The sequence below is a fragment of the Legionellales bacterium genome, assembly GCA_026125385.1.
Lineage (GTDB): Bacteria > Pseudomonadota > Gammaproteobacteria > JAHCLG01 > JAHCLG01 > JAHCLG01.
The window spans coordinates 1-50,168 of record JAHCLG010000016.1; the positions used below are offsets into that span (position 1 = coordinate 1).

Consider the following 50,168-nt stretch of genomic DNA (forward strand, 5'->3'; position numbering starts at 1 on the left):
CTCGCCTCTGAACCTCGGGTGTAGCCGGCTCTCGGAGGGCGGGACTGGATCCGGGCTGACGGTTAGCAGTTGATCGCTCATCTTATGACTCCTTCTCTGCCGACGCCCACCCGCTCCAGCAGGTCAAAGGCGTTACGCAGCGCGTGATCGGCGGTGGAGTCCGCCAAAGCAGAACGCCGCGTGCAGGAAGGAGGATGCCCGATTAGTCATAGGTTCGGGGCGTTTCCTATCTCCTGAGAGATGACAATGGTGGGCCCTGCTGGATTTGAACCAGCGACCAATCGATTATGAGTCGACTGCTCTAACCAACTGAGCTATAGGCCCGTAATAACTGCTTTATTCAAAGTGCGCATTATAACCGCATCTTCTAACTAAGCCAAATGCGGTTATTGATCGTCTTGTTCTAAGAAGCTGCGCAATTGCTCGGAACGACTCGGATGACGGAGTTTGCGCAAGGCTTTGGCTTCAATTTGACGGATGCGTTCACGCGTCACATCAAATTGTTTACCCACTTCTTCCAACGTGTGATCGGTATTCATATCAATACCAAAACGCATTCTTAATACTTTGGCTTCTCTTGGAGTGAGAGTGGATAAAATTTCTCGCGTTGCTTCGCGTAATCCCGACATCGTTGCGGAATCGACCGGCGATAAAATGGTGGCATCTTCGATAAAATCGCCTAGATGTGAATCTTCATCATCGCCAATCGGAGTTTCCATAGAAATCGGTTCTTTAGAAATTTTTAATACTTTGCGAACTTTATCTTCCGGCATTAGCATGCGTTTGGCTAATTCTTCGGGGCTGGGTTCTATGCCAGTTTCTTGTAAAATTTGTCGCGATACCCGATTTAATTTATTAATCGTTTCAATCATGTGGACTGGAATACGAATGGTTCTCGCTTGATCGGCAATCGAGCGAGTAATCGCTTGACGGATCCACCAAGTAGCATACGTTGAAAATTTATAGCCGCGACGATATTCAAATTTATCGACGGCTTTCATTAATCCAATATTACCTTCTTGGATTAAATCTAAAAATTGTAAACCACGATTAGTGTATTTTTTGGCGATAGAAATCACCAGACGTAAATTGGCTTCGACCATTTCTTTTTTCGCACGGCGTGCTTTGGCTTCACCAATCGACATGCCGCGATTGACATCTTTGACTTCACTTACTGATAAGTTGGTTTCATCTTTTAAATTAATTAATTTTTTGATATGACGTTGAATGTCGACTTTATAGGGTTCGATGCGGGTTGAAAATTCGGCGTCGTTTTTGCAAAGTTCTTCAAACCATTCTAGATTAGGTTCTTCTTTTGGATAAACCATAATAAAGGTTTTACGGGATAAACGTCCTTTGCCCACACAATATTTCATGATGGCTTTTTCTTGTTCGCGGACAGTATTTAAAATACTGCGCATTTTTTTAATGAGTCTATCCAGTTGACGAGAAGTTAATTTAAATTGCAAAAAGAATTCAGAGAGTTCATTGGCAATTTTTTTGGTATTTTTATGTTCGGCACCGTGTTTTTTGAGGGCAGCGAAATATTTCGTGTGAAGCTCACGCAATTTAAGAAAGCGTTCGCGAGCAATTTCAGGATCGGGGCCGGTTTCGATGTCGGTTTCCCCATCACCATCGCCGCCTTCAGTTTCTTCATCTTCTTCAAAGTTACCCTCAGTACCGGCTTCTTCGAGCATGCTCCCTAAATTACTGACAGGCGCTTCTTCCTCTTCCAAGTCGGTGAATCCAGAAATTAAATCACTTAAGCGAACTTCTTCACGCGTGACTGCGTCGTAGAGATCTAAAATTTCACCAATGATAGTGGGGTAGGAGGCTAGGGTGGTGAGTACTTGACGAATGCCTTTTTCAATGCGTTTAGCAATCGCGATTTCACCATGACGTGTGAGTAATTCCACAGAACCCATTTCGCGCATATACATGCGAACAGGATCGGTAGTGCGACCAAATTCACTATCGACGGCGACTAATGCAGCAGCCGCTTCTTCGACGGCCTCTTCGTCAGTCATGTCTTTATCGTCTAACAGCATGGTATCGTTTTCGGGAGCCACTTCGTATACTGTGATCCCCATATCGTTGATCATGCCGATAATATCTTCGATTTGTTCTGGATCGACGATATCTGGCGGTAAGTGATCGTTGACTTCCGCGTAGGTAAGGTAACCTTGTTCTTTACCGCGTTTGATTAAAAGTTTTAATTGAGATTGCTGCTGTTTTTGATCTGAATGTGTCATGGGTTGTGGCATCGTTCTTAGCTTAAGAAAATCGTGCATTATATCCCTGAGCATAAACAAAAGCTATAGCTTTATGCGATGACTGCAGAGACTTCCCTATTATCAGCAGCTCAGGTTGGGCTGTGATAATCGAGGGCTATTCTAACATAAGCACAGTAGAACTGGAAATATACTCTCATGTTTTGAGTATAATTACGTCGTTGCTGGTTTTTTTTGCGCTTGAATTAACTGCTGCAACCGCTGTTTTTCGTCAATCGCTAATTCACCGCGCATAGCTTTCATCATGAGTTGGTCGATTTCTTGATTTTTATGGATGTGGATCAATTTTTGCAGCGTATCATTTAATTCTTGCGCCAGCCCATCCGCCGGAATTAATAATTCGTGACTGGCTAATTGCGTTAATAATTCTTGATCGGAGTGATTACGCCAATATTCTAAAAGATGCGCCGTGGTATTGAATTGTTGTTGTTGAAGTGTTTTTAATACCTGTTGTAACAAAGTTAAATCGGGTTGTTTAATCGTTAAAAAATAATCGAGATGCTCGATTTGCTGAATTAACTGCGGGTACTGGATCAAAATGGTTAGCGCAGTGCGAATGGGTAGAGATAATAAGTGAGGCGACGGTTTATTGGTGGCTACAGCGGTTTCAGGTTCGGGTATTTTAAAAGGATCGGGTTCTATAAAACGTTGTAATTTTAAAATATCCATCCCCAAACGTTTGGCTAATTCTTCTAATAAAATAGTTTTTAAAATAGTATCGGGCATTGGTTTTAAATAATCGGCGGCAAGTTTGGCAAGATGCGCCATACCCTCGCGATCGCGAGATGTCACTTGATTTTCTAAATGTTCAAAGAAAAATTCGCTTAATGGAATGGCGTGTTCCAGTTGTTGTAAAAAGCCATCGCGTCCTTGTGCGCGTAAAAAACTATCGGGATCGGCGTCATTGGCTAAAAATAAAAAACGAATTAATTTATTGTCGGGAATAATTGGCAATGCCGTGGTCAGTGCGCGTGTCGCTGCTTGGCGACCAGCCCTATCACCATCAAAACAAAAAATTAATTCCTCACAATTACGTAATAAACGTTTGAGGTGTTCGGCCGTGGTGGCCGTGCCACAGGTTGCCACAGCAAAGGGAATTTCATATTGAAATAAGGCGATGACGTCTAAATAACCTTCAACGACAATGAGTTTTGAAATCTTGCGTTGAGTTTTTTTGCATTCATAAAAACCATATAACGCATCGCTTTTGTGATATAAATGAGTTTCTGGTGAGTTTAAATATTTAGGTTCTGCGGCATCGATAACTCGTCCACCAAAGGCAATCACTCGCCCTCGTTGATCTTTAATCGGAAACATAATGCGATCGCGGAAGCGATCGTAATAACGGTTTTGATCGTTTTTAATAATCATTCCTAAGCGGACGAGTTGCTCTTTGCTCTCTTCGGTTTTAACGAAAGTATTCACCAGATGATCCCAGCCTGGTGGCGCATAACCGATAGCAAATTCTTTAGCGATGTTTCCAGATAAGCCGCGTTTTTTTAGATAATCAATCGCGGGAGGATACGCGCGTAATTGTTGTTGGTAAAATTGCGCGATTTGCGCCATCAATTCATAATCGGAATCGGTAATATCAGGTGCTGTTTGCTGGTGGCGATATTCATAGGGGACACTGACGCCAATAAATTCACTTAAACTTTCGATGGCATCTACAAAATTTAAGCCATCAAAATTCATGATAAAACCAATTGCATTCCCACTTTGACCGCAACCAAAACAATGATAAAACTGTTTAGTACTGGAAACACTAAAGGAGGGCGTTTTTTCTTGATGGAATGGACAACAGGCTACGTAATTATTGCCGCGTTTACGTAAGTTTACGCGGGTGCTGATTAATTCAACAATATCGACACGATTCAGCAATTCATCGATAAAAGATTTTGGAATGTGTCCACTCATAGCGCGATGATACCGTTATCGACAATCGTCAGGGAATGTGCGATTTATTGAGGTAACCGTTGTTTAATCAGTTGGCTGATTTTCCCCATATCGGCACGGCCTTGAACTTGCGGTTTGACCATGCCCATCACTTTACCCATATCTTTAACCGCAACGGCTTGAGTTTCCGCCAAGGCTTTATCGATTATGGCTAAAATTTCAGATTCGCTTAAAGGTTCTGGCAAATAGGTTTGAATAATGGCAATTTCCGCTTGAGCCTTAGCAACTAAATCATCGCGATGTCCTGCTTGAAATTTATCGAGGGCATCGCGTTGTTCTTTAACCATTTTAGTGAGAATGGTGATTAAGCGTTCATCGTCCACCGCAATGCGTTCATCGACTTCGATTTGTTTGACTGCTGCCATAATCATGCGCAGTATCGATAAACGATCGGTATCACGTGCTTTAAGAGCAGCTTTAACATCGTCATTAATGCGTTGTTTTAGCGTGATATCACTCATCAACCTTCCTCTTAAGCCTGTTTGCGATTACTGCTTCTGCCTTTTTTTTCGCGACCTAGTATAGGATTTTCACGGGTGGCTTTTTTAATATAACGTTTGACTGCCGCAGCCGCTTTGCGTTTACGCACTTGGGTGGGTTTTTCATAAAACTCACGACGACGCATTTCTGAAAGAATACCGGCTTTTTCGCAAGCACGTTTAAAACGACGTAGTGCTACGTCAAATGGTTCATTATCTCTAACCCGAACAGTAGGCATGTATTTATTCACCTCATTAAAATTGTAAACTCAAGCTCAAATGCGAGATTTCCTCTCTGCATAAGGCGCAAGATTGTAAACGAAAAGAGGGGGAGAATGCAAATTTGCGATGCGCGCTTAAGGTTTAGTTAGTTAAATTTGCCGAAGTTGGGGCATTTTGGTAATTTCTAGTCTCTGGGACTTACTCCTCTTGTTCATTTAAGGCTTATCTTGTCATTCTCTTTGAACAGGCTCTTAAAGGATGATGAGCAGCATAATCTTTGCAAATAGGTAATCAATAACATTATGCAATTCAATACAAAAATTCCTAGGATGGCATTTCCACTGATTCTATCGAATATCAGCGTGCCGCTGCTGGGACTCTGCAATACTTTTATTGTTGGGCATTTGCCTAGTAGTGATTATCTTGCGGCTATTGGTTTAGGTGCAATGATATTTAATTTTTTATACTGGGGATTGGGTTTTTTTAGAATGTCTAGCACAGGTTTGATAGCACAATTTTATGGCGCAGACAACCAGCAAGAAATCAACGATACGTTAACTCACAGCATGGGCTTGGCTCTTGCAATAGGGTTATTACTTATAATATTACAATACCCTCTGTACCAACTAACGCAATTATTTATTCACGCTACCCCAAACATCCAGTTTATATTAAGCCAATATTACTTAATTAGGATATGGGGCGCACCGGCAGTATTAATCAGCTTTGTCTTGGTGGGTACGTTGCTGGCTCTACAAAAATCTTCTGCTACCTTACTATTATTAAGTTTTACCAATATCCTTGCTATTGTACTTTCTATTGTTGCAGTTTACGTGTTTCATTTAAATATAAAAGGGTTGGCGGTTGCTGATATCATTGCTCAATATGCGGGTCTGGTAGTTGGTTTTGTTATTTTATCTCACTATTATGATCTGAAGAATATTATCAAAACGACCAAGTTTAAGCTCAATAAAATCAAAGTACTTCTGTATATTAATAGCGATATTTTCATTCGCACAGCATGTATTATTATCGTATTCTCATTCTTCACTATTTGGAGCAGTCATATTAGTAGCCTGATTTTAGCGGTGAATACGCTGTTAATGAATTTTTTTCAAATTATTGCCAATGCCTTGGGTGGTTTTGATAATGTTGCAGAGGCTTTGGCAGGCGAAGCGTTAGGTAAAAAAAATTCTGAGTTAATGAAAAAGGTCATTTTTGATGTGGGAATTTGGGTGTTATTGTTTAGCTTATTGCTAACAATTATTTATTTTATTTTTGGAAATAGTCTAATAAACATCATGACTAATCTAACCAGTGTGCAAGTAGCGGCATATCAATACATGCCATATGTTGCTTTACTACCACTCATCGCCTTTCCAAGTTTTTTATTGGATGGTATTGCGATTGGTGCTAATCTTTTTAAAGAGATGCGAAATAGTATGATCATTACTTTGATCCTATCGTTTATAGTATGGTTAGCTTTGAGTAAATATGGTAACGTCGGATTATGGATATCCTTTTATAGCTTCTTCATTTTTCGCGCAATATTTTTAGGTTATTATATTTGGAAGCTTTATTTTAAAAATTGTTATGATTAATTTGAGTTTTTGCAATGAATATACTAGGTATCGAGACTTCTTGTGATGAAACGGGTATTGCGATTTATAACAGCGAACGAGGATTGCTGGCGCATGAACTCTATAGCCAAATTCCTGTTCATGCGCAATATGGTGGCGTGGTTCCTGAGTTGGCATCGCGGGATCATATTCGTAAAATTTTACCCTTAATTGCAAATACCTTGCAGGAAGCAAAGCTCACGAAAGCAGATTTGCACGCCATAGCCTATACTAGCGGTCCAGGATTAGTCGGCGCTTTACTCGTGGGGGCCAGTGTTGCAGAAAGTTTAGCCTTTGCGCTGAATATTCCCACCATTCCCATTCATCATATGGAGGGACATTTATTAGCTCCTTTCTTAGAAAATAAGCAACCGCAATTCCCATTCACCGCCTTATTAGTTTCTGGGGGACATACCTTATTAATGCAGGTGCACGCATTAGGAAAATATCAATTATTAGGTCAAAGCATCGATGATGCGGTTGGAGAGGCATTCGATAAAACCGCTAAATTATTGGGTTTATCCTATCCTGGTGGGCCATTACTCGCACAATTAGCAGCGCAAGGACGAGCCAATCAACTTAAATTGCCCCGTCCTTTACTGACACGTGCTAATTGTGATTTTAGTTTTAGTGGTTTAAAAACGGCGGTATTAAATAGTTTTCAGCAAAGCGATCACAGTCCACAATTTTGCGCGGATTTAGCTTTGGAATTTCAAACGGCGGTGGTGGATATTTTAATTAATAAAGTACAACGAGCATTAACCATGACGCAATCTTCACAATTAGTTGTTGCGGGAGGGGTAGGGGCCAATGTGGCGTTACGCACCGCATTGCATGAATTTGCCGAGCAAGCCGGGATCGAATTATTTTTTCCCCGTCCAGAATTTTGCACCGACAATGGCGCAATGATTGCTTATGCGGGTTTTTGTTATTATCAACAGCGCGTGCTGAAAACAGATTATCGAATTGAAGTGAAAGCGCGTTGGCCATTAACCGAGATGGATCGTTGACGGCCAAATCAAGATTTCAGGAAAAAAACCACACCACAACACTATTCATCTAGAGTCGACAATTTTTTGCCGATTTTAGGTTCGCTGCCATCTAAGAGGCGTTCGATGTTACTCCAGTGTTTCACTACGATGAGAATGGCTATTAACAATAGACCGAGAAAATAATGGGAATTGCCGAAAAATTCATTCATAGCGGGAGCACTGGTAATCGCCATAATTGAGGATAAAGAAGAATAGCGAGTGATAACAGCAACCACGAGCCAAATGATCAATGCACTAAGCGCTAAAATGGGCGATAGCCCTAAAAAGCCGCCAAGTGCGGTGGCTACACCTTTGCCACCTTTAAAGCCATAAAATATTGGTAAGATATGACCTATTACCGTCGCGAATAAAATTAATGCTGCAGCTAAGCCATCCATACCGCAGAGTTTTGCAATACTGACAGCAATAAAACCTTTTAGAGTGTCTAATAAGAGCACGCACAACGCGGCAGATTTTCCGGCGATACGTAAAACATTCGTAGCACCGGCGTTGCCAGAGCCATGCTTTCTGGGATCAGGAAATCCTTTTATTTTGCAGAAAAAGACAGCGCTTGAAAATGATCCTAAACAATAGGCCGCTGCTAACAAAACATAAAAAAACGTGATTTTCATGATGTCTCCACAAGAAAAATTGGATTTTGATCCGTTAATTTTGCATACTACACCTCTTTTGAACATTTCGGAATAAAAATATGATGCAACCTGATGCAGAAAATTTAATTTGGATCGACTGTGAGATGACGGGCTTAAAACCCGAAAGCGATAAATTAATTGAAATCGCCGCTGTGGTTACCGATAAACATTTAACAATTTTAGCGGAAAGTCCTGTCGTTGCCATTCATCAAAGCGAAACGATTTTAATGGCAATGGACGAGTGGAACACCACCCACCATTCGCAGTCGGGTTTGTTAGATCGAGTGCGTTCTAGTCAGTTTTCTGAAGTAGATGCTGAAGAAATTATTTTAAATTTTATTATGGAATATGTGCCGCCGCGTAAATCACCGATGTGTGGGAATAGCATTTGCCAAGATCGCCGTTTTATTTATCGCTATATGCCAGCGCTTCACGATTATTTTCATTATCGTAACTTAGACGTGAGTTCTGTTAAAGAGTTAGCTGTGCGTTGGAAACCGGCAATTATGCCTGGATTTAGCAAAGAATCAAAACATTTAGCACTGGAAGATATTCGCGACTCTATTGCTGAATTGTGTTACTATCGCGAACATTTTTTTAATTTGGATTAGAGTATGATTACGATTAAAACAACATTAGGTGATATTAAAATTGAATTAGATCATGAAAATACCCCTATTACCGTAGAAAATTTTTTAAATTACGTTAAGCAAGGATTTTATGAAGGTACTGTATTTCATCGTGTGATCAATAATTTCATGATCCAGGGCGGTGGTTTAACCGATAATCTCGATCGCAAAGAAACCCTCGATCCGATTGAAAACGAGGCAGATAAAGGTAAATCTAATAAACGTGGCACTATTGCCATGGCGCGCACCAACGATCCTCATTCTGCCACGTCGCAATTTTTTATTAATGTTAAAGACAATGATTTTTTAGATTTTAAAACCAAATCACCCAGTGGTTGGGGTTATTGTGTGTTTGGTGAAGTTGTTGAAGGTATGGATGTGGTGGATGCGATTAAATCAACACCAACAACGTCACGTGATGGTTATCAGGATGTGCCTAAAGAAACTATTTATATCACCGCAATTTTAGAAACAGTGGATGCGTAAATTAAGTGTTAGTCACACAAAATTGCGCTAACTGCTGCATTAATTGTGCAATGGCTTGATTCGCGGCATGGACGCCAGCGTAAGGTGAAATACTGTTAACAGGAACGCCAATGGAAATTTCACGACTGGCGATAATTCTTTCGCTGCTAGCATTGACTAATTGCGCGCGCAAGGTAATCAAAAATTCACTTTCTGCTGTGCTTGACGCATAAAATACGCGTTGAAAACGAATCAGCTGACTATCCAAGCGATATTCAGTCACACCAGTAAACGGTGAACTCACCACCGCGCGATAATGATGGGTGCGATTTAACGTATCGACCATAATCGGTAAAAGCATTTGTGCGGGTGGGGCAATCCAACGGTTTTTAGTGTAATACTGGATAAGCCAATTCTGCTGGAAATAAGCCATTTTTTCGGTTTTTAATTCAGGAATTGCTTCTGGTGTGGTGATTAAAATCGAGCGATGCAGGTTACGCGCTACGGGGATCGCTAAATTCGGTGCAACCGTAAACGTATTCATGGTGGAAGTAGCTTGGGGAGCGAGAAGGTTACAGCCACTGAGTAGAAGAATACTCATTAATAACATTAAATATTTCATGTGTTAAGATTCCCCAGGACCCGGCGCTGCGGGTAATTTACCGCGAATTAACATCGCTGGATTGTGTTGTAATTCATTGGTCAAAAAACTTAATTTTCCGCTTAAATTGGCGAAGTTTTGCAAGGCATCGTACAATTGCGGAGTAATTTGGCTGGTCACTTGATTTAACGTTACCGTGCCTTTTTTCACCGCTATAGCAAATTGTTGACTGGTATTTTTGACACTTTCACTCATACTTTGTAAATTTAATAAAGTTTTATTGGCATTTTGGGTGAGTTGTGGAAATTGTTGGCTAGCAGTGGCGGTATTTTTTAACACCACATTTAAATTATCGAGAAGCGTATTTAAACGTTCAGAATTTTTGGCCAGTACGCTGGTGGTATTTTGTAAATTATTTAAAATGGATTTGAACGTTTGTTGATTTTGATCGTCAAAAACGGATTTTATTCCTTGAGTGATGTTATCCAAATTTCCGGTTAAGTTACGTAATGCCGTATCAAGACGCAAAAATAACGAAGGGCGAGTTTGAATGACGGGATAATCTTGACCTGGCTCAATGGTGAGTAATGCGGCATGAGGTGAGCCTCCGCGTAATCCGACATAAGCAAGGCCAGTTAATCCTTGGCTTTCAATGGTAGCTGTGGTATCGGTGCGGATGGGGGCATCGCTTTCAATGTTTAATAATAAGCGTACTTGCGAGGGATCGTGGGGATTTAAACTGATGGAAGTGACATAACCTACTTGCACACCATTATATTTCACCGGCGATTGCACCGATAAACCCGAGACAGATTCGTGAACATTGGCCACATAGGTTGTGTAATGTTTACTGGAAACGCCCGTAGTGAGCCAAACAATGGAGTAGATTAAGGCAATCGACAAGGCAATGATGAAAATACCCACTACCGTGTAATTCACCTTTGCATCCATGTGCGCTAAGCCTCTGTTTGAATGAAATATTAATCGCATGATTATAGCATCTTGCAGGGGATTTAATAGATTTGTTTAACAAATTTTAAATGGAGAAAGCTAAGCGCCCAGGTTTTACTATGAAGCGAATAAACGTAGATGTACCTTCCTGGATGCTGGATTCTTTGGATAAAGAAGCCCAGAGAATTGGTACTACTCGTCAGGCGTTAATAAAATTCTGAATTGCCGATAGACTCGACAAATATTCTAAATAACTTTGTTTTTTTCACAGATACGCAGCTTGAGCGTTTTTCGCACGCGGACTGTTAAAATAGGCGTGAATATCGGGATCGTTCGATTGTGTTAATGCTGACATCGAATCCACGGCTAATACTTTTTTTTGCCCTAAAAAAGCCACGCGATGACTGACTTTCCACAAGGTATCTAAATCATGAGTGACTAAAATAATCGTTAAACCTAAAGTCTTATGTAATTCTAAAATTAAATCATCAAGAGCACCTGCACCATTGGGATCGAGTCCGGCGGTGGGTTCATCTAAAAATAATAAGGTCGGATCTCTGGCTATGGCTCGTGCTACCGCGACGCGTTTAATCATCCCCCCACTTAATTCAGCGGGATACAACTGGCTTGCCGACAGGGGCAAGCCAACGAGTTGCATTTTGATTAAGGCAATTTCATCAATCATTTTTTTGGATAATTGTGTGTGTAAGGTTAAGGGAAAAGCAATATTTTCTTGCACGGTTAACGAGGAAAATAAAGCGCCTTGTTGAAACATCACGCCAATGTTAGGTTGAATTTTTTGTCTCTCATCAAAACTGAGTTGAGTAATATCGTGATTAAAAAGAGTAATGGATCCGCGCGTGGGGGGATGAAGCATGAGCATTTCGCGCATTAACGTGGTTTTGCCACTCCCACTGCCGCCGACGATGGCTAAAATTTCTCGCGAGTAGACGGTTAAATCAATATTATGATGAATGCATTTATCGCCGAAAAAAGTCGATAAATTACGAATTTCAATAATCGGTTTAGCTTCACTCATAAATTATTCCAACTGAATAAAATGGAAAAAGCGGCATCGGTGACAATAATCAAAAAAATAGCAATCACGACACTTTTTGTCGTGTTTTGCCCAACACTTTCCGCACTGCCAGTGACGCGAAAACCTTCGAAACAGCCCACGCTGGCAATTAATAATGCAAACACAGGCGCTTTAGATAAACCAATTAACAAGTGGCGGAGTGCGACGTTTTCTTTAAATCGAATTAAAAAATCCGCATAGCTGATACCCAACATTGATTTTGACATGAGCATGCCCCCTAATACACCAAAGCCATCTGCCCATACAGTTAATAATGGGAGAGCAATCATTAAACCGAGAATTTTAGGTAAAACCAGTAAGCGCGTTGGCGATAATCCTAGTGTGCGGAGGGCATCTAATTCTTCTTTGGCTTTCATGGTGCCAATTTCTGCGGTAAAGGAAGAACTGGTGCGGCCGGCAATAATAATAGCAGTAATTAATGGGCCAAATTCACGAAAAATTGCAATGCCGAGTAAATCAACAATATAAATTTCTGCGCCATAACTTTGTAATTGCACACCCATTTGATACGCTAAGACAACGCCAATTAAAATGGAAAGTAATCCCACGATTAACAAAGCACGAAATCCGGTTTTATCGATCGTAGCAATAATCGCTTTGAAGAATAAACTTTTCATGCGGAGAATTTCACGCGGGCGCACACAAACAGTTTCACCTAAAAAACTTAAAAATGAAATGCCTTCGCTAATAGCGGCAAATGACATTTTGCCTAAACGATATAAAAAAGAATGTTTCGAGAGACTCGCTGGTTTTTCTAAGGCATGGTGTTGATCGCGAATTAAGTTAAATAATGTTTGTTGTTCGTCATTAAACCCGATTAATTTAAAATTGAAATGACGTTGAGTTAAATCTTCGGCCAGATGACATAATGCTAAAGCGCCGACACTATCGAGTTGTGAAATTTTAGTGACATCGATGGTAATGTCTTCTTGAGGAAATTGATTTTTTTCAATGCGGGGTAGCTCGTGGCAATATTCGGCAATCCACATTCCTTTGCAGCTAATCGTATGGGTATGTTGATGATAAACCCAATTCGCTAATGTTGTTTCATCCATGTCTTATCACCGTTTAATCGTTTTTGCTCTTGTTGTTGTAAAGCCCAGAGCACATGTTCGCGCACTAAATCGTTATCGTATGCTTTTTTTTCTGTTAATGCGAAAATTATTTTTTCATCGAAGGGTGCATTGCCCAGCGCTACCGCAATATTACGCAACCAACAGGCATAACCAATGCGACGAATTGCAGATCCTTCCGTTTTTTTAAAAAAGGTGTTTTCATCCCAGGCAAATAATTCTAAAAGAGTACAATTATCGAGATGGTGACGGGGTAAAAAATCGGTTTCTTCAGTCATTTGAGCGTAGCGATTCCATGGGCAAACTAACTGGCAATCATCGCAACCATAAATACGATTACCCATTAACGGACGTAATTCTTCTGGAATCGAACCGCGTAATTCGATGGTTAAATAAGAAATGCAACGGCTGGCATTTAATTCATAAGGTTTGACGATTGCTTGCGTCGGACAAATTTTCAAGCAGGCTTGGCATTTTCCACAATGACTTTCAAGTGGTTTATCGGCTGGTAAGGGTAAATCGGTATAGAGCGTGCCGAGAAAAAACCACGATCCTGCCTCACGGTGGAGTAAATTGGTGTGTTTACCCATCCAGCCTAAACCGGCTTTAACGGCAAGCGGTTTTTCCATAACGGGTGCGCTATCGGCAAACGCTCGATATTGAAAATCGCCAATCTCAGTTTTTATTTTCAACGCTAATTGCGTTAAGCGTTTACGAATTAATTTATGATAATCCCGCCCTAAAGCGTAACGCGAAAGATAGGCATGGTCACGTTTTTTTAATAGCGAAAATAATTCTACATTGGGTGGTAAATAATTTAAACGCACACAGATCACACTTTGCGTGTTGGGGATTAATTGTTGTGGTTGTGCGCGTAAACTGGCATGACGTTGCAGATATTGCATCTCACCGTGATACTGTTTTCCTAACCATTGTTGCAAAAATTCGCTGGCTTGAGTTAAATCGGTGTCGCTGATCCCAATCTGTTGAAATCCAAGCTCACGTCCCCAGAGTTTAATGTGATTTGATAACTGTGCGTAGTCGATAGACTGATTCATTTAAACAGGTGCATTACATTCTTAATTGCGCTTATTGTATACTCATGCGCAAGTAATTGCGACAGGACAGATGATAGGTGACGACACACATCGATAATGGAATATATACCACAACCGCTATTCGCGAATTTGAGCATCGTGCGGTCGGTGAATATGGATTAACTGAATTTTCTATGATGCAACATGCGGGTGAAGCGGCCTGGCAAGTATTAAAAACCGAGTGGCCGCAGGCCAAAAAAATTAAAGTGATTTGTGGTAAAGGCAATAACGGCGGCGATGGTTATATTCTGGCAAGCTTAGCGTCATTAGCAGGTCTCGACGTAGAGGTATTTTATTTAGGCGAACCGAGTCAACTTACTGCGGTTGCTCAGTTAGCATGGCAATCCGCAGAACGCGCTCACGTCTTATTGACGCCTTGGCATAGCAATGCCGATTTGCAATGTGATGTCATAGTCGATGCGATGTTAGGTATTGGTTTAACGAACACCATAAATTCAGAAGTCGCGGTTATAATCGAGAAAATTAATCAAGCCAATAGACCTGTTCTAGCCATCGATGTGCCTTCAGGTTTAATTGCGGATACGGGGAGCATTGCCGGAAATTCAGTGATTGCCACACATACCATAACCTTTATTGGCCTGAAATTAGGTTTAGTCACAGGGGACGGTGTGAGTGTGAGTGGAAAAATCAGCGTCGATAAAATTAATATGCCAGAAAGTTTATATCATAAAATTGCCCCTTTTTCACAGCGAGTGGTTCTCGATGACTTTCAGTCCTATTTAGTTCCCAGACTTCGTAATGCCCATAAAGGAAATTTTGGCCATGTTTTAATCGTAGGTGGCGATGAAGGTATGGCGGGTGCGGTTATCTTGAGTGCTGAAGCAGCATTGCGAGCAGGTGCAGGTTTAGTGAGTGTGGCAACGCGTCCTGAACACGTGAATGCGGTGGTAGCGCATCGACCAGAAATCATGGCTCATGGGATCAGTTCGAGCGAACAACTTGCACCGCTTTTATCCCGTGCGACGGTGATTGCCATAGGCCCAGGACTGGGTCAACAGTCATGGGGGAAATCGTTATGGCAAGCGGTATTGAAAACTCAGTTGCCGCTGATTGTTGATGCTGATGCTCTTAATTTATTAGCACTCGCACCTAGCACGCGCGCCAATTGGATTTTAACGCCACATCCTGGAGAATTAGCGCGTTTGAATCATTGTGATGTTCAACACATTCAGCAAAATCGCTGGCAACAGTTACACGCAGCGTGCGAGCGCTACCAAGGTGTGCTGGTATTAAAAGGGGCGGGTACATTAATCATGAGCCAAGAAAAACTACACTCCGTCTGTGGCGAGGGCAATCCTGGTATGGCTTCGGCGGGTATGGGCGATGTGTTAACCGGTGTGATAGCTGCATTGATAGCGCAAGGTTTTCCTTTAGCCTTAAGTGCACAAATTGGCGTGTGCGCGCATGCCAGAGCCGGTGATATCGCAGCAAGGCTAGGTCAGCGCGGTTTAATTGCCAGCGATGTGATTCAAACCTTAATTCAAGTCATGCACTAAATTAAAAGGGAATGCTAATCAAACATGAAATTTTCTTTACAAGTCAATTCACCCGAGCAAATGTCAGCCGTTGCTGGATTATTAGCCGTGCCTGGAATCGAACGGGTATTAATTTTTTTGCATGGTGACTTAGGCGCCGGTAAAACCACCTTTGTGCGCGGATTATTAGCGGGTTTTCGTTATAAGGGGAATGTGCCGAGTCCGACGTATACTTTGGTAGAATCGTATTCATTAAAAAATAATACGCTTCACCATTTCGATTTATATCGCATTCACGATCCAGAAGAATTATATTTTATTGGCATTGATGACTATATTGCTCGAGGATGGAGTTGCGTGGAGTGGCCAGAAAAAGCTGAAGGGGCATTAGGCCAGCCAGATTTAGAGATCCGATTTGAGATTCAGGGAGATATTCGCAAATTACACTTTGAATCGCACACAGAAATTGGCCGTGATTTGTTGCAGTTGCTATAATGCCGGGCGTGGGCGCGCTTTAAGGAGAGCAGTGGTTGAAAAATCCAAGGTTGATTGTCTCGGCGGTTGTGCTGGGATGCTTGTTATTGTGCTGGCAGACAATAGCACGGGCAGTAGAAATTACGCGTTTGCGTGCTTCGCACGATAATCAGCGTACGCGGTTAGTGCTCGATTTTTCTGGCCCTATTCCTGATTATAAAACGTTTACGCTGCGCGATCCCGAACGCGTTATTATTGATTTACCTGCAACGCAATTCACCTTGCGTCCCCCGCGTAAACTCTTAAAAAATACCATTGTAGATGATATTCGTATCGGCCAGAATCAACATCATTTACGCTTAGTATTTGACTTATTGCAAGCGGCTACACCTACATTTTTTAAATTATCACCACAAGGCACTTATGGGCATCGTCTCGTTATCGATCTGGCGATTAATCATCCTCCTTCAAGTATTGCAAAACCCGCTACCACACAACCTCCGAAAACAATTACGCAAAAACCGAATTTAGTACCCGAGGTGGTATTACCTCATAACACTCAATCACGTCCTGTGATTGTGGTCATCGACCCGGGACATGGTGGAAAAGATCCAGGTGCCACTGGGCCAAATGGGGTGCGCGAAAAAGATGTGGTGTTAGCCATTGCTCGATATTTAAAAGCGATATTAAATAACATGCCTGGATTTAAAGCAGAATTAACTCGTAAAAGTGATTACTACATTACCTTGCGTGATCGTTTGCGTTTAGCACGTCAAGATCAAGCGGATATTTTTGTTTCTATTCACGCTGATGCCTTTGTTCATGCACGCTCACGAGGAGCTTCGGTATTTGCACTTTCAGAGCGAGGAGCGAGTAGTGAAGCTGCGCGTTGGCTTGCCGAAAAAGAAAACTATTCAGAATTAGGCGGTGTTAATTTAGCGAATAAAGGCGATTTATTGCGCAGTGTTTTACTCGATTTATCGCAAACTGCAACCATTAATTCCAGTTTAAGATTGGGAGCAACGGTATTACATCAACTGGATAGAATTACCAGTTTACATCATTCTCGAGTTGAACAAGCGCGTTTTGTCGTATTAAAATCCCCCGATATTCCTTCGATTTTAATTGAAACTGGATTTATTTCTAATCCATTCGAAGAAAGACGGTTAAGTAGTAGAAGTTATCAACAACAATTAGCGAATGCGGTAGCTCAAGGGGTAAAAGGTTATTTCCTAAAACACCCGCCATTAGGGTCGTATTTTGCTACATTAAAACAAAATATTCGCTATATCGTTAAACGAGGAGATAGTTTATCGAAGCTTGCAGTTCAATATCAGGTAAGCCAAGATCAACTCATTTCCTATAATAAATTATCCAGTAGGCAATTGCGGGTAGGACAAGTGCTCATGATCCCTGGAAAATAAAGGACTGTTATGCAAATTCGAGTGTTAGATAAATTAGTCGCTAATCAAATTGCGGCGGGTGAAGTTGTCGAAAGACCTTATTCGGTGGTAAAAGAATTAGTGGAAAATGCCATCGATAGCGGCGCGAAACGTATTGAAATTGATATTGAGCGCGGTGGCTTGCGATTAATTCGGGTGCGTGATAATGGTTGTGGCATACCCAAAGAAGATTTACCGAACGCGTTAGCGCGTCATGCTACCAGCAAAATTCGCAAAACCGATGATTTACGTGAAATTATGAGTTTAGGTTTTCGTGGTGAAGCCTTGGCAAGCATTGCTGCAGTGTCACGTTTAAGTTTAAGTTCGCGCATGGCAGGGCATCGCTCGGCTTGGCGTATTCAAGTGGAAGGAAACGATCAAGAGCCTTCATTAGTGCCCGTTGCTCACAACGATGGTACCACCGTGGAAGTGCGCGATTTGTTTTACAATACGCCCGCGCGGCGCAAATTTTTGCGTACCGAAAAAACGGAATTTAATCACATTGAAGAAATGATCCGTAAGTTAGCCTTGAGTCGTTTTGATATTGGAATTAGCTTTAAACACAATAAACGCAGTGTCTTTGAATTTAAACCGGCACACGATATTTTAAATAAAGAACAACGGTTAGCAAAATTATACGGTTCAAATTTTATGCGTCATGCGGTCGCGATTGATATGGAGCGCAATGGGTTGCAATTAACTGGATGGATTGCTGTGCCAGAGTTCACGCGCAATCAAGCCGATTTACAATCTTTTTTTGTTAATGCCCGAGTCATTAAAGATAAATTAATTTCTCATGCTATTCGTCAAGCCTATGGCGATAAATTAGCGGAAGGGCGTTATCCCGCTTATGCGTTATATTTAAATATCAATCCCGGTGAGGTTGATGTCAATGTTCATCCGACTAAACACGAAGTACGTTTTAGTGAAGCGCGTTTAGTTCACGATTTTATTACCAGTGCTATTCAAGAAGCATTAGCAAAATCCACAGAAGTCGTTAATTTAAAATTTGATTATGCGAATACGCAAACGGTACGCCCGGTTTCTCAGGACGATGATTACGCGCAATCGATACCCACGCAATCTCATCGACTTCACGAACCGAGTGAACCCTATTATTATCATGAAACGGCTGCGAATAAGTTATATGACTCTCCAGAAATTAAACCCGAGCCTGATTTAGCCAATGGACCTCTAGGACGTGCGCTTGCGCAAGTTCACGAAAAATATATTATTGCGGAAAATAGTGAAGGATTAATTTTATTAAATGTGGAGAAAGCACAGCAAATATTAATTTATCAACGATTGCTGAATCAATTTAATCAAAACGCTATTGTTGTTCAACCTCTATTAATCCCTGAAACCATTGCTGTTTCCGAAAAATTATTAAATAATTTTGATCACATTCAGACGGTATTTAATCAATATGGAATTGAAATAGATCGGTTAAATGAAGAAGCTATCGTACTAAGAAAATTACCCAAATTACTTCGCAATGCTAATTTTCGTGAATTATTAACGGCAGGCTTAGAGTTTATACAAACTAAAAAGCGTTTTAATGCTGAGAAAATAGTATACGAATTAGCACAACATGGCGTTAATAAACAACGTAATCGTTTATCTCCCCAAGAAATGAATATCTTATTGCGAGATATCGAAAAATTAGAAAATAAAAATAACGAGGGAATTTGGCAACAAATTTCACTCACGAATATGGCGAAGCTCTCTTGAAGTCAGAAAAAATAACCATTTTTTGTTTAATGGGCCCTACTGCCAGTGGGAAAAGTGATATTGCCGTGAATTTAGCGCAGGAATTTCCGTTAGAAATTGTGAGCGTGGATTCGGCGATGGTTTATCGGACTATGAATATTGGTACAGCCAAACCCGATAATGAAACTTTAGCTCAAATTCCTCATTATCTCATCGATGTCTGCGATCCCAGCCAAGCGTATTCTGCGGCGCAATTTCGTGAGGATGCTGTTCTTGCGATTGAAAAAATTTTTCGCCATAAAAAGATTCCCTTATTAGTGGGTGGAACCATGCTGTATTATCGCATTCTGCAGCAAGGTATCGCCGTCTTACCCGAGGCAGAACCTCAACTCCGCCAAGCAATCGATCATAAAGCCCAAAAAGTAGGATGGACGGCACTGCATGAAGAATTAACGAAAATCGATCCTCAGTCGGCAAAAAGAATACATCCTAACGATCCGCAACGCTTGCAGCGCGCCCTGGAAGTATTTTATTTAACTGGCAAACCCTTGAGTGATTATTTTTTTCAACAGCCACCGAATGATTTACCCTATCAATTTTTTAATATTGGATTAATCCCAGAAGATCGTAAATTTTTACATCAAAGCATCGAGAATCGTTTTTTGCAGATGCTAAAAATGGGATTTATTGAAGAGGTGGAAAAGCTGCGAGCACGTGAAGATTTACATCTCGATTTACCGGCAATGCGTGCAGTGGGATATCGTCAAATTTGGCAATATTTAGACGGTGTTTATTCTTATAATGAAATGTGTCAGAAGGGTATTGTCGCCACTCGACAACTGGCAAAGCGGCAATTAACGTGGTTAAGAAATTGGCCAGAATTGCACGCTGTTAATAGCGATAATGCGGATAAAACTCATTTGGTTTTTAAATTAGTGAGTGAACGCATTGCATCCTTGCTTACTTTAATTTAAGCAATAAAAAAATGACAAGTTAATTGCTTATTTTAAATAAGGCATGATAGACTAGGCAGCCTTAATTTGCGGTGTTTTGGGCGCGACAAGAGCCTGTTTAAAATTTCTGATGATAGGCTAAATCTGTAGCATTTTAAACCTAAGAAATTTTAAACAGGCTCTAAGCAAACCGCAGTGTTTTAATGTTGATAACGAATAAGGGAAGGAGAACAAACGATGTCAAGAGGGCAGAGCTTACAAGACCCTTTTTTAAATGCACTACGCAAAGAAAAAATTCCGGTGTCGATTTATTTGGTCAATGGTATTAAGTTACAAGGACAAGTCGAATCATTCGATCAATTCGTGGTGTTATTAAGAAATACTGTTAACCAAATGGTGTATAAACATGCTATTTCCACTATCGTTCCAGCGCGCAATGTCAAAATGGCGCCAATGCCTGGTGACGAAGACGGTGGTAATATTATTTAGTTGTTAGGTAAACTTTGTTAGACAGACCCATCACTAATAGTAATCGCTGTATTTTGGTTTACGTTGTTGTGAGTCAGCAAGACGAACAACCTGGCGAGAAAGAAGAGTTTCAATTATTAGCGCAAGCCGCTGGTGCTGAAATTCCATCACTGATTAGTGCAAAACGACCTCGGCCTGATGCCCGTTATTTTGTGGGTCTTGGCAAAGTCGAAGAAATTAAACAAGCTCTGCAATCCTCAGGCGCAGAGCTTGTGATTATTAATCAAACCTTATCACCTGCTCAAGAACGCAATCTCGAAACCGCGTTGCAAGCACGCGTACTCGATCGCACGGGTTTAATCTTAGATATTTTCGCGCAACGTGCCCGTTCATTTGCTGGTAAACTGCAAGTTGAATTAGCCCAACTGCATCATTTATCCACTCGCTTAGTGCGTGGTTGGTCGCATTTAGAGCGTCAAAAAGGTGGAATTGGTTTACGAGGGCCAGGCGAAACCCAGCTTGAAACCGATAGACGTTTGGTGAAAGGCAGAATTCTTCATATTCAAAAACGTTTAGAAAAAGTAAAAATGCAACGCGAATTAGCGCGGGCGAAACGTGTGCGTCATGCGGTGCCTACGGTTGCCTTGGTGGGCTATACCAATGCGGGAAAATCTACCTTATTTAATAGCTTAGTGGATGCCAATGTCTTCGCTGCCGATCAATTATTTGCAACGCTCGATCCCACACTACGACGATTATTTTTACCGCCCGTCGGCGAAATTGTTTTAGCCGATACCGTCGGATTTATTCGCGATTTACCGCATAATCTTATTGAAGCATTTCATGCCACACTAGAAGAAACGCGCGAAGCCGATCTGTTACTTCATGTCATTGATAGCGCTGCGGATGAACGTCATTTACACGCCGACCAAGTGAAGAAAGTATTAAAACAAATTCATGCGGATAAAGTGCCTTGTATTGAAGTGTATAATAAAATCGATCGACTTCCCAACGCTGAACCACGGATTGAACGCACGGAAAATGGTATTATTCAACGCGTGAATATTTCGGCACATTATCATCTTGGTATCGATTTATTACGCCAGGCGATTGCTGAACGCTTGGCTCACGATTATATTGTTAAAAAAATTATTTTACTCCCGCAAGAAGCGAAATTACGTGCAGAGTTATATCATCTTGGTGCAATTGTTAGCGAGAGTATCGATGAAACGGGCAATTTTTTATTATCCATTCGCTTAGCAAAACCCGAATATCAACGGTTATTCGCTCATCATCAGTAATGAATTTTTTTATTACACACAATGTCAGAATAAAATTTTTCCACAAAGCTATTCGACAAAAAACAATTTAATCAGTACTATAACAGTCGCGCTCTTAATTGCGCGATGACTATAAACCCACAACAGCGAGGTTGTTGCTTATGCCTTGGAATGAGCCTGGCAAGGACAAAGATGAAAAAGACGATAATGACGTTAAACAACGCGATCCCTGGAAACGCCAACCGAATAAATCATCCGATGGTTTACCCGATTTAGAAGAAGCGTTGCGTAAATTCGTGAAAAAATTCTCCGGCAAATCTTCCGGATCTCGTGGCAGTTCATCGGGTGGTAATTTTTCAGGTAATTTTACCTTAAGTCTCAAACCTATTGTGGCGATTCTCGGTGTGATTTTATTAGTGTGGGTTTTAGCGGGGATCTATATTGTCGGCCCTGCACAACAAGCCGTAGTGTTACGTTTTGGGCGCTACTTAACCACAGAAGGCCCAGGCCCTCACTGGCTAGCGCGTTTTTTTGAAACCAAAGAAGTATTGAATGTTAAACAAATTAGCACCTTAGAATATCCGGCAGAAGTGCTCACGCGCGACACCTATATGGTGAGTGTGAAATTAGCGGTGTTATATCGCATTGCCGATCCAGAAAAATATTTATTCAACGTAGTCGATCCTGTGGGGACTTTAAAGCAAGCAACGGCTGCGGCAGTACGTCAAGTGGTGGGGCGAGTGAAGCTCAATACGGTATTGCCTGTAGAAAATGTTCCTTTAGACGTTAATTTAACATTACCCGATGATAATGAAACTGTGGAAACGGCAGCGCCTGAAAAAATGGAACACTTAGCAAAAGTCGATCCGCAAAAATTACACGACTTAATTCGCGATGAAATTGCGAGTACGTTAAAAAATTCGATGAAAGCTTACAACACCGGTTTAATCATTACCGATGTTAACTTGCAGCACGTTAAGCCTCCGCAAGAAGGTAATGTTTCCGAAGCATATGACGATGCAAACAGCGCACGCGAAGACAAAAAACGGATCATCAACCAAGCTCGCGCTTACAGTGCCGATGTCTTGCCCAAGGCACGAGGAGAGGCAGCACGGATTGTGCAACTTGCTAAAGCGGATCGCGATAAAATTATTTTAAACGCACAAGGTGGTGTCGCAGCATTTAATGCGATTTTACCGGAATATGAAAAATCGCCCCAAGTCACACGCGAGCGTTTATATCTAAGTACCATTGAATCGGTATTAAATCACAGTTCTAAATTGCTTGTAGACACTAAAGGCAGCAATGTATTGTATTTGCCACTGGCGCAACTCATGCAAGAACAAAATTTATCAAGCAATAAAAACCTACAAACCATTAAACTGCCTCCAGAACAAACGGCTGGGGATATACCCTTGCGTTTAGATCAGCAAACCGCTGCTGCGCAAAATAATCCAACACAAATGGCAAGCAATAACTCATCCAATTATCGTCGCGGTAATTCACCCTCTGGACGCAATCAAACTCGGGAGATACGCTAAATGACCCCAGCCAAAACATTTAGTATTTTATTCGCATTTATTGTTTTACTCTTAATTGCTTCGAGTATTTATACTGTTCAGCAAGGACAAGCGGGAATGATTTCACGGCTCGGTAAAATTCGTGAAGTTACTCCCAATGAGCCAAAAATATTCGGCCCTGGTCTTCATTTTAAAATGCCGTTTGTTGATCAACTACTCACATTTGATACGCGTATCCAAACGAATGTCGCAAAATCATCGCGCATGTATATCGAAAACGATACCTATTTTCAGGTCGACTATTATGTCAAATGGCGGATTGTTAATTTAGCGAAATTCTATACATCCGTTAGTGGTAAAATTAGTAATGCTGAAAGTTTGATGGAAAATAAAATTAATAATTCGATGCGTGCAGATTTTAAATCGCGTTCATTAACTGATATTGTGGCCTTGGATCGTGAAGATATCATGCAGCGTTTGCGTAGTGAGGTATCAGACAGTGTGAAAGATCTAGGCATTGAAATTGTCGATTTACGCTTAACATCGTTAGATCTACCGGATGCTGTGAAAAAAGCCTTATTTCAAAGTATGATTGCTCGTTGGGAAACGGTTGCCAATAAAAATCGTGCGGATGGTGAACGTCAAGCCGCAGAAATTCGTGCTGAAGCCGACGGTGAACGTATCCAGATTATTGCCACCGCACAACGCGAAGTAAAAGAGTTGCAAGCATTTGGTTTAGCGAAAGCTTCAGAAATTTATGCGGATGCCTTTCAAAAAGATCCACAGTTTTATTCTTTTTATCGGAGTATGACTGCATATCAGGATATTTTCGATAATGCGAAAAATATGCTAATTTTAAGCCCAGATGGCGATTTCTTTAAATATTTTAATAATATTAATGGATCGTTAAAAGCGGAAGCGCCATCAAAAAAGCATAGTGGTGCCTGATGGATATTTGGCGTGTTTTATTAGGAGCCTTTGCTTTATTTTTAATTGCAGAGGCTTTATATCCTTTAATTGCCCCTTTACAATGGCGTAATCATTTGCGTAAATTAGCGGAACTTGATTTACACACTATTCGTAAAATTGCATTCATCGTGTTTTTAACGGGCGCGGTGATTTGGATTATTGTATTTCATATTTAATTTGGTTGAGAATCTATTATGGGAAAAAGTATTGTTATTTTAGGAAGCCAATGGGGCGATGAAGGCAAAGGTAAAATTGTCGATTTAATCACCGATAAAGCGCACGCTGTGGTGCGTTTTCAAGGTGGTCATAATGCCGGTCACACATTAGTCAATAACGGCGAAAAAACAGCACTACGATTAATTCCATCAGGAATTTTGCGGGCGCATGCTCAATGTTTTATTGGTAATGGCGTTGTCGTTTCTCCACAAACGCTGTGTGAAGAAATTCAAAATCTCGAAAATAAAGGCGTTGCCGTTAAAAATCGATTATTTGTTAGTGAATCATGTCCTTTACTCATGCCTTATCATGCCGCACTCGATAAAGCACGTGAAAATGCCCGCGGTAAAAATGCTATTGGAACTACTGGTAAAGGCATTGGTCCTGCCTATGAAGATAAAGTAGCTCGCCGAGGGTTGCGTTTAGGTTATTTGCATTACCCGCAACAATTACGCGAGCAATTAATCGAAATTGTCGATTATCATAATTTTATGTTAAAAAATTATTATGGCTTGGATACCTTCGATGTCGAAGCTCTTTTAGAAGAATTAAATGGTTATGCTGAAATCATTAAACCGATGATCGTTAATGTGCCTGAAAAAATTTTGGAGCTTTACCAAAACGGTGAAAATATATTATTTGAAGGCGCGCAGGGCACTTTATTAGATATTGATCATGGCACTTATCCTTTTGTGACCTCTTCAAATACCACGGTAGGAGCAGTTTGCACCGGTAGTGGTTTTGGTCCACGCAATATCGATGAAATTTTAGGGATCGCCAAAGCGTATACCACGCGAGTAGGTTCAGGGCCTTTTTTAACTGAATTATCCGACTCTATTGGCGAGCGCATGCGTGAAAAAGGTCACGAATTTGGTACGGTAACAGGTCGTCCTCGTCGTTGTGGATGGTTAGATATTGTAATTTTACGACGTGTTGCCCGCTTGAATTCATTTACCTCATTGGCGTTAACTAAACTGGATGTGCTCGATGGTTTAGAAACAATAAAAATTTGTACCAGCTATCGTTCACCTCAGGGGGAAATTTTTTCACCCCCCATGGATGCGATTTTATTAAATCAATGTGAACCCATTTACGAAGAATTACCCGGCTGGCAAGAATCGACATTTGGGATACAAGATTACGAACAATTACCCCAAAATGCTAAAAATTATATTAAACGGATAGAAGAATTATTAGCGATCCCCATCGATTTAATTTCAACAGGCCCCGATCGTAAACAAACGATTTTGTTAAGAGATGTTTTTGAAAAATAGACTAATTTATCGCATTATTATGAGAATTAACTCCAACGGATGTGATGTTAATTCTTCATGCTTGGGTTAAACTCAAGGAGATGAAAATAGAATATGATGGTTTACAAAAAAATTGCTCTCTTAAATTTAATCATAATCCTCATTTTTTTTGTCTACTTTTTCAGCATTTTCTGTTTCAAAAAATATGAATTAGCACAAATAGAAAAATTTTATAAAGAACAGGAAGTTATTACTCATGCAAATAAGAAATTAGCCATTCCATTCGCTCTTTATGAAACAATATCTCCGCATAAGCCTATTACTATATTGGTATTAGAGGGAGGGGGGTGCAAGGCATTGCCAGTACGACTTTGCTGGAATATATAGAAAGAAAAACTGGTAAGCCCATCAGTGAATTATTTGATATCATTGCAGGAACTTCTATAGGTGCCTTGCAAGCAGTCAGTTTAACTGTATCCAATCAACATGATGCTCCACGTTACTCGGCGGCAGATTTAATGGCTATATTATCGAATAATTTTCAAAAAGATTTAAAAGTTAGCCTATGGCGAAGAGTTATTACTCTGAATGGTTTATTAATGCCACTTATTAATAATCAAGCAACGGTAGAAGATTTGCGTGAATATTTTGGCCAAATACAACTTAGTCAACTCTTGAGCAATGTGTTAATTTTTGGTTATGACATAAGACAACATAAAACTTTATTTTTTTATAATCGGATGCGCTCCAGCATTAAAGAAAATTTTTTAGTGTATCAATTACTAGGAGGGATCACAGCGATTCCTGGTGTTATGTATCCGCAACAAGTATATTCCTTAAACTCTGAGAAAAACTTTTTATTTTGTGATCCTACCTTGGTGATTAATAATCCGATTATGAGCGCATTGATTTATGCAAACAAATTATATCCCAAAAATCCTAAGATCTTAGTTTTTGTTGGTCTTGGCTACGAAAAACCACATGCTACTCAACATAAGGACTATGGATTACTGGCATCTTTAAAAGATTATATTGCGATGATATTCCGTAATCATAATGAATTATTGCATTTGTATATTGAAGAGTTAGGCGAAAATCAACTGTTAGGGTTGTCCAAACAGAATATTTTTTATTTGGATTATAAATTTCCTGTCGGCATTGGAAATCCACTAGATGCATCTCAACATAATATTAATGGGCTTCGTAAGACCGCATTAACTTTTATAAAAGAAAATAATAAACAGTTAAAAAATTTAATAAAAAGCTTGGGAAGTACTTAAGTTTATAATTTAATTTATAAAAAGGTTCATTCACTCATGCTTATAAGCTAGCAAAAAAACATAAATACCCTCTACAACAAATTTTTCAGATTTCAGGTTTATTAATTAATAAAGAATTTACTCAAAATACGCCAATTAATCGTACACGTGAGCGCATGGTAATGGTGCTAAAGCCAGATGTTTCGACAATATTAGTTTCTTATGGCAATTATGCGTGTGATAATACTATTAATCTTGCATTAGCTCTAAATCAAATAGCAAAATCTGTACAGGTAATATTCCTATGTGGATTAAATAAAGATTTAGAAAAAAAATTAATCCGCATAAAGACAAGTTATTATAAAATTGTTATAAGCTATTGTGATTCCACTATAAAATATTATCAGGTTGCTGATCTTTTCATTGGCAAACCTGGAGCCAGCTCTATTAGTGAAGCTCTACGGATGCGTTTACCTATGTTTTTAGAAATATATAATTTTGCCCTGCCAAATGAACGTTACAATGCTGAGTGGATTGTGGAAAATGGGCTTGGTTTTACTTAAAGAATTAATTAAATTGTTGAATGCGTTAGATCAAGCCCAGTTAGAGAAGCTTAAAAATACTATGTCACAGGTATCTGTCCAACCAGAAATTGAATTAATTGATATTTTTAAAAAAATTTAGTGAGAAATAAAAATATTTTCACGCCGTATTACTTAGGAAAATAATAAATAATTCCTCTTTGGGGCTTTTGCTAAGAACAATAATTTTTTAGGGTGAAGTTGGTCCTTCATTCTGAAAAGATTCTTGAACAGGATGATTATCGCCTTCTTTTTCTGATTCTGAATCACTACGATAGGGATTTGGTGGGTCAATAGCGACTTCATTGTGATGTGCAAACTGCTCACCGCTGGCTAATCCCTCATTTTCCGATACATTGGATTCTTTGCGATAGCTACGAAGTAAAATTACTAATAAGATGACAACACCGAAGACCCCACCTGAAATTAAAGATTCAAAAAGCCATGATATCTCACAGTCATGAGCATCCACAGCAACCGCAGCATTATTGATTGCAGCTTGTGTACCGGGAAGTAACGTGGTGGTATTTCCAAGTAATTTCAATATTGTTCCATGACAGGTTTTTGCTAAGGAAATCAGCGTCGCATTAAACGATAAGGTAATTGGATAACTAGAATCGGATATTGCTCCCAATACATTAAATCCCAAGGTATTAGTTATATAATTATTTAATTCTAGAAAAATATTTTTATCAGTCGCTTTAAGACACAACACGGCAAAAAGATTTTTCACGTAGAGTGTATTATTCAAGGATAATGAAGTAATACTCTGCAATATTGTATATATTTTCCAACCAGAAAAATTAATATTAATTGCAAACATTAAGAAACTCCTTTTCTTATTGTTAATTTTCTTAGATAGCAATAATTAAAATTATTTTTGTATCATACTAAACTTTATGAAAGTAAGGCAAATTTTATTTTATCATGTTAGTTGCTACATCAAATGAAAAATACGTCATCCAGCAGTATGACCGCGGGAGGACGCATCTGTCTCATTGGAATTCACCCAACTTCATGGACAAGTAGCTCTATAATATTCACGCTTGAATTTCAAATGTGTTAGGGGATAAATAATTTAAAAAGCTAGAGCGCCGAAAATTATTATAAAACGTTCGATATATTCAACCACAGCTATCTTAGCCTCTTCACGAGTTAACAAAGACTAAATTCAAGTGTGAAGAGTATAAGTCCATTCAACGCTGAAAAATATCGCACAACTCTTGAGCACTTATATTATTATTGCTTTAGAGAATTTTTTATTTGTGTTATGCTAAATTAAAACTAAAAACGAGGGTATTGTTATGTATACACAAAATCCTTCATCAAATTTAACGACCTTGTTTGATAAATATAATCCCAGCCTAAAAATCACGGGTGACCACAGCATAACCGTGAGAACAAAAAATTCATCAGGGCAATTTATTCAGCGCTATTTTGAAGCGAATAGTTTTTTTAAATTTTGTGCAGAGGTTATTGATAACTATCAAAATTACTAATTTGTGGGGATTGTAACCGCAGCCGTTTGCGACGGGTTACGTAAAAAGAATGATGCACTCAAGAAAAAAAATGAGAATGAATCAATGTGTGCCAGTGACTTAATTAATATCTTTGAAATTTTAGATAAAACCGAATTTTATAATAGATTGTTTCATTTAAATTGGGATGAGGATAAATGTTTATTTAAAAAATGGAGCGCACATTCAAATTGCCTAGATGAATTAAGTCCTAATCATTTATTTCTGATCACACCACAGCAATATGCGCACTATTTTATTGAGGAAAATTATCAAGAAATTAATCTTAATACCAATTTTTTTCGTGAATTAGCAAGCTCACGACCTCAGGATCCATTAACTCAATATATTAATAAATTTTTGCCAGCATCAATTATTTCACCTAGCGCAAATTACGATCTCTATTATTGGATCCAAATATTGAGCGCTACTGCCGAAAATGCAGAACATGAAAATGGTGAAATTGCAGATAATAGCACTACGCCATCACCGCTTCTTGCTAAACCACGCTCATCATCATTCTAAAAATTCAATGCAACGCAATTTGTTGACAACTTGGCACAGAAAACGCTTACGAAATTTTTATGCCAAGATCTTAAAAATATTTGTCATAGTTTTGTCATTCTCTTAATCGTCTTTTTGTGCATATTTCATTCCTAAAAAATTATTGTTTTTTCAGGACAAATTTCATACAGCTGCTATTCTTAGAAAAGTAATTTGCAAACTAAGTCAGTACAGAGGGGAATTAGATATGTCGAATACATCCACTACGGGCGTCACCTTAAAAGTACTTAATAATACCAGCAATGAATTATTACGCGATCAAGAAGGTTATGTCGGCTACAATACGGCAATTTGTGCCTGTACCATCTGCGCTCAAGCGATCGATCCGACACTATATCAAGAATATCAAACGACGCCTAACACCGGCGATTATGCGCTGATGTTTATGAACGAATATAATGCTGTGACCACCCATGAAGGTAATGATGCAATTGCACTTTATAACAGTAATAACATTGCCTATGTGGGCATGGGCAGCGATTCTATTTCAAGCTTTGGCGATAATAATAAATTATATGCGGAAGCAGGCGATGATAAACTCTATCACACCGGCAATAACAGTATTATCGATGCAGGCAGTGGCAATGATTATATTTCCGTTAAAGGTGATTTAAATCTTTTATATGGATTAAGCGGTAATGATCAAATTATTTTAACCGGTAATCAAAATATGGTTAGTGGTGGTGAAGGTGATGATGATATTAAAGTGACGGGCGCTAATAATTTTATTCAAGATATCAGTGGTAATAATATTATTTATGTGAGAGGTGATGAAAACACGATTACCAGTGGTGAAGGCAACGATACGATTACCGTATTAGGCAATAATAATCAATTATTAATTCATGGCGGTGTTAATTCATTTTCAATTGCCGGTAATAACAATACGACGGATGTGTTAAGCGGAAATAATAATTTTTCTCTTTCTGGCAATAATCATCAATTGAACACGGGTGCTGGAATTGATACGGTAGGTTTTAATGGCGATAATTCCATTTTTTCACTTAATGACGGTAATGATACTATGAATTTCCGTGGAAATAATAATATCGTTCATGCCGGAAATGGTAATGATAAAATTCAATTTAATGGTTCGCAATATAATACCATTCATGCGGATAGTGGTGATGATACGATTACTGTGCTCAGCAGCAGTCATAACAACATGATTTATGGCGGCGATGGTAACGATCGAATTACGATGATGGGTAAAAATAATACTGCCGATGGTGGTGCCGGCAACGACACTATTTACGGTGGTTCGTATACCGATATTATGGTGTATCATTATGGCGAAAATATCGGTGCTCAAGATTTATATGACGCAAAAGGTGGCAGCGACATTTTACGTTTTTATTTTACTGATACGGAATTAAACCAACTCGCCACCACGTATTCTTATGCCAATGCTGAACAATATTCAGCAGCATTATCCAACTATTTTCACAGTAATTTAGGAAAATCACTCGATTTTAACCAATTTGGTTTTAATTTGCGTGCCATCAGTTTTGAAAAATTAGAAATGAATGTGCAAGTTGAGCAACAACCGACAATCAGTGCGAAAGCAGATTCTTTTAGCTTAACCGAAGATCAATCACCGTTTACTTTAAATGTATTAGCCAATGATGTGATCCAAGGTTCGAGCGTGACCATTACTCAAATTAATAATATTACGGTGACAATAGGCCACATAGTCACCTTAGCATCGGGCGTGAGTGTCTGGCTTGATAATCAGGGTAATTTACAATTTGATACCCATGATTTATTTCAAGCGCTGGGTAATAATGAATCGGCATCAATTACTTTTAATTACACCATGAGTGATCAAATTAATTCAAGTTCAGCACAAGTTAGCATTACGGTGAATGGGATCAATGATAATCCCGTTGCCATGAATGATGCTTTTCAAACCGCTGAAAATAGTATTATTCACGGTAATTTATTTGCCAATAATGGATTTGGTGTGGATTTTGATGTGGAAAATCATGCGTTCAAAATTACCGAAGTCAATGGCGTTGCGATCGGAGCGCAAACCACGATTACGCTAGCTTCAGGTGCCATTTTGACGATTAGTGACAATGGTAATTTTACGTATAACACCAATAATCAATTTGGTTATTTAAATGACGGGCAATCAATCCTTGAGCAATTTACGTATAAAGTTACCGACGAACAAGGTGGTGTGAGTAATTTAGCGCAAGCTGAAATTACTATTCATGGTGAAACCATTATTCCCACCATGTTAGTGAGCGATGCTTCCGTTGTGGAAGGCGCGCACGGCCAAAGTCGTTTTCTACAATTTCACATTAGTTTATCAAATGCAAATCATGAAGGTGTTTCCGTTAATTTTGCCACCAGTAATGGTACCGCAAGCGCTGTGATTGAATCCGATTACATTCATAAAAATGGCACGATATTTTTTAATCCGGGTGAATTAACCAAAACCGTAGAAATTGAAGTGCTAGGTGATAATAAATTTGAAAGCAATGAGACTTTGAATTTTAATTTATTTAATGTAATGGGCGCGACTTTAGTTGATAATTTAGGTATTGGTACCATTATTAACGACGATGTGGCTTCAACCGATCCTTTAGCCATGCCCATTTTAAATAGTAATGTTGATGCAAAATATACGATATTTTTAGATTTTAATGGTGGGCAAACCAACAATGCTTGGGGTAATTTTTATTCCGAAGCTTATAGTAAAGACTCCAATTACAATGCCTTTAGTGCCAGTGAATTAGCGGACATTATTAATGTGTGGGGCAGAGTCAGCGAAGATTTTCGGCCGTTTGATGTGAATATAACAACGGATCAATCAGTCTATGATAATACGCCCACCTCCCAACGACTGATGGCGATGATCACCAGCAGTGAACGAGGAGAAACAGCAGGTGGGGTTGCTGCACTAAATGTAATGCATATTGAAAATTATAAACCAGCCTGGGTCTTTAGCGATAATTTACAAAATAATGCGCGCTATATTGCAGAAGCTACGTCACATGAATTAGGTCACAACTTAGGTTTATATCATGATGGCTTACTGACTTCTTCAGGGACTTTGCAAACGGCGTATTATACTGGACATGGCAGCGGTCATGGTTGGGCGCCCATCATGGGAGTTGGTTACTATCAACAATTAACGCAATGGAGCAAAGGCGAGTATACCAATGCTCATAATAAGCAAGATGATCTCGCGGTGATTTCTTCAAAATTAGGTTACGCTGCTGATGATCATGGAAATACTTTAGAATTAGCTAGCTTGCTCAATCTCGGCGTGGGTTTAGCCGCAGAAGGCGTCATTGAACAAAATACCGATGTGGATGTCTTTAAATTTACCGCCAGTGATAGTTTCAAATTATCAGTCAATCCATTAGCTGTGGGCGCCAATTTAGATGTCATGGCCACCTTAAAAGATGCTACAGGCGCCATATTGGCACAATCAAATCCTGTCAATCAATTAAGTTGGGATTTGATTTTTAATACCGGATCAACAGAAGCACAAACATTTTATTTAGAAGTTGATGGCGGTGGCCAGGGTAATCCGCTTACCACCGGTTATACAGATTATGGATCATTAGGTTATTACAGTGTTAGTTTAGAAAATCTCGCGTAAGAGATTATTCAAAATTTCCGATCTACACTTCGCACGTCAAATGTTACCCACATCATGGCGTGCGATGGGAATATATTTTTCATGCTTTAATTTAGCGCCTTACTTAAAATCTAAGAGCCTGTTCAAAGTCTTCAATCTTGGTCATAAGCTGCCGATTTTCTGTGCTCCGGCGCTCAAAAATCGAAACTCTCTGACTCAAGCTTGGAGACTTTGAACAGGCTCTAATCATTTTGAATATAAATCTTAAGAGTTAATTTGGTGCCGAGAAGAGGACTTGAACCTCCACGGAGTTTCCCCCACTAGTACCTGAAACTAGCGTGTCTACCAATTTCACCATCTCGGCATAAATTTATTTTTTTGTATATTGATGTGCAAAAAAATCTAGATTATTTCTTGAATACGTATCAAAATACTGCTCATTAAGATAAACCATCACCCCTAACTAAGTCAATTTTTGGAGGATTTATGGGTAAATTTATTTTTACAACCGTTGCGGGATTGTTACTGACTACCACCGTCTTTGCTGTTTCATCACACCCCTCAACAACAGGGCAGAAGTGCCATTCGGCTGAGGTTAAATTTCAGGGGAATTATATTCAATTAAATTCAACAAACGCTGAGAATTCTCGCACTCATCTTTATTTATTGCACAATACTAGCGATAAATCCTTTACATTTGATCACCCAATGACTCATACTGGCGCCAGTGCTGGCTGGGCATCCAATCTTAAACCCAATTTTTGGTCTGCCATTGTGGTCAATAAACCTAATTTTCAACTCAGCTGTAATGCCTCTTCAACGGCAACTGAGAAGAAAGATCACGCAGAATTAAGTTGTAAAGAAATGGTTAAAGTGTGTGAATTAACCACCGTTAAAATTCCAGACTCGCAAGCAGGAACCTATTGGTATGCTGAAAACCAATCTTATCAATCGCTACTGAGTGCAATCGAAAAACGCTTGCAACAACCGGCACAACCCCATTAATTGAACAGGAATAGGATGTGACTAAACACCAACGGATTACGCAAATTAACGATCCTTATCATGAACTAGAAGCGAAACGCTATCGCTTTCCCATCCCCAGTCGCGAATTTATTTTGCAATTTTTGCAAGAAAAAGGTAGCCCTGTAGCGTTTGAAATAATGTTAGAAGCCTTTGGAATAACAGAATCTGCGCAAGAAGACGCGTTACAAAAACGATTAAATGCTATGTTGCGCGATGGGCAACTCATGCGTAATCGTCGAGGTAATTACGGCCTTGTTGCCAAAATGAATTTAATGCGCGGACGCGTTATTGCTCAAAAAGAAGGGCATGGATTTGTGCGGTTGGATAATAGCGATGATCGCTATTACCTCGATCCGAAACAAATGCGTTTAGTGTTCGATGGCGATCACGTATTAATCCGTAAAACAGATGTCGTCATTCACGATCGTAACTATGCGATTGTGGTTGAGATTTTAGAGCGTGGGATCAAAGAATTTATTGGCCGCCTCTTCAGTGAAAATGGCATTATTTATTTAACACCTAATAACACAGTAATCAGTCACGATATTTTAATTCCACCTGAACACATGAATGGCGCGAGGGTGGGTCAAATAGTTGCGGTAGAATGTTTAATTCCAGACGTGCCTAATTTTCGCCGTGCGCCGACTGGAAAAGTGTTGACAATATTAGGTAACGAAATTTCGCCACAAGAAGCCGTTAATCTCACAATCCACGCTCATGCCTTGCGTCATGAATGGCCGGAATTAGTGATGAAAGAATGCCAAGCATTCGAACAACCCCTTGCCGATCCGAATCCTTCTCAACGCGTGGATTTGCGACGCCTTCATTTTGTAACTATCGATGGGCAAGACGCTAAAGATTTTGACGACGCGGTATATGCAGAACTGGCAAAAGATGGATCTACGAATTTATTTGTGGCCATTGCTGATGTGAGTTTTTATGTCAAACCTCACACCGCTCTAGATACCGAAGCGCTAGCACGGGGCAATTCCGCTTATTTTCCCAATCGCGTTGTGCCCATGTTGCCCGAAATTTTATCTAACGGATTATGTTCGTTAAAACCCTTGGTGGATCGTTTTACCTTAGTGTGCGAAGCTAATATTTCTGCCAATGGTCGAGTAAAACGCTATCGTTTTTATCGTGCGGTGATTTGTTCACATGCGCGCTTAACCTACGATGAAGTGGCGCAGGTCGTAGAGCAGAATGCCGATCATCCCTTCAAAACGGATTTAATGAATCTTTATCAAGTCTATCAACAATTACTCGGGCAACGTTTTCATCGCGGTGCGATTGATTTTGATTTTCCTGAGGCACGAGTGATCGTAGAAAATGATCACATCAAAACGATTGTGGCAAGTCAGCGCAATGAAGCGCATCGTTTAATTGAAGAATGCATGTTAGTGGCTAATGTCTGTGCGGCTGACTTATTAATTAAACACAAACAAGCGGGAATTTTCCGTATTCATGCGCAACCTAAGCAAGAAAAATTAACCGAACTTCGTCAATTATTAAGCGAGCTTGGCTTAAAATTAGGGGGGCAACATAATCCGACTGCGCAAGATTTTACTCAACTACTTGCCACCATTAAACAGCGCGAAGATTCTCGAATGTTGGAAACCATCATTTTACGTAGCATGTGCCAAGCGGTTTATAGCGAAAAAAATATTGGACACTTTGCCTTGGCGTATCCAGCCTATACGCATTTTACTTCACCCATTCGCCGTTATCCCGATCTGCTCGTCCATCGCGCATTATTAGCCACGTTGCAACAAGAATCTTTTCACTATACTGCAGAAAAAGTCGCAGAAATTGCTGCTCATTGCAGCCACACCGAACGTGCGGCGGATGAAGCGGGGTGGGATGTGATTGCTTGGTTAAAATGTCGTTTTATGCAAGATAAAGTCGGTCAAACGTTTACAGGCCAAGTCAGCTCAGTGACGCCATTTGGTATTTTTATCTTGTTAGATCATGTTTTTGTCGAAGGTTTGGTACACGTTACAGCATTGCGCAATGATTATTATCATTACGATGCTATTCGTCACCAATTAAAAGGTGAACGGAGTGGGCAAGTGTATCGCATCGGCGATAAAGTCACCGTTTTGCTAGCGCGGGTTAATTTGGATGAAAAACAAATTGATTTTGATCTGGCTGGAAATGGCAAATCCTATTCAGGCAAAAAATCTAAAAAAATAAACCGGAATGAAAAGAAAAAACGCCGTAAAAAACGGCGTTAATTAGGTCAGAGTTTATTTAAAATTTCCAAGCTTGCTTCAGAGCCTGTTCAAAGTCTCCAATCTTGGTCATAAACTGCCGATTTTCTGTGCTCCGGTGCTCATTTACTGACATGTAAATTGCGCTCCGGTGCTCAAAAATTGACACTTTCTGACTCAAGCTTGGAAACTTTGAACAGGCTCTCAGAAGATGTTGATTTTTGAGCAACTGCGTATAAAAAATCAATGCGCTGCGTTAAAAATTCTGTTCGGCATACTGAATTGTCAACATGCCTTAACGCAATCGCAGCTCTTTTGATTATTCCGTTTCTTTTTCGTGCTCTTCTTCGTGGGCAACGTATCCTACTTGCCGCAACATCGCTAATTCGTATGGGGAATAAAAACGTTTTTGTGGTGTTTCGTTTTGGTTGCTAAAGGGATTACTAGCAACTCCGTTATACATGTAGCGTGGTTGAAACACTGCACTCAGTTTGTGATCGGTATTGCCAAAAAATCCACGTGTTGGTGTGGGATTGGTGGGTGGAGTGATGCTTTTGGAATATTCTGCCGAATGTTTTTGGAGTGTAAACGGTGAATGGGTTTTATGTTTGATCCCAATACCCGTTTTTGAATTCAGCCATAATTGAGAATATCCTGCATCGTTGGAATGTGCAGTAGCTTTCGGTTTTTTTTTAGTTAAAATGTCGGTTAGGGTTGCCATAATAAAACCTCCTGTCAGATCCTAAATTTCGCTATCGTGGCAAATTAGTGTGCTATAATACCATCTTTTTCTTAAGATAATATTAATTTATGAAGTCAATTTATTATTATGGTTACCATGTTTCCCGGGCATTGTGTTTATATCATTTTCCTCAGATCCAACAGGTTTTTTTAGCGCGCGAGCGGCGTGATGAACGCTGTGAAGAAATTCAACAATTAGCGCAAAAACAAACAATTAATATCGAATGGGTAGCGCGTGAACGTCTCGATAAGCTGGCGTTGACTCCCCATCACCAAGGCATTGTCATCCAAAGTTTGCCTATTTTACCTAAACCAGAACAAGACTTAATCACTCAACTGGATATTTTAACGACCGTTCCTTTGTTATTAATGCTGGACACTATTCAAGATCCCCAAAATTTAGGTGCCTGTTTACGCACCGCTTTGGCGTGTGGTGTCGATGCGGTTATCTTACCCAAAGATAAATCCGCAACACTAACTCCTTTAGTTGCTAAAATTTCCAGTGGGGCGATGATGCAGTTGCCCATTTATCAGGTCACTAATTTGGCGCGCAGCATTAAAACACTGCAAGATAAAGGAATTTGGGTGCGGGGGCTTGCTAAAACCGATCGCAGTGAATGTTTATATCAGACAGATTTAACACTACCGTTAGCACTGGTTTTAGGCGCCGAAGGAGGCGGCTTGCGTCGATTGACTCAAGACAGTTGTGATGGTTTATTATTTATTCCCATGTATGGAGAAATAGATAGTTTTAATGTCAGTGTGGCGTGTGGAATCGGTTTAAGCGAAGTGCGACGTCAGCGCTCTCTCGTTGATTAGCGAGTGGGAGTGATTTAGGTACTAACTTTGCACTCTTGTCCTCAAAAATTGATAATTTCTGACTCAAGCTCGAAGATTTTGAACAGTTGCTTAGTAAATTAACCACACGTCTTATCCTTTCGAAATCACCAGCAATTCATTCCACCGCGTAGTAAAACTCGGGCTGCAATTTTCTTTTTTTACCCGCCATGAATTATCGTGCTGTAATTTTTGACAGGCTAAATAAAGAACATCTTGACCAAAACGTTGGTTGATGGCATCCAGGGTTTTTTGCGCGCGTTGTCGAGTATCGATATTTTTTTTATCGAGATGATCTTCTGTTGAAAATAACTCATATTGAATGGGGGTGTTTTCTGAAATTAAATCACACAACATAATGCCTGCTTTTTGATAAGCTAAACCGTTTTTAAAAATAGTGCTTAATCCTTTTTTAGCATAATAGACAATCGTTGCAGTATCGTTAGTGTATTGAGGTAAAGTTACTTGCGCGGCTCGGGAGTAATAAGGAATATTTTTCGCAAAACGATTGGTATTTAAAAAAACTTGGATATTCTTGGTGAGTGAGCGTTGCGCGCGGAGTTTTTCACAGGCGCGAGCGCCATAATTACTGAGTGCTTCGGCAATGCTGAAAAAATCGGTTTGGGTTTTACCAAAAGAACGTGATGAAATAATGTTTCGGCGAGGAGAGGACACGCTATCCAGATCAAGACACGATATTCCCCGCAATTCCTGAATGGTATTTGCTAAAATAATATTGAATTGCTGGCGTGCCTGTTGAGGATTAATCTGGCTTAATTCATACGCAGTGCTAATTCCTTGTCGAGTTAATTTTTCTGACCAGCGTTTGCCAATTCCCCACACTTCTGACAAGGGCGTATGGTTTAATGCTTGAAATAACGAGAGATCCTCACCCAGCACACATACCGGTTGATGTAATTGTTTTTTTGCTTGGAAAACCGCTATTTTGGCTAACGTTTTCGTTTGACCTACTCCGAGAGAAACGGGAATTCCGACCTGCTTTTCAATACTGGCTACCAGGTGATGTAAATAAGCATTTACATTGATGAGGGTAGTGCCAGTTAATTCAACAAATACTTCGTCGATGGAATATTGTTCGATACGCGGTTCAAAGGAATGAATTACCTGAATTATCCGCTGCGATAAGTCGCCATATAATCCAAAATTAGAAGAGCGAATTTTTACCTTATGTTGTTTACAAAGCGCTTGGATTTTAAAATAAGGCACACCCATCTTAATGCCTAATGCTTTGGCTTCGTTGGAACGTGAAATCACACAGCCATCATTGCTGGATAATACAATCACGGGACGTTGACGCAATTCGGGTTGAAAGACGCGCTCGCACGAGACAAAAAAATTATTACAATCGATAAGAGCGAATAAACGAGTCATCGAATTTTTCTCACCACCCCGGACACCACGCCCATAATAAAATTATCACTGTGTGGTTTGAGTTCAATCCGAGAAAAATGGGGATTCGCTGGCAGGAGCCAAATTTTATTTTTTTCAAGATGAAACAATTTAAGCGTGTATTCATTATTAAGGCAGGCGATGACGAAATCTCCTTGTCTGGGATTAAGTGAGCGATCGACAATTAAAATATCGTTTTCAATAATTCCAGCTTCGACCATCGAAAGTCCTTTGACTCGCACAAAAAGCGTTGCGGCTTTATGTTCGATTAAGTAATCATCGAGACTTAAATGGGATTCTATATCGCTTTCCGCTGGTGAAGGAAAACCTGCTTGCACAGAATGGGTGAGTAGAGGAATCAACATGACGCCACCTTTGAGTCTATCAGGAGTTTCGCACTGTCAGTGCGCTACTCCTGTCTATAAAAAAGAGAACGAAAAGAGAATGATAATAAGGTTAGGGATATTTTGCAATGGATAGTGAGCAAAATCATCATCAGCGTTAACCACAACAATTTTGAACTCTGAATGAAATTGAACGACAATGTAATACAAGGCATAGAGGAGTGATAATATGGCTGCTACACAACTTGTTCAAGCGCGCATTGATGGTGAAATTAAAAAAGAAGCCAGCATTGTACTAGAGGCAATGGGGTTAAGTCTGTCCGATGCGGTAAGATTATTATTAACTAAAATAGCCAGAGAGCATGCTCTGCCATTTGATCCACTCATTCCCAATGAAACGACTATTGCAGCTATCAAAGAAGCGCGGAGCGGACTTTTACCCGGTGTTTATTCCATCGAAGACCTAAAGAAAGAGTTGCGTGCGCAAGATTGAATCGTGATTGCCATATCAAACCAGACTTAGTATTAATTTATCAAAAAGTTGATAAAGCAGTTTTACGTTTAGTAAGACTTGGTTCGCACGCTGAATTAGGACTGTAAACCTCAGTTAATTAGTCAAAGCAAATTCGCAACGATTCAATTACCGGAGTTTGGTTAAAAAATCAAACCTTGCCTAACCGTATGGACTTCGCTTACAATACCCTCCCTTTTGCAGGATGTGTTATATCCTGTTCTATTAACTCCTTGCCGACTACACTTTAGCGGCAACTAACCATAAGGAGCATTTAATGCGTCATTATGAAATTGTATTTATGGTTCATCCCGATCAAAGCGAACAAGTTGCTGGGATGCTCGATCGCTATCAGAAATTAATCGAAGGCAATCAAGGTAAAATTCATCGTTTGGAAGATTGGGGGCGTCGTCAATTAGCGTATCCCATTAACAAATTACACAAAGCGCATTACGTCTTAATGAATATCGAGTGCGATAAAGACACGTTAAATGAGCTGAAAGATTCATTTCGTTTTAACGATGCCGTGATTCGTCACCTTATTTTACAAAGAGAAGATGCCGTTACTGCCGTATCACCTCTTTTAAAAGATAAAGATGATAATCGCAAATCAGACAAACGTTCTGATAGTTTTGAAGATGAATCTGAAGAATTAGATGTCGCTTAAAGGAGACCATTATGTCATTCCATCGTCGTAAAAAAGTGTGTCGTTTCACTGTAGAAGGTGCTAAAGAAGTCGATTACAAAGACATCGCGACATTAAAAAATTATATCACTGAAACCGGTAAAATTGTTCCAAGCCGCATCACTGGCACGAGTGCACGTTTTCAACGTTTGCTTGCCAATGCTATTAAAAAAGCACGCTTCTTGGCATTATTACCTTACTGTGATCAACACAAATAATTAACATGTTCAGCAAATCCGCCAACTACATCATGGAAAAACCCGAGCGCGCAATCGTTGCAGCGTTAGTGTTATCTATGCTGGGACCATTGGCGTGGTTAAGCCAAGTAATTGTGGCGTTAGTAACGTTGCGGCGAGGGGCTAAAGCCGGAGCCGTCATCGCCTTAAGTGCGATGGCGGGTTGTTTAGCTCTAGCGTGGTTTGTTTCTCCAGTGGCCTTATTGCGTTTTATCCCCGACGTGATTATCGTCTGGTCGATGGCACTGGTACTGAGAAAGACGGAATCTTGGGCGTTAATGCTACAAATTCTCGCCGCAATAGGAATGCTTACCGTAATCATTGTTCATGCCGTTGTTCCCGAGGTAATACAATTCTGGACACAACAATTAAGCCTATATTTCGCAGAAATGTCCCAACATTTTGCGGATATTCGCACGGCATTTGATGCTAATTTTATAGAATCGATTGCGAGCGTTTATACGGGATTATTAGCAAGCTCAATGATGATCAACGTGTTTTTACAATTATTGCTTGCGCGATTTTTGCAAGCCAAATTGTATCATCCGGGTGGGTTGAGCGCGGAATTAAACCGTTTGCGCTTGCATTGGCTGGCGATGGCTGTGCTTGCAATAGTTGCTTTGGGGGTGTTGTTGAATAACGCCTTAGCAACCGATGTAATTCCAACCGTACTAACTTTATTTTTTATTGTGGGTATGTGTTTAATTCATCAATTGGCTTATCGCAAACAACGTGGTTTTTGGTTAATTGCTGTGTATGTTATGTTAATCGTGTTTTTTCCGTATGCCGAAGGTGTTTTAGTCATTTTCGCGATGATCGATACTTGTTTTTCAAGATCGAGAATGTATTTTTTTTCAAAATTGAAGTAAACGAGGTTAAGTGTAATGGAAGTAATTTTACTTGATAGAATTCGTAATTTAGGTAATTTAGGCGATACGGTTTCCGTAAAACCTGGATATGGTCGCAATTATCTGATCCCTCAAGGTAAAGCAGTAGCTGCAACGTCTCAAAATGTGAAGTTATTTGAAAGCCGCCGTGCGGAATTAGAAAAGAAAGTTGCAGAAGTATTGGGTGAAGCACAGAAACGTGCGGCACAACTTACCAACAAGACTCTCACGTTAATTGTGCGGGCGAGCGACGAAGGTAAATTATATGGTTCTGTCGCCACCCACGATATTGCGGACGAATTTCAAAAGCAAGGCATTGAAATTCACAAGAGTGAAGTGTTAATGCCAAGTGGTGTGATTCGCGAAGTTGGTGAATATGATATCGATATCAGTTTGCACAGCGATGTAACCGTCACGGTGAAAGTTGTGGTGCAAAAAGAAGAAACGAATCATTAATAAAATTCGTACCTAACTGTAGCCTGGAACGCTGTAGCCTGGAACGGAGCGGAGATCCAGGATCAATATTTAGATTCTGATCCTGGATCTCCGCTCCGCTCCGTTCCAGGCTACGCGAAGTGCCAAATAGGATGGAAATAATGGCAGAAGTTTATTCTCGAGATAAAACAAGCTTAAATCAGAATAAAGTTCCTCCTCATTCAATTGATGCGGAACAAGCCGTTTTAGGTGGTTTGATGTTGGATAATCAAGCCTGGGATAAAGTCGTGGAATTAGTTTCTGCCCAAGATTTTTACCGCGCCGATCATCGAATTATTTTTCAAACCATGGAAGATTTAATTCGTCGCGAACATCCACTCGATATGCTAACCGTCAGTGAACGTTTAAAAGCCACTCAACAATTAGAACATGCAGGTGGCGAAATCTATATTTTTGATCTCGCCAAAAATACACCCAGTGCCGCGAATATTGCGGCGTACGCGGGAATTGTGCGTGAACGCTCCGTACTTCGCCAATTAATCAGCGCTGCCAATGAAATTTCAGAAATTGTATTTTCCGCGAAAGGTAAAGACACCAACGATATTCTGGATTCGGCAGAACGCCTAGTATTTAACATTGCAGAACAAACCGCTCGTGGTAGTGGCCCTTTAAGTATTAAAGATTACGTAGCAAAATCGTTTGAACGCATTGATATGCTGTATCATTCCGATGAAGCGATCACAGGTATACCGTCTGGATTCACCGATTTTGACGATAAAACCTCCGGCTTACAAAATGGCGATTTAGTGATTATTGCTGGCCGCCCCTCCATGGGTAAAACCACGTTTGCAATTAATATTGCAGAAAATGCCGCCTTCAAAACGCAACGTCCCGTATTAATTTTTTCCATGGAAATGCCAGGTGATCATCTTGCCATGCGGATGATGTCTTCGTGGGCGCGTATCGATCAACATAAAGTACGCACCGGAAAATTATCCGACGAAGATTGGCCACGCTTAACGGGTGCGATGAATGCCTTAAATGAAATGCCCTTATTTATTGACGATACCGCAGCGCTAAGTCCACAAGAATTACGCGCACGAGCAAGACGGGTCGCGCGTGAACAAGGTGATTTAGGTTTAATTGTTGTCGACTATTTGCAATTAATGAAAATTCCAGGATATTCGGAAAACCGTACCGGTGAAATTTCTGAAATTTCGCGTTCGTTAAAATCGTTAGCAAAAGAATTAAATGTTCCCGTGATTGCCTTATCGCAGTTAAACCGTTCGCTAGAACAACGTCACGATCGACGCCCCATTATGTCCGACTTACGGGAATCTGGTGCTATCGAGCAAGATGCCGATTTAATTGTCTTTATTTATCGCGACGAAGTGTATAACGAAAACTCACCCGATAAAGGCAAAGCCGAGATCATTATTGCTAAACAGCGGAATGGTCCTATTGGTAAAGTGATGTTGACTTTCTTAGGACAATACACCAAATTTGAAAATTATGCGGCAAACGATACTAGGGTTTATGGATGAGACCAACCATCGCAAAAATTAATAGCGCAGCATTATTGCATAATGTTGCGCGCGTACGGGAATTTGCGCCAAATGCCAATATTATCGCAATGGTAAAAGCCAATGCTTATGGTCATGGGATTGTAAACGTAGCGAGCGTATTAAATTCTAAAGTCGAAGCATTTGGAGTGGCGAGTCTTGAAGAAGCCTTAATTTTACGCCAAGCTAATATTCAAAATCCTATTATTTTAATGCAAGGATTTTTTCATGCTGATGAATTACCATTGATCGATCAACATCAACTCCAACTGGTGATCCACGAAGATTGGCAAATTCAAGCATTAAAAAATTATTTACCCACTCAACCATTTGGCATCTGGGTAAAAATCAACACCGGCATGTATCGCTTAGGTTTTCCGCCAAGTAAATTACACGAAGTGATGATGGAATTACAATCGTTAAATTATATTCAGCAGCCGTGCAAACTCATGACGCATTTAGCCAGTGCAGATCAAGACACCGATTTTTCGCAACAGCAAATCGACTTATTTTATCAACAGGTAAAAAATTTTCCCGGTGAAAAAAGCATCACCAATTCCGCAGGCTTAATGCGTTTTCCGCAAGAAAAAGGCAATTGGGTGCGACCGGGTTTAATGTTATACGGAATTTCACCTTTTGCGGATCAAACCAGTTTAGATTTAAATTTAAAGCCCGTGATGACATTACAATCTGCAATTATCGCCATAAAACACTGTAAAACCGGCGATTTTATTGGCTATGGCAATACCTACCAATGTCAAAAATCCATGAGAGTTGGCATTGTGGCTATTGGTTATGGCGATGGCTATCCGTGGCGTGCGCAAACAGGAACACCGGTATTAATTAATGGGCACCGCTCACAAATTTTAGGGCGTGTTTCTATGGATATGCTCTGCGTGGATTTAAGCGATTTCCCGGAAACGAAGATTCATGATCCCGTCATTTTGTGGGGTGACGATTTACCTGTCGATGAAATCGCCCACTGTGCAGGCACCATTTCCTACGACTTACTGTGCCGCGTGAGCCAGCGGGTGCGCTACGCCGATTAACTGGTTGAATTAGCATTTTTACGATGGAATAAAACAGATGACACAAAACACAGACTACATTCTTCCTAAAATCTGGCAAGCAGAAAATGATCTTGGTGGAACATGGGGGGCTATCAATCGTCCCACAGCAGGCGCTAGATTTGATGCGGTCCTACCTCGCGGAAATAATCCTCTGCAACTTTACTCGCTGGCCACGCCCAATGGCGTAAAAGTGGGAATTATGTTGGAAGAGTTAATTGCGGCAGGACATGAAAACGCGCGATATGATGCGTATGTAATCGATATTAGTAAAGGCGAGCAATTTTCCAGTGATTTTGTGGCAATCAATCCTAATTCTAAAATTCCAGCATTGATTGACACCAGTGTTAATCCTGAAATAACTATTTTTGAATCTGGTGCAATTTTACTGTATCTGGCCGAAAAATTTAATGCGTTTATTCCTCACGATCTTCAACAAAGAACCCGTTGTCTATGCTGGCTATTTTGGCAGGTGGGCAGTGCACCCTATCTCGGTGGTGGATTTGGACATTTTTATAAATATGCACCGACGAAAATTCAATATTGTATTGATCGTTTCACCATGGAAACAAAGCGACAACTGGATGTTCTTGATAAACAATTAGCTCATAATCAATATATTTGTGGTGACACGTATACCATTGCAGATATCGCAATTTTTCCTTGGTATGGCGGTATTGTTTTAAATGACGTATATAATGCTGCGGAATTTTTGCAGGCTAAAAGTTATAAAAATCTTAATCGTTGGGCTGCTGACATCAGTGCTAGAAAGGCCGTGCAGGCGGGAAAATTAGTAGCAAAATTATAGGGCGTGTTGACAATTCTACTCTGCTGGCCGTATCTCGTTGATTTTTTGTGCTCCGCTGCTCATTTACTTCGTGTAAACTGCGCGCTAGTGCTCAAAAATCAACAAGCTAGGTCTCAGCATAGCGAATTGTCAACACGCCCTAAACTAATAATGAAATAAATTGAGAGAAAATAGATGTTAAAAATTATCGGTACTCACACCAGCCCATTTACGCGATCTTGTCGAGTGGTATGTGAAGAGCTAGCTATTCCCTATGAATATAGTGTTATTCATCCGTTTGGAAAATTGACACAAAAGGATGTGGAATTTATTGGTTCACATAACCCTCTCATAAAAGTGCCTATCTTAATAGATGGTAATACAGAAATCATTGACTCGCGAATTATTATTAAATATCTCTTAGAGCAGCCGGTAAAAACCATAGCTCACTCTGATTTCAGAAGAAATTTTCCCACCGATTTCCACGAAGAAAATTTATTAACGATTATTTTAGGCATAAATGACGCAGGAATTTTAAGATTTATGCTGAAGGCGACGCATCCTGAGATCAATCAAGATGAAGGTTATATGCAACGTTGTTTAGAACGTATTGGATCAGGATTAAGTTGGTTAGAAAAACAACCCACACTTGGCCAAAGTTTTGGGATACCTGAAATCGCGTTAATTTCTTGCTTGGAATGGTTTAAAAAAAGACATATTTTTGACTGGGAAACCTTAGATAGAATCACTACCATTTATAAAAAATATTGTGATAGAGCCTCTTTAATAAAAACTAGAATTCCTGATTCTGTTTAACAAGGGAAAATAATGGGCGTCAAATTTATTTTGCCAAGATAATGAGTAATATTATACTCCATTTAAACTGACTAAAATATTTTTCATAATTTCTTTTGAGTAATCTTTCGCAATACCATTTAAAAAACGCATAAAATGTTGTTGAGCACTGTGATCGGCGTTATCTGAAATAATTAAAAAAATCGCAAAGGGTATGCTAAATTCGTAGCACACCTGAGCAATGGCTGCGCCTTCCATTTCTACGCAAAGTACACCTGGAATATCCGCTGCAATTGTATCAATCTTTTGTTGACTATCCACAAATTGATCGCCCGTGGTGGTCGTGCCTAAATAAATGTGAGGGTGTGTTAACCCTAACTGTTGTCGCTCTTGTTCATAGCAAGGCTGAATTAATTGTTCCTGAATAAACGTTTTAGCGGCGTTAAACGTTAGCTGAGTTAAATCATGATCTGCTTGAATTTTGGTGATGCCTAATTGTGGTAATTCATGTAATGGATAAATAGGTCGGGCGTCCATGTCGTACTGAACTAATTTTTCACATACAACTATACTCTTCACACTTGAATTTTAGGCTTTGTTGTCGAGTTAAAGCTACTCAGTCATGTATTCAGTATACACTCCTTCGTATCTTTAACTCGACGCCTCGCCTAAAATCCAATTGTTTTGAGTATACATCACCAATCTTTAATTTTTCAGAAATACTGCCCGCCAAGGTGGTAAATAAAATTGTATCGACTTTAAACTGAGTAATTAATGTAGTTGTTGCAATCGACGCAGCCACTTTACCCCAACGCGAAATCACCATCACGCAATCGTGCCCGTATAATTCACCTTCATAATAAACACGTTGAGAAATTTCTTGCTGAGATTTTATATTCATGTCAGCAAGCAAAAGACACGTTGTCTCATTCATTGAACCAAATACGCCGAACTTCATGGCAATACTCCTTCATTATTTTGAATGCTGTAAGCTTTAGCACCTGTTTCTTTAAGCCAAAATACGCAGAAAATAGCTATCGCAAATAGCACAGGAAATATCATCATGCCTAAATGAATGTCATTATTTGAAAATTGTAAATGGGTATTATAAGTGATAAGCGAACCGAATAAAGGTTGAAAAACAAATCCGCTTACGACAACTACAGCCGAAATAATACTATTAGCGCTGCCTGTTATATTGCTGGGGTTTAATTCTGTTGTAATCGTAAAGGATAAAGATTGCGCTCCTGCTATCATGCCGAAAAGGAAAAACAGTATGGCTAAATATATTATTGATAAGTGGTTATTACTTAATAAGAATAAAGACACAATAAAGGCTAGGATGGCACAAATGAACATAGGTTGTTTTCGATTTTTTATTTTATCGGATAATAAACCGATGAGAGGTGATCCAACGATTGTGCCAATAAATAATAAGGACGTAATTAAGGAAGCGTTATGTTCTGATAAATGTTGTGATTGAGTTAAATATAAATTACCCCAGATTGCCCCTAAAATAAAAATAGGCGCATTTACCATGGCCGCATAAATAGCACCTGCCCAATTGTGATAATTTTTTATGGCGAATAGCATGGGATTATTTTTAGTATGGTTCTCTTGAATGCGATTGAAGTGGTAATTTGGGTTAGTATGTAGAAACACCCACATAAAAATTAAAAAACCAATACCGAGTATTCCGATCCCCATTATCGCCTGGCGCCAACCCCAGGTATGGCCGAGATAATTTAAGGGTGCTTGCGCCATTAAGCCACCCAACATAGCGATTGTAATTAATAGTCCGAGCACAAATCCCATTTGTTGTGGCTTAAACCAGCGTGAGGCTAAATGAATACTCCCTAGAAAGCAAAATGCCCCAGCCATACCAGAGAGAAAGCGACTAATGAAAGCTATGTAATAGTTATTGGTCAGAATAAAGGTAAAAGTCGTCGTAACAGCGATGATCATAGCGATTAAAATTAATTTACGTGTGGCGATTCGATCGATCAAAATTCCCGCCGGAAAAATAAAAATGAAATTAGCATAAAAAAAGGCTGAGGATAAATAGCCCAATGAAACTGAGTTAATGGCAAAGTGATTCATTAATTTTTGACTGTTTATATTGAATAAGTTGATTAATATAAAACAGTAGAATAAAAATAATGAACTGGATAAGAAGGCTAGCCAAGCTTGGAGTTTATTATTACGCATGCGAAAGTATCCTTACTACTTAGGTCGATTTCCTGATTAAACAGTATATCTAAAATGGTTTATGCAGAATAGTACTCTTGAGCTAACCCAAAACTAATTTACCTATGCCGCTCGCCAATGAAGATGCGGTATAAAGAGATGGCGAGCGGTATATAAGTGACCAGAATGAATATTATTAGAAATATCGCTTCTATCAGAGCATATGGCTAGCAGATGAGATGAAAGGTATCGTTTTCATATAACCCTTTGTATTTCAATGAAAATTTTAAATTTATTGCAAATTTTCCTTGGTAAGGCATTTTATCCAGATAAAATTTCCTATATGGAAATATTAAATCGCCCGCTTAACATCAGCTTAGCTGAGGCAAAATCGGCTTTTCTGTGGGGCCACGAAAAGTAGGTAAGAGCTATTGGTTAAAAGCGCATTATCCAGATGCCATTTTCATTTGAACAAGAGCCAAAAATATTAGGAAAAAATGTTTATTGTTTACCATGGCAGTTATTTTTAGAAAAATTATGGAATGGGGATTTTGAGTTCAAAAATTGAGAAATTATCAACAGGTCATATTGATATTAATGCATAATACGATATCGTGCGCGTTTAGTAGCGTTAGAAGATGACATATAAAAGCCGTTATCCCCTCAATTTGCTTTTATTTAAATTTAGGAACTATCGTTTCTGGAGGAGTATTACTACCAGTTGCAGAGGATGATATTGTAGCATTATTTATTAGAGTATTAAGAGTATTATCACGCTGCGCGGTAATATTATGATCGCTACTGACTGAAGAATATACGGTTGTATTACTAGCAGATGTGTTGGAAATGTTATTAGCATGATACAGTTTTTCATCTGTTTCTATATTGTTAGAAGAGGTAACTGGAATAAGTCTAATAGGTTTTAAGGAAGCAGATAAATGTTCCCTGTCAAGAGTAGAAGTTCCTGGTGCAATATAAAGCATAT

51 protein-coding genes and 2 tRNA genes are annotated in these 50,168 nt (G+C 39.7%); 33 read left to right on the forward strand and 20 right to left on the reverse strand.

The annotated features are described in order from the left end of the window. Positions 1-247: 247 nt before the first annotated feature. The 5 genes from KIT27_07325 to rpsU form a co-directional block, all read right to left on the reverse strand. A tRNA-Ile gene (locus KIT27_07325) sits at positions 248-324 on the reverse strand. Between the two features lie 62 nt (positions 325-386). Continuing rightward, the gene (gene rpoD, locus KIT27_07330) at positions 387-2,252 is read right to left on the reverse strand and encodes an RNA polymerase sigma factor RpoD (GenBank protein ID MCW5589463.1); all 1,866 of its coding nucleotides are present in this window, start codon (positions 2,250-2,252) and stop codon (positions 387-389) included. 192 nt (positions 2,253-2,444) lie between these two features. Then, entirely contained in the window at positions 2,445-4,208 is a 1,764-nt protein-coding gene (dnaG, locus tag KIT27_07335) for a DNA primase (GenBank protein MCW5589464.1), read from the reverse strand. 44 nt (positions 4,209-4,252) lie between these two features. Next, complete coding sequence (locus KIT27_07340) at positions 4,253-4,699, reverse strand: GatB/YqeY domain-containing protein (protein ID MCW5589465.1); 447 nt, start codon at positions 4,697-4,699, stop codon at positions 4,253-4,255. A gap of 20 nt (positions 4,700-4,719) precedes the next feature. Continuing rightward, positions 4,720-4,965 carry a 30S ribosomal protein S21 gene (gene rpsU, locus KIT27_07345; GenBank protein ID MCW5589466.1) on the reverse strand — a complete coding sequence of 82 codons (246 nt, stop codon included), beginning with the start codon at positions 4,963-4,965 and terminating at the stop codon, positions 4,720-4,722. Between the two features lie 285 nt (positions 4,966-5,250). On the opposite strand from rpsU, the gene KIT27_07350 reads away from it, so the two are divergent. Both KIT27_07350 and tsaD read left to right on the forward strand, forming a co-directional pair. Then, positions 5,251-6,549, forward strand: coding sequence for an MATE family efflux transporter (locus KIT27_07350; protein MCW5589467.1), 1,299 nt, complete (start codon positions 5,251-5,253; stop codon positions 6,547-6,549). A 14-nt stretch (positions 6,550-6,563) separates the two neighbouring features. Continuing rightward, a complete protein-coding gene (gene tsaD / locus KIT27_07355; GenBank protein MCW5589468.1) occupies positions 6,564-7,577 on the forward strand; it encodes a tRNA (adenosine(37)-N6)-threonylcarbamoyltransferase complex transferase subunit TsaD in 1,014 nt (337 codons plus the stop codon). Positions 7,578-7,618: 41 nt separating this feature from the next. Here the strand turns inward: tsaD and plsY are convergent, their stop codons facing one another. Beyond that, the gene (gene plsY, locus KIT27_07360) at positions 7,619-8,230 is read right to left on the reverse strand and encodes a glycerol-3-phosphate 1-O-acyltransferase PlsY (protein MCW5589469.1); all 612 of its coding nucleotides are present in this window, start codon (positions 8,228-8,230) and stop codon (positions 7,619-7,621) included. 83 nt (positions 8,231-8,313) lie between these two features. Here plsY and orn point away from each other — a divergent pair, with 83 nt between their 5' ends. Both orn and KIT27_07370 read left to right on the forward strand, forming a co-directional pair. Continuing rightward, entirely contained in the window at positions 8,314-8,862 is a 549-nt protein-coding gene (orn, locus tag KIT27_07365) for an oligoribonuclease (protein ID MCW5589470.1), read from the forward strand. Between the two features lie 3 nt (positions 8,863-8,865). Further along, positions 8,866-9,366 carry a peptidyl-prolyl cis-trans isomerase gene (locus KIT27_07370; protein ID MCW5589471.1) on the forward strand — a complete coding sequence of 167 codons (501 nt, stop codon included), beginning with the start codon at positions 8,866-8,868 and terminating at the stop codon, positions 9,364-9,366. Position 9,367: 1 nt separating this feature from the next. Here KIT27_07370 and KIT27_07375 read toward each other — a convergent pair whose 3' ends face one another. The 5 genes from KIT27_07375 to queG form a co-directional block, all read right to left on the reverse strand. Then, complete coding sequence (locus KIT27_07375; GenBank protein MCW5589472.1) at positions 9,368-9,967, reverse strand: membrane integrity-associated transporter subunit PqiC; 600 nt, start codon at positions 9,965-9,967, stop codon at positions 9,368-9,370. 3 nt (positions 9,968-9,970) lie between these two features. After that, positions 9,971-10,897: an MCE family protein gene (locus tag KIT27_07380; protein MCW5589473.1), complete on the reverse strand. Its 927-nt coding sequence runs from the start codon at positions 10,895-10,897 to the stop codon at positions 9,971-9,973. 265 nt (positions 10,898-11,162) lie between these two features. Then, positions 11,163-11,936: an ATP-binding cassette domain-containing protein gene (locus KIT27_07385; protein ID MCW5589474.1), complete on the reverse strand. Its 774-nt coding sequence runs from the start codon at positions 11,934-11,936 to the stop codon at positions 11,163-11,165. After that, complete coding sequence (locus tag KIT27_07390; GenBank protein ID MCW5589475.1) at positions 11,933-13,051, reverse strand: MlaE family lipid ABC transporter permease subunit; 1,119 nt, start codon at positions 13,049-13,051, stop codon at positions 11,933-11,935. Before KIT27_07390 ends, KIT27_07385 begins: the two co-directional genes overlap by 4 nt. After that, a complete protein-coding gene (gene queG, locus KIT27_07395) occupies positions 13,033-14,127 on the reverse strand; it encodes a tRNA epoxyqueuosine(34) reductase QueG (GenBank protein MCW5589476.1) in 1,095 nt (364 codons plus the stop codon). Before queG ends, KIT27_07390 begins: the two co-directional genes overlap by 19 nt. 77 nt (positions 14,128-14,204) lie before the next feature. On the opposite strand from queG, the gene KIT27_07400 reads away from it, so the two are divergent. From KIT27_07400 to KIT27_07460, 13 genes are all read left to right on the forward strand, one after another. Continuing rightward, positions 14,205-15,683 carry an NAD(P)H-hydrate dehydratase gene (locus KIT27_07400; protein ID MCW5589477.1) on the forward strand — a complete coding sequence of 493 codons (1,479 nt, stop codon included), beginning with the start codon at positions 14,205-14,207 and terminating at the stop codon, positions 15,681-15,683. Positions 15,684-15,707: 24 nt separating this feature from the next. After that, positions 15,708-16,157, forward strand: a complete 450-nt coding sequence (tsaE, locus tag KIT27_07405; protein MCW5589478.1) for a tRNA (adenosine(37)-N6)-threonylcarbamoyltransferase complex ATPase subunit type 1 TsaE — start codon at positions 15,708-15,710, stop codon at positions 16,155-16,157. Positions 16,158-16,207: 50 nt separating this feature from the next. Next, positions 16,208-17,560: an N-acetylmuramoyl-L-alanine amidase gene (locus KIT27_07410; GenBank protein MCW5589479.1), complete on the forward strand. Its 1,353-nt coding sequence runs from the start codon at positions 16,208-16,210 to the stop codon at positions 17,558-17,560. A gap of 9 nt (positions 17,561-17,569) precedes the next feature. Further along, positions 17,570-19,309, forward strand: a complete 1,740-nt coding sequence (gene mutL, locus KIT27_07415; protein ID MCW5589480.1) for a DNA mismatch repair endonuclease MutL — start codon at positions 17,570-17,572, stop codon at positions 19,307-19,309. 29 nt (positions 19,310-19,338) lie between these two features. Next, on the forward strand, positions 19,339-20,262 hold the full coding sequence (gene miaA, locus KIT27_07420; protein MCW5589481.1) for a tRNA (adenosine(37)-N6)-dimethylallyltransferase MiaA: 924 nt from the start codon (positions 19,339-19,341) through the stop codon (positions 20,260-20,262). 216 nt (positions 20,263-20,478) lie between these two features. Next, complete coding sequence (gene hfq, locus KIT27_07425) at positions 20,479-20,730, forward strand: RNA chaperone Hfq (GenBank protein MCW5589482.1); 252 nt, start codon at positions 20,479-20,481, stop codon at positions 20,728-20,730. A gap of 14 nt (positions 20,731-20,744) precedes the next feature. After that, positions 20,745-22,010, forward strand: coding sequence for a GTPase HflX (hflX, locus tag KIT27_07430; GenBank protein ID MCW5589483.1), 1,266 nt, complete (start codon positions 20,745-20,747; stop codon positions 22,008-22,010). 140 nt (positions 22,011-22,150) lie between these two features. Next, a complete protein-coding gene (locus KIT27_07435; GenBank protein MCW5589484.1) occupies positions 22,151-23,530 on the forward strand; it encodes a protease modulator HflK in 1,380 nt (459 codons plus the stop codon). Further along, a complete protein-coding gene (locus KIT27_07440; protein MCW5589485.1) occupies positions 23,531-24,457 on the forward strand; it encodes a protease modulator HflC in 927 nt (308 codons plus the stop codon). Further along, a complete protein-coding gene (locus KIT27_07445; GenBank protein MCW5589486.1) occupies positions 24,457-24,654 on the forward strand; it encodes a DUF2065 domain-containing protein in 198 nt (65 codons plus the stop codon). The genes KIT27_07440 and KIT27_07445 overlap by 1 nt, the downstream gene beginning before the upstream one ends. A gap of 18 nt (positions 24,655-24,672) precedes the next feature. Next, the gene (locus tag KIT27_07450) at positions 24,673-25,968 is read left to right on the forward strand and encodes an adenylosuccinate synthase (protein MCW5589487.1); all 1,296 of its coding nucleotides are present in this window, start codon (positions 24,673-24,675) and stop codon (positions 25,966-25,968) included. A 326-nt stretch (positions 25,969-26,294) separates the two neighbouring features. Then, a complete protein-coding gene (locus KIT27_07455) occupies positions 26,295-27,227 on the forward strand; it encodes a patatin-like phospholipase family protein (GenBank protein MCW5589488.1) in 933 nt (310 codons plus the stop codon). 155 nt (positions 27,228-27,382) lie between these two features. Continuing rightward, entirely contained in the window at positions 27,383-27,769 is a 387-nt protein-coding gene (locus tag KIT27_07460; protein ID MCW5589489.1) for a hypothetical protein, read from the forward strand. 208 nt (positions 27,770-27,977) lie between these two features. On the opposite strand, the gene KIT27_07465 is transcribed toward KIT27_07460, so the two are convergent. Continuing rightward, the gene (locus KIT27_07465; protein ID MCW5589490.1) at positions 27,978-28,610 is read right to left on the reverse strand and encodes a hypothetical protein; all 633 of its coding nucleotides are present in this window, start codon (positions 28,608-28,610) and stop codon (positions 27,978-27,980) included. A 481-nt stretch (positions 28,611-29,091) separates the two neighbouring features. On the opposite strand from KIT27_07465, the gene KIT27_07470 reads away from it, so the two are divergent. The 3 genes from KIT27_07470 (at position 29,092) to KIT27_07480 (ending at position 33,484) form a co-directional block, all read left to right on the forward strand. Continuing rightward, complete coding sequence (locus KIT27_07470; GenBank protein ID MCW5589491.1) at positions 29,092-29,286, forward strand: hypothetical protein; 195 nt, start codon at positions 29,092-29,094, stop codon at positions 29,284-29,286. Positions 29,287-29,370: 84 nt separating this feature from the next. Then, entirely contained in the window at positions 29,371-29,829 is a 459-nt protein-coding gene (locus KIT27_07475; GenBank protein ID MCW5589492.1) for a hypothetical protein, read from the forward strand. 226 nt (positions 29,830-30,055) lie between these two features. After that, entirely contained in the window at positions 30,056-33,484 is a 3,429-nt protein-coding gene (locus KIT27_07480) for a VCBS domain-containing protein (GenBank protein ID MCW5589493.1), read from the forward strand. A 256-nt stretch (positions 33,485-33,740) separates the two neighbouring features. On the opposite strand, the gene KIT27_07485 is transcribed toward KIT27_07480, so the two are convergent. Continuing rightward, positions 33,741-33,827 (reverse strand) — tRNA-Leu (locus tag KIT27_07485). 122 nt (positions 33,828-33,949) lie between these two features. Here KIT27_07485 and KIT27_07490 point away from each other — a divergent pair. Then, positions 33,950-34,468 carry a hypothetical protein gene (locus tag KIT27_07490; GenBank protein ID MCW5589494.1) on the forward strand — a complete coding sequence of 173 codons (519 nt, stop codon included), beginning with the start codon at positions 33,950-33,952 and terminating at the stop codon, positions 34,466-34,468. A 17-nt stretch (positions 34,469-34,485) separates the two neighbouring features. Further along, positions 34,486-36,723 carry a ribonuclease R gene (gene rnr / locus KIT27_07495; GenBank protein MCW5589495.1) on the forward strand — a complete coding sequence of 746 codons (2,238 nt, stop codon included), beginning with the start codon at positions 34,486-34,488 and terminating at the stop codon, positions 36,721-36,723. Positions 36,724-37,018: 295 nt separating this feature from the next. Here rnr and KIT27_07500 read toward each other — a convergent pair whose 3' ends face one another. Further along, positions 37,019-37,420 carry a hypothetical protein gene (locus KIT27_07500; GenBank protein ID MCW5589496.1) on the reverse strand — a complete coding sequence of 134 codons (402 nt, stop codon included), beginning with the start codon at positions 37,418-37,420 and terminating at the stop codon, positions 37,019-37,021. Between the two features lie 89 nt (positions 37,421-37,509). Between KIT27_07500 and rlmB the strand changes: the two genes are divergently transcribed. After that, positions 37,510-38,259 (forward strand): 23S rRNA (guanosine(2251)-2'-O)-methyltransferase RlmB, encoded by a 750-nt coding sequence (rlmB, locus tag KIT27_07505; protein ID MCW5589497.1) that lies wholly within the window; start codon positions 37,510-37,512, stop codon positions 38,257-38,259. A gap of 111 nt (positions 38,260-38,370) precedes the next feature. On the opposite strand, the gene KIT27_07510 is transcribed toward rlmB, so the two are convergent. Together KIT27_07510 and umuD are read right to left on the reverse strand one after the other, a co-directional pair. Continuing rightward, entirely contained in the window at positions 38,371-39,669 is a 1,299-nt protein-coding gene (locus KIT27_07510; GenBank protein ID MCW5589498.1) for a Y-family DNA polymerase, read from the reverse strand. After that, positions 39,666-40,052 (reverse strand): translesion error-prone DNA polymerase V autoproteolytic subunit, encoded by a 387-nt coding sequence (gene umuD, locus KIT27_07515; GenBank protein MCW5589499.1) that lies wholly within the window; start codon positions 40,050-40,052, stop codon positions 39,666-39,668. The genes KIT27_07510 and umuD overlap by 4 nt, the downstream gene beginning before the upstream one ends. A 208-nt stretch (positions 40,053-40,260) precedes the next feature. Here umuD and KIT27_07520 point away from each other — a divergent pair, with 208 nt between their 5' ends. The 10 genes from KIT27_07520 (at position 40,261) to KIT27_07565 (ending at position 47,017) form a co-directional block, all read left to right on the forward strand. Then, complete coding sequence (locus KIT27_07520) at positions 40,261-40,524, forward strand: type II toxin-antitoxin system RelB/DinJ family antitoxin (protein ID MCW5589500.1); 264 nt, start codon at positions 40,261-40,263, stop codon at positions 40,522-40,524. Continuing rightward, positions 40,521-40,631, forward strand: coding sequence for a type II toxin-antitoxin system mRNA interferase toxin, RelE/StbE family (locus KIT27_07525; protein ID MCW5589501.1), 111 nt, complete (start codon positions 40,521-40,523; stop codon positions 40,629-40,631). The genes KIT27_07520 and KIT27_07525 overlap by 4 nt, the downstream gene beginning before the upstream one ends. 188 nt (positions 40,632-40,819) lie before the next feature. Continuing rightward, positions 40,820-41,209, forward strand: a complete 390-nt coding sequence (gene rpsF / locus KIT27_07530; protein ID MCW5589502.1) for a 30S ribosomal protein S6 — start codon at positions 40,820-40,822, stop codon at positions 41,207-41,209. 8 nt (positions 41,210-41,217) lie between these two features. Next, positions 41,218-41,445, forward strand: a complete 228-nt coding sequence (gene rpsR / locus KIT27_07535) for a 30S ribosomal protein S18 (protein ID MCW5589503.1) — start codon at positions 41,218-41,220, stop codon at positions 41,443-41,445. Positions 41,446-41,450: 5 nt separating this feature from the next. Further along, positions 41,451-42,332 carry a hypothetical protein gene (locus KIT27_07540; GenBank protein ID MCW5589504.1) on the forward strand — a complete coding sequence of 294 codons (882 nt, stop codon included), beginning with the start codon at positions 41,451-41,453 and terminating at the stop codon, positions 42,330-42,332. 15 nt (positions 42,333-42,347) lie between these two features. Continuing rightward, a complete protein-coding gene (gene rplI, locus KIT27_07545; GenBank protein ID MCW5589505.1) occupies positions 42,348-42,806 on the forward strand; it encodes a 50S ribosomal protein L9 in 459 nt (152 codons plus the stop codon). A gap of 140 nt (positions 42,807-42,946) precedes the next feature. Next, positions 42,947-44,329: a replicative DNA helicase gene (gene dnaB, locus KIT27_07550; protein MCW5589506.1), complete on the forward strand. Its 1,383-nt coding sequence runs from the start codon at positions 42,947-42,949 to the stop codon at positions 44,327-44,329. Next, the gene (gene alr / locus KIT27_07555) at positions 44,326-45,396 is read left to right on the forward strand and encodes an alanine racemase (GenBank protein MCW5589507.1); all 1,071 of its coding nucleotides are present in this window, start codon (positions 44,326-44,328) and stop codon (positions 45,394-45,396) included. The genes dnaB and alr overlap by 4 nt, the downstream gene beginning before the upstream one ends. A 37-nt stretch (positions 45,397-45,433) precedes the next feature. Beyond that, entirely contained in the window at positions 45,434-46,222 is a 789-nt protein-coding gene (gene yghU / locus KIT27_07560) for a glutathione-dependent disulfide-bond oxidoreductase (protein ID MCW5589508.1), read from the forward strand. 174 nt (positions 46,223-46,396) lie between these two features. Further along, on the forward strand, positions 46,397-47,017 hold the full coding sequence (locus KIT27_07565; protein ID MCW5589509.1) for a glutathione S-transferase family protein: 621 nt from the start codon (positions 46,397-46,399) through the stop codon (positions 47,015-47,017). Positions 47,018-47,068: 51 nt separating this feature from the next. Here the strand turns inward: KIT27_07565 and KIT27_07570 are convergent, their stop codons facing one another. The 4 genes from KIT27_07570 to KIT27_07585 form a co-directional block, all read right to left on the reverse strand. Beyond that, positions 47,069-47,575 (reverse strand): hypothetical protein, encoded by a 507-nt coding sequence (locus tag KIT27_07570; GenBank protein ID MCW5589510.1) that lies wholly within the window; start codon positions 47,573-47,575, stop codon positions 47,069-47,071. 49 nt (positions 47,576-47,624) lie between these two features. Further along, positions 47,625-47,954: a hypothetical protein gene (locus KIT27_07575; GenBank protein MCW5589511.1), complete on the reverse strand. Its 330-nt coding sequence runs from the start codon at positions 47,952-47,954 to the stop codon at positions 47,625-47,627. Further along, on the reverse strand, positions 47,951-49,204 hold the full coding sequence (locus KIT27_07580) for an MFS transporter (GenBank protein ID MCW5589512.1): 1,254 nt from the start codon (positions 49,202-49,204) through the stop codon (positions 47,951-47,953). The genes KIT27_07575 and KIT27_07580 overlap by 4 nt, the downstream gene beginning before the upstream one ends. A 653-nt stretch (positions 49,205-49,857) precedes the next feature. After that, on the reverse strand, positions 49,858-50,168 hold a 311-nt coding region (locus KIT27_07585), incomplete at its 5' end, for a hypothetical protein (GenBank protein ID MCW5589513.1).

What these genes read in the sequence shown, in the direction of transcription:
- rpoD (MCW5589463.1), bottom strand. Translation starts at nt 2,252, where the DNA reads ATGACACATTCAGATCAAAAACAGCAGCAATCTCAATTAAAACTTTTA.
- dnaG (MCW5589464.1), bottom strand. Translation starts at nt 4,208, where the DNA reads ATGAGTGGACACATTCCAAAATCTTTTATCGATGAATTGCTGAATCGT.
- rpsU (MCW5589466.1), bottom strand. Translation starts at nt 4,965, where the DNA reads ATGCCTACTGTTCGGGTTAGAGATAATGAACCATTTGACGTAGCACTA.
- KIT27_07350 (MCW5589467.1), top strand. Translation starts at nt 5,251, where the DNA reads ATGCAATTCAATACAAAAATTCCTAGGATGGCATTTCCACTGATTCTA.
- tsaD (MCW5589468.1), top strand. Translation starts at nt 6,564, where the DNA reads ATGAATATACTAGGTATCGAGACTTCTTGTGATGAAACGGGTATTGCG.
- plsY (MCW5589469.1), bottom strand. Translation starts at nt 8,230, where the DNA reads ATGAAAATCACGTTTTTTTATGTTTTGTTAGCAGCGGCCTATTGTTTA.
- orn (MCW5589470.1), top strand. Translation starts at nt 8,314, where the DNA reads ATGCAACCTGATGCAGAAAATTTAATTTGGATCGACTGTGAGATGACG.
- KIT27_07370 (MCW5589471.1), top strand. Translation starts at nt 8,866, where the DNA reads ATGATTACGATTAAAACAACATTAGGTGATATTAAAATTGAATTAGAT.
- KIT27_07375 (MCW5589472.1), bottom strand. Translation starts at nt 9,967, where the DNA reads ATGAAATATTTAATGTTATTAATGAGTATTCTTCTACTCAGTGGCTGT.
- KIT27_07380 (MCW5589473.1), bottom strand. Translation starts at nt 10,897, where the DNA reads ATGGATGCAAAGGTGAATTACACGGTAGTGGGTATTTTCATCATTGCC.
- KIT27_07385 (MCW5589474.1), bottom strand. Translation starts at nt 11,936, where the DNA reads ATGAGTGAAGCTAAACCGATTATTGAAATTCGTAATTTATCGACTTTT.
- KIT27_07390 (MCW5589475.1), bottom strand. Translation starts at nt 13,051, where the DNA reads ATGGATGAAACAACATTAGCGAATTGGGTTTATCATCAACATACCCAT.
- queG (MCW5589476.1), bottom strand. Translation starts at nt 14,127, where the DNA reads ATGAATCAGTCTATCGACTACGCACAGTTATCAAATCACATTAAACTC.
- tsaE (MCW5589478.1), top strand. Translation starts at nt 15,708, where the DNA reads ATGAAATTTTCTTTACAAGTCAATTCACCCGAGCAAATGTCAGCCGTT.
- mutL (MCW5589480.1), top strand. Translation starts at nt 17,570, where the DNA reads ATGCAAATTCGAGTGTTAGATAAATTAGTCGCTAATCAAATTGCGGCG.
- miaA (MCW5589481.1), top strand. Translation starts at nt 19,339, where the DNA reads ATGGGCCCTACTGCCAGTGGGAAAAGTGATATTGCCGTGAATTTAGCG.
- hfq (MCW5589482.1), top strand. Translation starts at nt 20,479, where the DNA reads ATGTCAAGAGGGCAGAGCTTACAAGACCCTTTTTTAAATGCACTACGC.
- KIT27_07435 (MCW5589484.1), top strand. Translation starts at nt 22,151, where the DNA reads ATGCCTTGGAATGAGCCTGGCAAGGACAAAGATGAAAAAGACGATAAT.
- KIT27_07440 (MCW5589485.1), top strand. Translation starts at nt 23,531, where the DNA reads ATGACCCCAGCCAAAACATTTAGTATTTTATTCGCATTTATTGTTTTA.
- KIT27_07445 (MCW5589486.1), top strand. Translation starts at nt 24,457, where the DNA reads ATGGATATTTGGCGTGTTTTATTAGGAGCCTTTGCTTTATTTTTAATT.
- KIT27_07450 (MCW5589487.1), top strand. Translation starts at nt 24,673, where the DNA reads ATGGGAAAAAGTATTGTTATTTTAGGAAGCCAATGGGGCGATGAAGGC.
- KIT27_07460 (MCW5589489.1), top strand. Translation starts at nt 27,383, where the DNA reads ATGGTAATGGTGCTAAAGCCAGATGTTTCGACAATATTAGTTTCTTAT.
- KIT27_07465 (MCW5589490.1), bottom strand. Translation starts at nt 28,610, where the DNA reads ATGTTTGCAATTAATATTAATTTTTCTGGTTGGAAAATATATACAATA.
- KIT27_07470 (MCW5589491.1), top strand. Translation starts at nt 29,092, where the DNA reads ATGTATACACAAAATCCTTCATCAAATTTAACGACCTTGTTTGATAAA.
- KIT27_07475 (MCW5589492.1), top strand. Translation starts at nt 29,371, where the DNA reads ATGTGTGCCAGTGACTTAATTAATATCTTTGAAATTTTAGATAAAACC.
- KIT27_07480 (MCW5589493.1), top strand. Translation starts at nt 30,056, where the DNA reads ATGTCGAATACATCCACTACGGGCGTCACCTTAAAAGTACTTAATAAT.
- KIT27_07490 (MCW5589494.1), top strand. Translation starts at nt 33,950, where the DNA reads ATGGGTAAATTTATTTTTACAACCGTTGCGGGATTGTTACTGACTACC.
- KIT27_07500 (MCW5589496.1), bottom strand. Translation starts at nt 37,420, where the DNA reads ATGGCAACCCTAACCGACATTTTAACTAAAAAAAAACCGAAAGCTACT.
- rlmB (MCW5589497.1), top strand. Translation starts at nt 37,510, where the DNA reads ATGAAGTCAATTTATTATTATGGTTACCATGTTTCCCGGGCATTGTGT.
- KIT27_07510 (MCW5589498.1), bottom strand. Translation starts at nt 39,669, where the DNA reads ATGACTCGTTTATTCGCTCTTATCGATTGTAATAATTTTTTTGTCTCG.
- umuD (MCW5589499.1), bottom strand. Translation starts at nt 40,052, where the DNA reads ATGTTGATTCCTCTACTCACCCATTCTGTGCAAGCAGGTTTTCCTTCA.
- KIT27_07520 (MCW5589500.1), top strand. Translation starts at nt 40,261, where the DNA reads ATGGCTGCTACACAACTTGTTCAAGCGCGCATTGATGGTGAAATTAAA.
- rpsF (MCW5589502.1), top strand. Translation starts at nt 40,820, where the DNA reads ATGCGTCATTATGAAATTGTATTTATGGTTCATCCCGATCAAAGCGAA.
- KIT27_07540 (MCW5589504.1), top strand. Translation starts at nt 41,451, where the DNA reads ATGTTCAGCAAATCCGCCAACTACATCATGGAAAAACCCGAGCGCGCA.
- rplI (MCW5589505.1), top strand. Translation starts at nt 42,348, where the DNA reads ATGGAAGTAATTTTACTTGATAGAATTCGTAATTTAGGTAATTTAGGC.
- dnaB (MCW5589506.1), top strand. Translation starts at nt 42,947, where the DNA reads ATGGCAGAAGTTTATTCTCGAGATAAAACAAGCTTAAATCAGAATAAA.
- alr (MCW5589507.1), top strand. Translation starts at nt 44,326, where the DNA reads ATGAGACCAACCATCGCAAAAATTAATAGCGCAGCATTATTGCATAAT.
- yghU (MCW5589508.1), top strand. Translation starts at nt 45,434, where the DNA reads ATGACACAAAACACAGACTACATTCTTCCTAAAATCTGGCAAGCAGAA.
- KIT27_07565 (MCW5589509.1), top strand. Translation starts at nt 46,397, where the DNA reads ATGTTAAAAATTATCGGTACTCACACCAGCCCATTTACGCGATCTTGT.
- KIT27_07575 (MCW5589511.1), bottom strand. Translation starts at nt 47,954, where the DNA reads ATGAAGTTCGGCGTATTTGGTTCAATGAATGAGACAACGTGTCTTTTG.
- KIT27_07580 (MCW5589512.1), bottom strand. Translation starts at nt 49,204, where the DNA reads ATGCGTAATAATAAACTCCAAGCTTGGCTAGCCTTCTTATCCAGTTCA.